This is a genomic window from Pseudomonas sp. TE21435, from assembly GCF_056279265.1.
The window spans coordinates 4,630,001-4,685,727 of sequence record NZ_JBWBQZ010000001.1 but is presented as its reverse complement, the minus strand read 5'-3'; the positions used below and the strand labels follow the sequence as shown (position 1 = coordinate 4,685,727).

At 58.4% G+C, this 55,727-nt stretch carries 61 protein-coding genes, 4 tRNA genes and 2 rRNA genes (2 of these 67 running past the window's edge); 2 read left to right on the top strand and 65 right to left on the bottom strand.

All coding sequences use genetic code 11. The features are described from left to right. The 11 genes from fdxH to ACZ9C1_RS21160 all read right to left on the bottom strand — a co-directional run. A protein-coding gene (gene fdxH / locus ACZ9C1_RS21210; protein WP_038707246.1) for a formate dehydrogenase subunit beta crosses the window boundary here: on the bottom strand, positions 1 to 626 show its 5' portion. It extends 325 nt beyond the left edge of the window; only the first 626 of its 951 coding nucleotides appear in the window; it begins with the start codon at positions 624 to 626; its stop codon lies beyond the left edge, outside the window. Beyond that, entirely contained in the window at positions 626 to 3,694 is a 3,069-nt protein-coding gene (gene fdnG, locus ACZ9C1_RS21205; RefSeq protein ID WP_476254341.1) for a formate dehydrogenase-N subunit alpha, read from the bottom strand. The genes fdxH and fdnG overlap by 1 nt, the downstream gene beginning before the upstream one ends. A 129-nt stretch (positions 3,695 to 3,823) precedes the next feature. Continuing rightward, a complete protein-coding gene (locus tag ACZ9C1_RS21200; protein ID WP_139668134.1) occupies positions 3,824 to 4,012 on the bottom strand; it encodes a rubredoxin in 189 nt (62 codons plus the stop codon). Positions 4,013 to 4,063: 51 nt separating this feature from the next. Continuing rightward, entirely contained in the window at positions 4,064 to 4,951 is an 888-nt protein-coding gene (locus ACZ9C1_RS21195; protein WP_177485978.1) for a LysR family transcriptional regulator, read from the bottom strand. A gap of 169 nt (positions 4,952 to 5,120) precedes the next feature. Beyond that, positions 5,121 to 5,990, bottom strand: a complete 870-nt coding sequence (locus ACZ9C1_RS21190; RefSeq protein WP_277502579.1) for a DMT family transporter — start codon at positions 5,988 to 5,990, stop codon at positions 5,121 to 5,123. Between the two features lie 66 nt (positions 5,991 to 6,056). Beyond that, positions 6,057 to 7,304, bottom strand: coding sequence for a cation:proton antiporter (locus ACZ9C1_RS21185; RefSeq protein WP_277502578.1), 1,248 nt, complete (start codon positions 7,302 to 7,304; stop codon positions 6,057 to 6,059). Between the two features lie 57 nt (positions 7,305 to 7,361). Then, positions 7,362 to 8,597: an ATP-grasp domain-containing protein gene (locus ACZ9C1_RS21180; protein WP_476254340.1), complete on the bottom strand. Its 1,236-nt coding sequence runs from the start codon at positions 8,595 to 8,597 to the stop codon at positions 7,362 to 7,364. Positions 8,598 to 8,704: 107 nt separating this feature from the next. Next, a complete protein-coding gene (locus tag ACZ9C1_RS21175; RefSeq protein ID WP_476254339.1) occupies positions 8,705 to 9,466 on the bottom strand; it encodes an iron-containing redox enzyme family protein in 762 nt (253 codons plus the stop codon). A gap of 10 nt (positions 9,467 to 9,476) precedes the next feature. Beyond that, entirely contained in the window at positions 9,477 to 9,923 is a 447-nt protein-coding gene (locus ACZ9C1_RS21170; protein WP_139668125.1) for a DUF3291 domain-containing protein, read from the bottom strand. Further along, complete coding sequence (locus ACZ9C1_RS21165) at positions 9,920 to 10,378, bottom strand: VOC family protein (RefSeq protein ID WP_139668123.1); 459 nt, start codon at positions 10,376 to 10,378, stop codon at positions 9,920 to 9,922. Before ACZ9C1_RS21165 ends, ACZ9C1_RS21170 begins: the two co-directional genes overlap by 4 nt. A gap of 17 nt (positions 10,379 to 10,395) precedes the next feature. Continuing rightward, positions 10,396 to 11,145: a HalD/BesD family halogenase gene (locus tag ACZ9C1_RS21160; RefSeq protein ID WP_139668121.1), complete on the bottom strand. Its 750-nt coding sequence runs from the start codon at positions 11,143 to 11,145 to the stop codon at positions 10,396 to 10,398. A 420-nt stretch (positions 11,146 to 11,565) separates the two neighbouring features. On the opposite strand from ACZ9C1_RS21160, the gene ACZ9C1_RS21155 reads away from it, so the two are divergent. Continuing rightward, the gene (locus tag ACZ9C1_RS21155; RefSeq protein WP_256659220.1) at positions 11,566 to 12,060 is read left to right on the top strand and encodes a GlcG/HbpS family heme-binding protein; all 495 of its coding nucleotides are present in this window, start codon (positions 11,566 to 11,568) and stop codon (positions 12,058 to 12,060) included. Between the two features lie 88 nt (positions 12,061 to 12,148). Here ACZ9C1_RS21155 and ACZ9C1_RS21150 read toward each other — a convergent pair whose 3' ends face one another. Further along, positions 12,149 to 12,697, bottom strand: coding sequence for a single-stranded DNA-binding protein (locus ACZ9C1_RS21150; protein WP_023629920.1), 549 nt, complete (start codon positions 12,695 to 12,697; stop codon positions 12,149 to 12,151). A 9-nt stretch (positions 12,698 to 12,706) separates the two neighbouring features. Beyond that, entirely contained in the window at positions 12,707 to 14,101 is a 1,395-nt protein-coding gene (locus tag ACZ9C1_RS21145; RefSeq protein WP_139668119.1) for an MFS transporter, read from the bottom strand. A 129-nt stretch (positions 14,102 to 14,230) separates the two neighbouring features. Here ACZ9C1_RS21145 and uvrA point away from each other — a divergent pair, with 129 nt between their 5' ends. Next, positions 14,231 to 17,065 (top strand): excinuclease ABC subunit UvrA, encoded by a 2,835-nt coding sequence (uvrA, locus tag ACZ9C1_RS21140; protein WP_173862457.1) that lies wholly within the window; start codon positions 14,231 to 14,233, stop codon positions 17,063 to 17,065. A 72-nt stretch (positions 17,066 to 17,137) separates the two neighbouring features. On the opposite strand, the gene bfr is transcribed toward uvrA, so the two are convergent. From bfr to ACZ9C1_RS20880, 52 genes are all read right to left on the bottom strand, one after another. Continuing rightward, positions 17,138 to 17,602 (bottom strand): bacterioferritin, encoded by a 465-nt coding sequence (gene bfr / locus ACZ9C1_RS21135; RefSeq protein ID WP_028690240.1) that lies wholly within the window; start codon positions 17,600 to 17,602, stop codon positions 17,138 to 17,140. A gap of 162 nt (positions 17,603 to 17,764) precedes the next feature. Next, positions 17,765 to 19,204, bottom strand: a complete 1,440-nt coding sequence (locus ACZ9C1_RS21130; RefSeq protein ID WP_139668117.1) for a catalase — start codon at positions 19,202 to 19,204, stop codon at positions 17,765 to 17,767. A 170-nt stretch (positions 19,205 to 19,374) separates the two neighbouring features. Next, positions 19,375 to 19,761: a 50S ribosomal protein L17 gene (gene rplQ, locus ACZ9C1_RS21125; protein WP_003255451.1), complete on the bottom strand. Its 387-nt coding sequence runs from the start codon at positions 19,759 to 19,761 to the stop codon at positions 19,375 to 19,377. 42 nt (positions 19,762 to 19,803) lie between these two features. Then, entirely contained in the window at positions 19,804 to 20,805 is a 1,002-nt protein-coding gene (locus tag ACZ9C1_RS21120) for a DNA-directed RNA polymerase subunit alpha (RefSeq protein WP_003255452.1), read from the bottom strand. 22 nt (positions 20,806 to 20,827) lie between these two features. After that, positions 20,828 to 21,448, bottom strand: a complete 621-nt coding sequence (rpsD, locus tag ACZ9C1_RS21115; protein ID WP_023629185.1) for a 30S ribosomal protein S4 — start codon at positions 21,446 to 21,448, stop codon at positions 20,828 to 20,830. Positions 21,449 to 21,463: 15 nt separating this feature from the next. Beyond that, positions 21,464 to 21,853, bottom strand: a complete 390-nt coding sequence (gene rpsK / locus ACZ9C1_RS21110; protein ID WP_012270237.1) for a 30S ribosomal protein S11 — start codon at positions 21,851 to 21,853, stop codon at positions 21,464 to 21,466. An 18-nt stretch (positions 21,854 to 21,871) separates the two neighbouring features. Continuing rightward, complete coding sequence (gene rpsM / locus ACZ9C1_RS21105) at positions 21,872 to 22,228, bottom strand: 30S ribosomal protein S13 (protein WP_003255457.1); 357 nt, start codon at positions 22,226 to 22,228, stop codon at positions 21,872 to 21,874. Between the two features lie 131 nt (positions 22,229 to 22,359). Further along, a complete protein-coding gene (gene rpmJ / locus ACZ9C1_RS21100) occupies positions 22,360 to 22,476 on the bottom strand; it encodes a 50S ribosomal protein L36 (RefSeq protein ID WP_011531897.1) in 117 nt (38 codons plus the stop codon). Between the two features lie 30 nt (positions 22,477 to 22,506). After that, positions 22,507 to 23,838, bottom strand: coding sequence for a preprotein translocase subunit SecY (gene secY, locus ACZ9C1_RS21095; protein ID WP_003257108.1), 1,332 nt, complete (start codon positions 23,836 to 23,838; stop codon positions 22,507 to 22,509). Further along, a complete protein-coding gene (rplO, locus tag ACZ9C1_RS21090; protein ID WP_011531896.1) occupies positions 23,839 to 24,273 on the bottom strand; it encodes a 50S ribosomal protein L15 in 435 nt (144 codons plus the stop codon). It abuts the gene before it with no gap. A 3-nt stretch (positions 24,274 to 24,276) separates the two neighbouring features. Further along, positions 24,277 to 24,453 (bottom strand): 50S ribosomal protein L30, encoded by a 177-nt coding sequence (gene rpmD, locus ACZ9C1_RS21085; RefSeq protein WP_011531895.1) that lies wholly within the window; start codon positions 24,451 to 24,453, stop codon positions 24,277 to 24,279. Between the two features lie 2 nt (positions 24,454 to 24,455). Beyond that, positions 24,456 to 24,956, bottom strand: a complete 501-nt coding sequence (gene rpsE, locus ACZ9C1_RS21080) for a 30S ribosomal protein S5 (RefSeq protein WP_046857343.1) — start codon at positions 24,954 to 24,956, stop codon at positions 24,456 to 24,458. A 3-nt stretch (positions 24,957 to 24,959) separates the two neighbouring features. Then, a complete protein-coding gene (gene rplR / locus ACZ9C1_RS21075) occupies positions 24,960 to 25,310 on the bottom strand; it encodes a 50S ribosomal protein L18 (RefSeq protein ID WP_023629183.1) in 351 nt (116 codons plus the stop codon). Between the two features lie 10 nt (positions 25,311 to 25,320). Next, a complete protein-coding gene (rplF, locus tag ACZ9C1_RS21070) occupies positions 25,321 to 25,854 on the bottom strand; it encodes a 50S ribosomal protein L6 (RefSeq protein WP_046857344.1) in 534 nt (177 codons plus the stop codon). A gap of 12 nt (positions 25,855 to 25,866) precedes the next feature. Further along, positions 25,867 to 26,259 carry a 30S ribosomal protein S8 gene (rpsH, locus tag ACZ9C1_RS21065; protein ID WP_046857345.1) on the bottom strand — a complete coding sequence of 131 codons (393 nt, stop codon included), beginning with the start codon at positions 26,257 to 26,259 and terminating at the stop codon, positions 25,867 to 25,869. 210 nt (positions 26,260 to 26,469) lie between these two features. Beyond that, positions 26,470 to 26,775, bottom strand: a complete 306-nt coding sequence (gene rpsN, locus ACZ9C1_RS21060) for a 30S ribosomal protein S14 (RefSeq protein ID WP_023629181.1) — start codon at positions 26,773 to 26,775, stop codon at positions 26,470 to 26,472. A gap of 13 nt (positions 26,776 to 26,788) precedes the next feature. Continuing rightward, positions 26,789 to 27,328 (bottom strand): 50S ribosomal protein L5, encoded by a 540-nt coding sequence (gene rplE / locus ACZ9C1_RS21055; protein WP_003255474.1) that lies wholly within the window; start codon positions 27,326 to 27,328, stop codon positions 26,789 to 26,791. 20 nt (positions 27,329 to 27,348) lie between these two features. Then, positions 27,349 to 27,663 (bottom strand): 50S ribosomal protein L24, encoded by a 315-nt coding sequence (gene rplX, locus ACZ9C1_RS21050; protein WP_023629180.1) that lies wholly within the window; start codon positions 27,661 to 27,663, stop codon positions 27,349 to 27,351. An 11-nt stretch (positions 27,664 to 27,674) separates the two neighbouring features. Next, positions 27,675 to 28,043: a 50S ribosomal protein L14 gene (rplN, locus tag ACZ9C1_RS21045; protein WP_008089810.1), complete on the bottom strand. Its 369-nt coding sequence runs from the start codon at positions 28,041 to 28,043 to the stop codon at positions 27,675 to 27,677. A 23-nt stretch (positions 28,044 to 28,066) separates the two neighbouring features. Further along, positions 28,067 to 28,333, bottom strand: coding sequence for a 30S ribosomal protein S17 (rpsQ, locus tag ACZ9C1_RS21040; RefSeq protein ID WP_003255478.1), 267 nt, complete (start codon positions 28,331 to 28,333; stop codon positions 28,067 to 28,069). A 2-nt stretch (positions 28,334 to 28,335) separates the two neighbouring features. Continuing rightward, positions 28,336 to 28,527 carry a 50S ribosomal protein L29 gene (rpmC, locus tag ACZ9C1_RS21035; protein WP_002555481.1) on the bottom strand — a complete coding sequence of 64 codons (192 nt, stop codon included), beginning with the start codon at positions 28,525 to 28,527 and terminating at the stop codon, positions 28,336 to 28,338. Then, on the bottom strand, positions 28,527 to 28,940 hold the full coding sequence (rplP, locus tag ACZ9C1_RS21030; protein WP_009397508.1) for a 50S ribosomal protein L16: 414 nt from the start codon (positions 28,938 to 28,940) through the stop codon (positions 28,527 to 28,529). The genes rpmC and rplP overlap by 1 nt, the downstream gene beginning before the upstream one ends. 12 nt (positions 28,941 to 28,952) lie before the next feature. After that, complete coding sequence (gene rpsC / locus ACZ9C1_RS21025; RefSeq protein WP_011531889.1) at positions 28,953 to 29,639, bottom strand: 30S ribosomal protein S3; 687 nt, start codon at positions 29,637 to 29,639, stop codon at positions 28,953 to 28,955. Positions 29,640 to 29,652: 13 nt separating this feature from the next. Beyond that, on the bottom strand, positions 29,653 to 29,985 hold the full coding sequence (gene rplV / locus ACZ9C1_RS21020) for a 50S ribosomal protein L22 (protein WP_003103908.1): 333 nt from the start codon (positions 29,983 to 29,985) through the stop codon (positions 29,653 to 29,655). An 11-nt stretch (positions 29,986 to 29,996) separates the two neighbouring features. Continuing rightward, positions 29,997 to 30,272, bottom strand: a complete 276-nt coding sequence (gene rpsS / locus ACZ9C1_RS21015; protein ID WP_003255482.1) for a 30S ribosomal protein S19 — start codon at positions 30,270 to 30,272, stop codon at positions 29,997 to 29,999. Between the two features lie 16 nt (positions 30,273 to 30,288). Next, complete coding sequence (rplB, locus tag ACZ9C1_RS21010) at positions 30,289 to 31,113, bottom strand: 50S ribosomal protein L2 (protein WP_003255483.1); 825 nt, start codon at positions 31,111 to 31,113, stop codon at positions 30,289 to 30,291. A gap of 14 nt (positions 31,114 to 31,127) precedes the next feature. After that, positions 31,128 to 31,427, bottom strand: coding sequence for a 50S ribosomal protein L23 (rplW, locus tag ACZ9C1_RS21005; RefSeq protein WP_003255484.1), 300 nt, complete (start codon positions 31,425 to 31,427; stop codon positions 31,128 to 31,130). Beyond that, the gene (gene rplD / locus ACZ9C1_RS21000; RefSeq protein ID WP_003255485.1) at positions 31,424 to 32,026 is read right to left on the bottom strand and encodes a 50S ribosomal protein L4; all 603 of its coding nucleotides are present in this window, start codon (positions 32,024 to 32,026) and stop codon (positions 31,424 to 31,426) included. Before rplD ends, rplW begins: the two co-directional genes overlap by 4 nt. 12 nt (positions 32,027 to 32,038) lie before the next feature. Beyond that, positions 32,039 to 32,674: a 50S ribosomal protein L3 gene (gene rplC, locus ACZ9C1_RS20995; protein ID WP_011531887.1), complete on the bottom strand. Its 636-nt coding sequence runs from the start codon at positions 32,672 to 32,674 to the stop codon at positions 32,039 to 32,041. Between the two features lie 80 nt (positions 32,675 to 32,754). Then, a complete protein-coding gene (gene rpsJ / locus ACZ9C1_RS20990) occupies positions 32,755 to 33,066 on the bottom strand; it encodes a 30S ribosomal protein S10 (protein WP_003186070.1) in 312 nt (103 codons plus the stop codon). 141 nt (positions 33,067 to 33,207) lie between these two features. Continuing rightward, the gene (gene tuf, locus ACZ9C1_RS20985) at positions 33,208 to 34,401 is read right to left on the bottom strand and encodes an elongation factor Tu (protein WP_038707241.1); all 1,194 of its coding nucleotides are present in this window, start codon (positions 34,399 to 34,401) and stop codon (positions 33,208 to 33,210) included. A 31-nt stretch (positions 34,402 to 34,432) separates the two neighbouring features. After that, entirely contained in the window at positions 34,433 to 36,577 is a 2,145-nt protein-coding gene (gene fusA, locus ACZ9C1_RS20980) for an elongation factor G (protein ID WP_102684364.1), read from the bottom strand. Positions 36,578 to 36,607: 30 nt separating this feature from the next. Next, entirely contained in the window at positions 36,608 to 37,078 is a 471-nt protein-coding gene (gene rpsG / locus ACZ9C1_RS20975; protein ID WP_023628750.1) for a 30S ribosomal protein S7, read from the bottom strand. 106 nt (positions 37,079 to 37,184) lie between these two features. Further along, on the bottom strand, positions 37,185 to 37,556 hold the full coding sequence (gene rpsL / locus ACZ9C1_RS20970) for a 30S ribosomal protein S12 (RefSeq protein ID WP_003255492.1): 372 nt from the start codon (positions 37,554 to 37,556) through the stop codon (positions 37,185 to 37,187). Between the two features lie 211 nt (positions 37,557 to 37,767). Next, positions 37,768 to 41,967 carry a DNA-directed RNA polymerase subunit beta' gene (gene rpoC / locus ACZ9C1_RS20965; protein WP_046857349.1) on the bottom strand — a complete coding sequence of 1,400 codons (4,200 nt, stop codon included), beginning with the start codon at positions 41,965 to 41,967 and terminating at the stop codon, positions 37,768 to 37,770. A 62-nt stretch (positions 41,968 to 42,029) separates the two neighbouring features. Next, positions 42,030 to 46,103, bottom strand: coding sequence for a DNA-directed RNA polymerase subunit beta (gene rpoB, locus ACZ9C1_RS20960; RefSeq protein ID WP_031314438.1), 4,074 nt, complete (start codon positions 46,101 to 46,103; stop codon positions 42,030 to 42,032). A 220-nt stretch (positions 46,104 to 46,323) separates the two neighbouring features. Then, entirely contained in the window at positions 46,324 to 46,689 is a 366-nt protein-coding gene (gene rplL / locus ACZ9C1_RS20955) for a 50S ribosomal protein L7/L12 (RefSeq protein WP_003255496.1), read from the bottom strand. A gap of 77 nt (positions 46,690 to 46,766) precedes the next feature. Further along, complete coding sequence (gene rplJ, locus ACZ9C1_RS20950; protein ID WP_023628748.1) at positions 46,767 to 47,267, bottom strand: 50S ribosomal protein L10; 501 nt, start codon at positions 47,265 to 47,267, stop codon at positions 46,767 to 46,769. A 198-nt stretch (positions 47,268 to 47,465) separates the two neighbouring features. Beyond that, entirely contained in the window at positions 47,466 to 48,161 is a 696-nt protein-coding gene (rplA, locus tag ACZ9C1_RS20945; protein WP_023628747.1) for a 50S ribosomal protein L1, read from the bottom strand. Then, positions 48,161 to 48,592: a 50S ribosomal protein L11 gene (rplK, locus tag ACZ9C1_RS20940; protein WP_011531881.1), complete on the bottom strand. Its 432-nt coding sequence runs from the start codon at positions 48,590 to 48,592 to the stop codon at positions 48,161 to 48,163. The genes rplA and rplK overlap by 1 nt, the downstream gene beginning before the upstream one ends. Before the next feature lie 119 nt (positions 48,593 to 48,711). After that, complete coding sequence (nusG, locus tag ACZ9C1_RS20935; RefSeq protein ID WP_023628746.1) at positions 48,712 to 49,245, bottom strand: transcription termination/antitermination protein NusG; 534 nt, start codon at positions 49,243 to 49,245, stop codon at positions 48,712 to 48,714. A gap of 9 nt (positions 49,246 to 49,254) precedes the next feature. Next, positions 49,255 to 49,623: a preprotein translocase subunit SecE gene (gene secE, locus ACZ9C1_RS20930; RefSeq protein ID WP_476254338.1), complete on the bottom strand. Its 369-nt coding sequence runs from the start codon at positions 49,621 to 49,623 to the stop codon at positions 49,255 to 49,257. Positions 49,624 to 49,667: 44 nt separating this feature from the next. Then, positions 49,668 to 49,743 (bottom strand) — tRNA-Trp (locus tag ACZ9C1_RS20925). A gap of 54 nt (positions 49,744 to 49,797) precedes the next feature. After that, positions 49,798 to 50,991, bottom strand: a complete 1,194-nt coding sequence (gene tuf / locus ACZ9C1_RS20920) for an elongation factor Tu (RefSeq protein ID WP_038707241.1) — start codon at positions 50,989 to 50,991, stop codon at positions 49,798 to 49,800. 79 nt (positions 50,992 to 51,070) lie between these two features. Further along, a tRNA-Thr gene (locus ACZ9C1_RS20915) sits at positions 51,071 to 51,146 on the bottom strand. 28 nt (positions 51,147 to 51,174) lie between these two features. Continuing rightward, positions 51,175 to 51,248: transfer RNA gene (locus tag ACZ9C1_RS20910), tRNA-Gly, on the bottom strand. 24 nt (positions 51,249 to 51,272) lie between these two features. Beyond that, positions 51,273 to 51,356, bottom strand: a tRNA-Tyr gene (locus tag ACZ9C1_RS20905). A 152-nt stretch (positions 51,357 to 51,508) separates the two neighbouring features. After that, complete coding sequence (locus ACZ9C1_RS20900) at positions 51,509 to 51,934, bottom strand: hypothetical protein (protein WP_110703880.1); 426 nt, start codon at positions 51,932 to 51,934, stop codon at positions 51,509 to 51,511. Positions 51,935 to 51,945: 11 nt separating this feature from the next. Then, entirely contained in the window at positions 51,946 to 52,695 is a 750-nt protein-coding gene (locus tag ACZ9C1_RS20895) for a pantothenate kinase (protein WP_139668113.1), read from the bottom strand. Further along, entirely contained in the window at positions 52,685 to 53,644 is a 960-nt protein-coding gene (gene birA, locus ACZ9C1_RS20890; protein ID WP_102684361.1) for a bifunctional biotin--[acetyl-CoA-carboxylase] ligase/biotin operon repressor BirA, read from the bottom strand. The genes ACZ9C1_RS20895 and birA overlap by 11 nt, the downstream gene beginning before the upstream one ends. A 179-nt stretch (positions 53,645 to 53,823) precedes the next feature. After that, a 5S ribosomal RNA gene (gene rrf, locus ACZ9C1_RS20885) occupies positions 53,824 to 53,939 on the bottom strand. 137 nt (positions 53,940 to 54,076) lie between these two features. Beyond that, a 23S ribosomal RNA gene (locus tag ACZ9C1_RS20880) occupies positions 54,077 to 55,727 on the bottom strand; it runs 1,243 nt beyond the window's last position.

The following is a 55,727-nucleotide window of genomic DNA, read 5'->3' as shown; positions in this document are numbered from 1 at the left end:
AACCCGGCGTTGTCGTAGCCCCGCGACTTCAGGTCGACGATGCGCTCATCGGCATGCACCTTCATCTCCTCCTTGCTGCCGAAGACGATCGCCCCGGTCGGGCAGGTCTTCACGCAGGCCGGCTCCAGGCCCACGCTCACGCGGTCGGAACATAGGGTGCACTTGTACGCCTTGTGATCCTTCTGCGAAATGCGCGGGATGTTGAACGGGCAGCCGGTGATGCAGTAGCCGCAACCGATGCAGTGGTCCTGGTTGAAGTCGACGATACCGTTGGCATGCTTGATGATCGCGCCCGGGCTCGGGCACGCTTTCAGACAACCCGGATCGGCGCAGTGCATGCAGCCATCCTTGCGGATCAGCCACTCCAGGTTGCCGTCGTCGCGCTCGTGCTCGGTGAAGCGCATCAGGGTCCAGGTTTCGGCACTGAGGTCCTGGGGGTTGTCGTAGGTGCCATGGTTGTGGCCAACCTCGTCACGCAGTTCGTTCCACTCCGAACACGCCACCTGGCAGGCCTTGCAGCCGATGCACTTGGTGGTGTCGATCAGCTTGGCGACTTCCTGCTGCTGGCGTACCGAGGGCGGCACGGTGGTGGTGGCCGAGCGGGCAATGATGTCTTGGCTGGCCATCAGAGTTTCTCCACTTTGACGAGGAACGACTTGGACTCCGGCGTCTGCGTGTTGCCATCCCCGAGGAACGGCACCAGGGTGTTGGTCAGGTAACCGTGCCGCGTGGCGCCGGTGAAGCCCCAGTGCAGCGGGATGCCGATCTGGTGCACGGTCTGGTTGTTGACCTGCAGCGGACGGATCCGCTTGGTCACCACCGCCACCGCATCAATGTGCCCGCGCTTGCTCGATACCCTTACCCGGTCACCGGCCTTGATGCCCTTCTCGTTCGCCAGCACCTCGCCGATCTCGACGAACTGCTCGGGCTGGGCGATGGCGTTGAGCCGGCAATGCTTGCTCCAGAAGTGGAAGTGCTCGGTCAGCCGGTAGGTGGTCGCGGCGTGCGGGAACTCGTCGTGGGTACCCAAGGTGTCCCACACCGAATCGAAGATCCGCCCGGCCGGGTTGCTGGTGGCCTTCTTGTTCTGCGGGTGCAGCGGGTTGATGCCGATCGGTGTCTCGAAAGGTTCGTAATGCTCGGGGAACGGGCCCTCGGCCATCTTGTCGATGGCGAAGAAGCGCGCCACACCCTCGGGGTTCATGATGAACGGATTCATCCCCGCTTCCGGCGGCGAGTCGACCTTGAAGTCGGGCACGTCGGTGCCGGTCCAGGCCTTGCCGTTCCACCACACCAGGCGCTTCTTCTCCGGGTCCCATGGCTTGCCTTGCGGGTCGCTGGAGGCGCGGTTGTAGAGGATGCGGCGGTTGGCCGGCCAGGCCCAGGCCCAGTTCTGCACCTGGTGCATGCCATAGGGATCGCTGTTGTCACGACGGGCCATCTGGTTGCCCTGCTCGGTCCAGCTGCCGGCGAAGATCCAGCAGCCCGACGCGGTGCTGCCGTCATCCTTCAACTGCGCGAAGCCGGCGAGCTGTTGCCCAGCCTTGAGCATCGCGCCGCTGGCATCGGTGAGATCACTGACCGCCCAGCCGTTCATCTCCTTGGCCAGCTCTTCGGGGGATGGCTCCTCAGGGACCTTGTACGGCCAGCTGATGTTGAGCAGTGGGTCCGGATAGGCGCCGCCCTCGGCCTGATAGCGCTGGCGCAGGCGCAGGAACAGCTCGCTCATGATGTGCACGTCGGTACGGGTCTGGCCCGGGCCATCGGCGCCCTTCCAGTGCCACTGCAGCCAGCGGCTGCTGTTGACCAGCGAACCGTCCTCTTCGGCGAAGCAGGTGGTGGGCAGGCGGATCACCTCGGTCTGGATGTTGGCCGTGTCGACGTCGTTGAACGGGCCGGCGTTGCGCCAGAACTCGGACGTTTCGGTAGCCAGCGGGTCCATGATCACCAACCACTTGAGCTTGGCCAGCGCGGCGGTGACGCGGTTCTTGTCCGGCAACGCGGCGATCGGGTTGAAGCCCTGGCACATGTAGCCGTTGACCTTGCCCTGGCCCATCATCTCGAACATGCGCAGCACGTCGTAGGCCGGCACGTCGAGCTTGGGCAGCCAGTCATAGCCCCAGTTGTTCTCCGCCGTGGCATTGGCGCCGTACCAGGCCTTCATCAGGCTGACGTGGAACTTGCCGTAGTTCTGCCAATACGACAGCTGCCCGGGGCGCAGCGGTTTGGAGGCACGCTTGTCGATGTAGCTGGCGTAGTCCTGCTCGGCGTCGCCGGCCAGCGTGAGGTAGCCCGGCAGCGAGTTCGACAGCAGGCCCAGGTCGGTCAGGCCCTGGATGTTGGAGTGCCCGCGCAGGGCGTTGACCCCGCCGCCGGGCATGCCGACGTTGCCCAGCAGCAACTGCACCATCGCCGCGCTGCGGATGATCTGCGCGCCGATCGAGTGCTGGGTCCAGCCCAGGGCATAGAGGATCGTCATGGTCTTGCCCGGCACCGAACAGGTGGCGATCTCTTCCCAGACTTTCATCATCTGGTCCTGGGGCATGCCACAGGTCATGCTCGCCAGTTCCGGCGTGTAGCGGCTGTAGTGCTGCTTCATCAGCTGATAGACGCAACGCGGGTGCTGCAGGGTCGGATCGACCTTGGCGAAGCCGTCCTCGCCCAGCTCATAGCCCCAGCCGGACTTGTCGGCATACACGCGCTTGGCCGCGTCGTAGCCGCTGAACAGCCCGTCCTCGAAGCCATAGCTCTCTTTGACGATGAACGACACATCGGTGTAATTGCGCACGTACTCGTGCTGGATCTTGTCGTTGCTCAGCAGGTAGTTGATCAGCCCGCCCATGAAGGCGATGTCGCTGCCGGTACGGATCGGCGCGTAGTAATCGGCCACCGAGGCGGTACGGGTGAACCGCGGGTCGACCACGATCAGCCGCGCCTTGTTGTGCGCCTTGGCTTCGGTCACCCACTTGAAGCCGCACGGGTGCGCTTCAGCGGCGTTGCCGCCCATCACCAGGACCAGGTTTGCGTTGGCGATATCGGACCAGTGATTGGTCATCGCGCCACGGCCATACGTCGGGGCAAGACTTGCCACCGTCGGGCCGTGTCAGACACGCGCCTGGTTATCGAACCCCAGCATGCCGGTCGCACGGATCACCTTGTGCGTCAGGTAGCCCGCTTCGCTGGAAGCGGCGGACGCGGCGAGAAATCCGGTGGTGAGCCAGCGGTTGACCGTCTGGCCCTGGGCATTCTTCTCGATGAAGTTGGCGTCGCGGTCCTGTTTCATCAGGTCGGCGATGCGGTCGAGGGCTTCGTCCCACTCGATGCGGGTCCACTCGTTGCTGCCCGGCTTGCGCACCTCGGGGTACTGCAGGCGGCTCGGGCTGTGGATAAAGTCCAGCAGGCCCGCGCCTTTCGGGCATAGGGTGCCGCGGTTGACCGGATGGTCCGCGTCGCCCTCGATATGGATGATGTTCTGTTTGACGTTCTTGCCCGCGTCACCCTGGCTGTACATGATCAGGCCGCAGCCGACCGAGCAGTAGGGGCAGGTGTTACGGGTTTCCTTGGTATGCGCCAGCTTGAAGTGGCGTATCTGCTCGGCGAATGCCGGTGTCGGGGCCATGCCCAACGCCGCGAGGCTCGAGCCTCCAAGGCCGACGGCGGCGACCTTGAAGAATTGCCGACGGTTGAGGTCCATCGTGCACTCCTGATCAGGTTCTCGGGCGCACGGGACTTGGCCGGCGCCTCAGGGACTTCACGGTGGCGGTGGGTAGAGACCGCCAACTGTTAAGCCTAGTCAAGAATCTGGGAAGTGCGATGACCCAGATCATGCATCGAGCGATTCGACACGAGGTACAAACGCTTCCTTGCCCAGCCCGCAGTCAGGGCAAAGCCAGTCATGTGGAATATCTTCAAATGCAGTCCCCGGCGCGATGCCATGCTCCGGATCACCTACCGTCGGGTCATAGGTGTACCAACAGGTCTCGCAATAGTAATCGGCAACCTGCGTAGCCATCGTATGTTCCTTTTTCCCATGGTCCGGTGCCGCACGAAGCCAGCCATTGCATCAGGTCATCTGCCCTGACCGGCGCAATGCACTCACCAGGTAGTCGACCATCACCTTGACCTTCTGCGACACATGCCGGCCGGGCTGATAGAGCACCCAGGCCATCCCTTGCATCGCCCCCGCGTATCTCCACCCGGGCAACAACTCCACCAGGGTATTGGCGGAAATTGCTTCAGCCGCCAGCCCGGCCGGCAGGCAGGAAATCCCCAGGCCCGAGATCGTGGCATTGAGGACCGCCTCCGGACTGTCCGCGAAGTAGCGCCCCGAAACACTGACCTCGCACATTCCATGCGTTGAAATGAACTTCCAGTTCTGGATTTCGGTGGCCGCGGAAAAAGGGATGCAACTGTGTTCCGCCAACACCGAGGGATGCTCAGGTCGCCCGAACTTTTCCAGGTAACTCTCGGCGGCACAGACAATGAAATCGACGGGGAACAACTTGCGCGCTACCAAACCCAGGGGAGGACTGTCCGTTATCTGAATCCCAATATCGATACTCTCGGCAATAAAGTCCAGTGCTCCCTCATTGGAAATGAGCTGTACATTGACGCCGGGGTAGCGGTACAAAAACTCCGGAACCAACTGGTTACACGCCGCGTACAGCGAACGTGGCACCGCAATGCGAATAAGCCCTTGCGGTGCTTCGAGAAAGCGGTCCTTGAGGCGAAACACATTGGCCGAAGACTCCAGCAACTCTTTGCAGTGTGAGTAGATCTGGGCGCCTTCGGCATTCACTCTCAATTGCCGGGTGCTGCGCTCAAGCAAACGCAATGACAAGGCATTTTCAAGCTTTGACACTTGTTTGCTGACCGCTGAGGCAGTTAACCCCAGCCTGACCGATGCATCTACAAAACTTCCGGTCTCGACGACCACTGCAAAAGCCGCCATGCAAGGCAACATATCAACATGACTTTTTGGAAGGCAGCCTCGATATTCCATTATTATGACCACTCATATCTACAGGCCAATAAACGAAAGCCTCCGCCCATGACCCAAGGACCAAAGAACCAAAGGACCCAAAAAATTCACCGCAAACGTTTGCAACTTTTCGACAACATCATCCATAAAGATGCAAAAGCACAGCCCCCAACAACACCAGACACACACCGCCTACTTGAATGACCGATAACCGCTCGCGATAAAAGAAGTATCCGAGGATGGCCGCGATACCACCCGACAATGTACTGATGACAGTAACGACTGAAACCGAACCGTTGAGTGCCCCCCAGGAAAAAGCCGAGAACCCTCCCAGGTTGAACAGGCTTGCGCCACACAGTGAACCCAATGTCTTCAAACGGATCGTGGCATGATCGCGCAGCAACCTGAAGGCTTCCGGAATCAAGAAGGCCACCCCGACGGCATAACCTAGCGCCAGCATGTTCACCGGTCCCAGCGCCGGCAAGGCGAACTTGCCTTGAATCCAGAAGCTGACGCCGTAAAGCATGGCCGCCAGCAACGCATATCCTATCGATACAGTGCCCTTTGCCTTGCGCTCGAAATCGCCGCCATGGTCACTGCGACTGGCCAGAAGTACACCGAAGAAGCAGACGAAGATACCACTCACCTGCCAGACTGACAGTGTGTCCCCGCCGAGCCAGGCCAGCAGCGTTGTAAAAACGCCATAGGAGGTGACCAATGGCGCCACGACAGCGGTCTTGCCAACCGCAAACGCTTTTGAAAGCGCCAATGCCCCGATCACGGTACATAGTGAAGCCACAATACCCAGTACCACCGCGCGTCCGGGAGCCGACAGGAACTTCTCCCACTGACCGGCCGAAATGACAATAATAATTATCATTAACAAAAGCCCCAGCAGTTGCCCGAAAAAGACCGCCCGCTTGACCCCTACCGCTCGTGCGTTCACACCGACCAGAAAATCCGTAGCCCCCCAGAACGCAGCGGCCAGCAACCCCATGAACACGTCCACAACATTGTTCCTTATTCTTGACTGATCTATTTAATCTCCAGACGGTAATCGGGATTAACACAAAAATCAAACACCCGTATGAGGCGACGTACTGTAGCCAGTATCACTCTTACGGACCCGGCGATTTAATAATGAAATCAACGGATTAGTTAAAGCCATTGAAACAAGCGCAAGCATCAGGAGAACACCATAGGAACTTTCGGACAACACTCCAGCCTGCAGCCCTACACCAAGTACTACTAATTCCACAAGCCCCTTGGTATTCATCAACACACCGAGTTCCAATGAAACATTTGGTGTCAGCCCCGACATCCTCGCCCCGACATAAGAACCCAGAACTTTGCCGACAGTCCCCCCCACGAGGAACAGCAGCAACCACAACCATAGAGTGGGGTCACTGAAGGCCCCGAGCGAAACCTGGATACCGGAACTGGCAAAGAAGATTGGCGTGAGAAACAGATGGCCAAATCTGCCGACCCACCGGCGCCAGGCCTGCTCCATCGAGAGCAGGTCGTGAAAGACATAGGCCGCCATTACCGCACCGACTGCCTCATGGAACCCAAGTATTGCGGTAACTTGCGCTGAAAACAGGCAATAGAGCAAGGCAAGCGCCACCTTGGACCGCTCACCCAGGACGGCGTAACTGGCCCACTTTCTCAGCCAGGGTCGGAGCAGCAGGAACGTCAGCGCGGCATAAACCGACAATCCGGCGACCCTGAGCAGGCTATCGACCACGCCGGTGGTGCCGCTCAACTGTAGCGTCAGCACCAACGCAAGTGCTAACCATGCAAACACATCGGTGTAGACCGCCGCCGACAGGGCCAGTTGCCCGGCTCGCCCATCGATACCCGCATGCTCCTGGATAATCCGCACCAACACCGGCAGGGCTGTCACGGACAAGGCAACCCCACAGAAGATCACGTAAGGCCAATAGGGTTGCATTGGTGCAAGCGATGCCTTGGACCAGGCTCCGACGATGCAACCCAGGGAAAACGACAGCACGATCCCCAGGGTAGCGATCAAAGCGGGCACTCGCTGCCCTCCCCCCTTGGACCCGATGCCAGCGGCGTGCCATGGCACCTCGACCATCAGGATAATCAGCCCCAGTTCGCTCAACGACCTGACGACATGCATCGACTCAGGCGCGAACAACTGAGTCGAGGCCTGCGGAAACCAGGCACCAAGCACTGTGGGCCCCAGCAGGATACCTGCGGTGATCTCCCCGATCACCCGGCTCTGGCCAATCACTGTCGCAAGCTGTCCACAGATCGTACATGCGAGCAATATCAAACACACCAGCATTATCCAGTTCATGGGCTCTCCCTTACCCGAATTCCTGCCGACGGGTGCCCATGAGCGGGCACCCACCACTTACGCGAGCACCAGCCTCAGGCGCTCATGGACGATCTCGGCATGCCTGCGCAGAACTGCGGGATCCTGGTGGATGAGGTAGACGAACCCCCAGGTCGACAGGAAATCCCGTGTCCCCTCGATCACCTCGCCCTCGCTGACAAGAAAACCAAGCTCATGGAACGACTCGAGCCCCTCGACTTGCTCCACACCTTCGATCCCCGTGACCGTGCCGCCCGCTTCGCAGATCAGGCAGCAAATACAGAAGTGTTTGTCGTAGTGCGGAACAGGTAACGCCTGCGGCGCATTACCAAGGTAGATATCGATGTTCAGGTCATAGCAATTGAGCCCCGTGCACAGCTCTATCAGGGTGGGTACATTCGCCCCCGGCAACCGGCCATTCTGCTCGATGATGAAATGTCCATCGGCATTGATCTTGAACTCGATGTCGTTGATGCCGATATCGGCCTCGATGGCCGAGTTGACCCGAGAGATATAGGCAAACGCCTGACGAGCCTTGTCACCTACGGGCGAAATGGATCGAATGTTGCGATAGACGCTAGGGTGGTCGCCGACGCGGATTTTTTCGTACTCGGCGAAACAGAGAATCTGCCGGCCTCGCGCCGCCCCGAGGTTCGCCGTGACAATAAAGAACTCAGGACCTTCCACATAAGCTTCCACCAGCGCATGCTTTTCCTCCTGGGCACAGGGCTCTTCATTGCTCTCGATGGCGGCCAGCGCCTTATACATATCGCTTCTGGACTGGCAGATCTTCACATGCCTCGCCCCCGTGCCTTGGCTGGGCTTGACCACGACGGGGAAAGCAATGCCAGGGTCGTGTCCCTGGGCGAGCTCGTCCATGGACAATCGAAAGGCCGGCATGGAAGGAACGCCCTCATCCTTCAGCCGATTCTTCATTTCCAACTTGTTCATCCGGGCCAGGTGCGTTGCCACCGGATTTCCCGCCACGCCAAGATGGGCCGCCAACCGATCGGCGATGCGCAATGCCGAGTCAGAACCGGGAATGACCGCCAGCACCGTCCTTCCTGCCAGTTTCACCTTGGCTTGCTCCAGCCCCTCGGCGTGCAACACCTCATCGAAGCCATCCACCCCATGCAGCTTCTGCAACCGCCCGGGGAAGCGCTCCCGGGTTACCAGCGCCAGCGCGTGATAGCCCTTGCGACGAATGTCCTCACCGTATCGCCGCCCGGAACTGATCGGATCGATGACCACTACCGTTTGCGCTCGTGTGTTCATTGCAGACTCCGCATGGCCTGATACATGTAGTGGTAATAGCGCAGCGCGACGTTGTAGCGGATCATCACGCCCAACGAGAGCTCTCGCACCACATCCTCACCACCAGCCTAATGCTGCAGGACCGTTTCGTACCAAGCGGCGCTATGCCGTGTATCGATGCTGATGTGGGCCTTGTGGTAGGCAATCACGTCCCTGGGCAGGCCCAGACGCTCCATTGCCGCCGTTGTCGCGCCGAAGCGTACCGGCGCCGAACCCTCCACCAGCCCCATGGCGCCGATCAGGCGCATGTTGTACTCGCGTCGCACTGCCCACATCAGCAGGATGTTGCCATTCATCAGGCACTCGAGCGGGGGAACCTCCACACTGATGCCGGCCTCGCCCAGCAGATCGCGCATGTAGCTGGAGGACGTGCGGAACATCGTGGTATGCACGCCAGCGAAATCACCATTGCCCATTTCATCCCAGTAGTTCTCGCCTGCGACCATCTTGCAGTGGATCGGCATGCCCAATTGCGCAACCGCCATCAGGTCATCGAACGAGCCATCGACCATTTCCTCCATGCAGATGTAGTAGGCCACCTGCTCGACACTGGCATGGTGCCGCATGAAGTCCACGAAGAAGCGGATATCTTCGTTTATCTTCTTCTCGCACATCAGGTACCAGGGCAGGAAGGCCTCCCGGGTGCTCGGTAACTCGCGCAAGTCAACCAGGCGCTCCTCGGCCGTATTCCATTGATCCTCCAGACACTCCACCAGGTTGCGGGACAGCCTGACCGACTTCTGCGCATTGACGAGCTGTGCCGGATCACCCAGAAAACAACGGTAATAGTCGGCCAGTTGCTGTTGCGTATCACGTGCCAATTGAGTCATCTGTCCCTCCTCAATACAGGACGGTTGGGAGTTCACTGGAGCGCAGGTCGAACGCGTCATGTGACGGTCCGACGTCATAGAGCCGTGTGAGCCGGGTGTGCGCCTCGTGCAAATCCGGGATATGGCCTTCAGGTACCCACCACAGCACCACTCGAGGCCGCGAGATGGGTTCGAACCATTCCGATCCGCGTTTCATGAATGTTTTGTGCGGGGTGTTGTAGAGAAAGTCCTTGAGTGATCGGACGTCTCGCCAGAGCGAAAGCGTATAGAGGTAGCCTTCGCCCCATAGCCGGTCGAGCAACGGTTGGTTCTCCTGGGTTTCACGCCAGATAAAACCCGGATGCTGCTCTGCCAGCCAATTGACGTAGCCGGTCGATGCATAGAACCCTTCCATCCGGGTGTCACCCTTGGGAAATCTGGGCTTCACCAGGTCGAACTGAGCAAGTCTGCGCTTCATGCGGCCTCCCATCCTTGGACCTCGATAATGTTCCGGTCAGGGTCTCGTACATACACAAACGTACAGACACCTACCCCCTCGACAGGCTGGCGCGTCAACTTTCCGAGCAGCCAGCCACCGGAACGAATGACCTTGTCGCAAACTTCGTCCAGGTCAGATACTTCGAATGCGATATGCGTGAACCCACGCGAATTGGCAAACTTCTCCGGCGCTTCACGAACACGACTATATTGAAAAACCTCCAGCGTCGGACCGCCCTCTGGATGACCGGGCAACTGAAGATGAACACCTTCTATTTCCGGATCGAGCAGGCCGGTTCCGTCTGCTACTGGTTGACCTGAAAGCCGGCGGACAGGGCCGACTGGAACACAGCCAAATACATCTATGTAGAACTTGGCAATTTTCTTCCAGTCGGTGGCGATCAGGTTAGTATGTGAATACTTGACCTTGGCCATGCGTAATTCCTCGGGGATCAATCACGGAAAACGAACGTTTCATGTTCGACTTGTCGATCCTTGTCCCTTGCCCGCTCCCAGGTCGTATTCAGAATAATCCGGGTGACATCCTGCGTCAGGGGTTTAACCCGATGCAGTGTGGTATCCGCCTTGAGCAGATAGACATCGCCGGTCATGTGGAAGTAGGAGTCGACCTTGTTCTCGACCAACAGGTTTTCGACGCGCGGGTTCTGCTTGTCCCAGTGGGTATGCGGTACGCATTCCAGCAGCCCACCGGCCTCAAGCGCAGGCGCCTCGACGATCCAGATGATCGTGTAGGGGTAGTCGCCCCAGTGCCAGCCATGGGTGTCACCGGACTTATGCTGGCTATTGATGATAAAGTTGTCCCACTTCCACGGTGTGGGAATGATTTCTTCCTTAACGATGTGAGAAATAAGACTCATGAGGTAGCGTGACTTATACGCCAGCGGAATATAACGCCCGTTAACCTCGATGCTCTCCTGAGGTACATTGCTCAAGTAGCGCGGAGTATTACCCGTTGACTCGATGAGAAAATCACGACGCTTTGAAAAATTAGCAAGCAGATACCTTACATCCTCCGAAATACGATCACGCACACCGGGGTCGATCAAGTGATTTATCTTAAGGTAACCATCCCTGGCAAACCGGTGTTGCTCCCAGAAAAAGTCCTGCCCTGCAAAAGGATCTGAATCCAGAATATCCTGACTTTGTTCCACACGTACTTGAACGGCAGCACCATCCGTCATGTGAATGCTCCTTGTGAGTTAGCGTGATGAGTTACTTACTGACACATTCAAATCCTACCCACTCCAGCAGCTTGGATAAACCCTACGCACAGACTTTCATTCATTCCACAAACACAGGAATTCGAAAATCATTAGCCGAGTGACTTTATTAGTATAAGTAATAAGACTAAATAGCCTTACTCATGAGACTTATTCGTTTGGATAGTCTAACAGCGAAGAACAAGCCGTGGATGCTTGGGAAACCTTGAGACGAAAAGCTCCGCCACACCTGGACGCTGAAGCCAACGAAGGCATTTGAGAGCGACCATGCATCATTAAATCGCCAGGCCCACATCACAAACGGAAATGGACTACATCCCGACATATCCAGTGCCTGTTAAGTTGACGCGCCACACATGGATGAGGCTCACAGGAATGGACATGAAATATCTCTTGGGCAATCTCCTGATCGGCATCTCGGTGCTTGTTCAACCGATGGTAGTGGCAACCGCCAATAGTGATCACAACCCACCCGCCGCTCACCTGCAGATCACCGCCGAGCGGGCACGGGCGATGGCCGATGCCGCCGAGCAGGCCGCCCGTGCCCAAGGCTTCGCCATCGTCATCAGCATCGTCGACAACCACGGCAACCTGAAGCATTTCCACCGCATGGACGGCACCAGCAGCGGTAGTGTCCAGGTAGCGCAGCTCAAAGCCGCTACATCTGCGCGCTTTCCACTTTCATCCCGTTCACTGGGTGAACGCAGCGCTGGGTTGCCAGCCAATCCCTACGCTTCGCTGCCCGGTTTCACTTTGCTGGAAGGCGGGTTGCCAATTATGGATGTGAACGGCAGGCATATCGGCGGTATAGGCGTCAGCGGAGCAACACCAGAGCTTGATGCACAATTTGCCCAGGCGGCGCTCGAAGAAAACTGACTGGCAAAAAGAAACCCGCTTCATGCCTGAAGCGGGTTTCTTGTCACAGCTCCGTTCACCTGTGGTACCTAGTGCCCACAGGAAAGGATCAGAACGGAATATCGTCGTCGAAGCTGTCGAAGTCAGCGGCAGGCTGCGGAGCCGGCTGTTGCGGCGCTGGGCGCTGCGGCGCTTGTTGCGGGCGCTGGGCCTGCTGGCGTGGGGCCTGGTTGTACTGTTGCTGCTGACCGCCCTGGTTGTAGTTGTTGCCACCACCCTGGTTGTACTGGTCGCCACCGCCCTGCTGGCCCTGCGGACGACCGCCGAGCAGCTGCATGGTGCCGTTGATGTCGACGATGATCTCGGTGGTGTAGCGCTTGATGCCGTCCTTTTCCCACTCGCGGGTCTGCAGCTTGCCCTCGATGTAGCACTGCGAACCCTTGCGCAGGTATTCGCCGGCGATTTCGGCGACCTTGCCGAACAGCGAGACACGGTGCCACTCGGTGCGCTCGACCTTCTGGCCCGACTGCTTGTCGGTCCACTGCTCGCTGGTGGCCAGGCTCAGGTTGGTCACGGCGTTACCGTTGGGCAGGTAGCGGACTTCGGGATCCTGACCGCAAGTACCGACCAGAATGACTTTGTTAACCCCACGGGCCATAACGTTCTCCTAGGCTTCGCACGCCGAAGAGGCTGGGTTCACCAGACGCTCGAGGGTCGCACGGTCCAAAATTTTCGTATCCAGTTTGATATAGATGGCGGCTTCTTCTGCCACCACCACAGCGTCGGTCACACCCGGCACGGCCATCAGGCGCTCGATCAGCCCGGCTTCCCGGACCGCTTCCGGCGTCAGCGGCATGCGCAGGCTGGTCACGTACGGCGGCTCGTTCATGCGCAACGCCGTCAGCAGCCAGAAGGCGCACAAGCCAGCGCAGCCGAGGAACACCATGCTCAAGCCACCGTGCTGGAACAACCAGCCACCGAGGATGCCACCCAGTGCCGCGCCAAGGAACTGGCTGGTGGAGTAGACCCCCATCGCCGTGCCCTTGCCGCCGGCAGGCGACACCTTGCTGACCAGCGAAGGCAAGGATGCCTCCAGCAGGTTGAATGCAGTAAAGAATACCACGGTGCCGATCACCAGTCCGCGCAAGTTGTCAGCCCACTGCCAGAAGAACACCTCCACCAGCAGCAGGACACTGACCGCGCCGAGCAACACGCGTTTCATCTTGCGCTTCTTTTCCCCGTAGATGATGAAGGGGATCATTGCAAAAAATGAAACCAGCAGCGCGGTCAGGTACACCCACCAGTGCTGCTCCTTGGGCAGCCCGCCGCGCTCGACGAAGGCCAGCGGCAGCGCCACGAAGCTGGCCATCAGGATCGCGTGCAGCACGAAAATACTGATGTCCAGGCGTAGAAGGTCCGGATTGCGCAGGGTCGGGCCGAGGGCCTGACGGGCGACACCGGACTCGCGATGACTCAGCACACTGTGCGAGCTGGGCACGACGAAAGCGATCAGCGCGATGCCGACGAGGGCAAGTCCTGCAGTGGCCAGGAACAATCCTGACAAACCAAAGGCGCGGGTCAACAGCGGGCCGACCACCATCGCCACGGCGAACGACAAGCCGATGCTCATGCCGATCATGGCCATGGCCTTGGTCCGGTGCTGTTCGCGGGTCAGGTCGGACAACAGCGCCATGACCGCCGCAGAAATCGCCCCCGCGCCCTGCAGGATGCGCCCGGCGATAACCCCCCAGATCGAGTCGGCCTGGGCCGCCAGCACACTGCCCAGGGCGAAGATCACCAGCCCCACATAGATCACTGGCCGGCGACCGATGCGGTCGGAAATCACCCCGAACGGAATCTGCAGCACCGCTTGCGTCAGACCATAGGCGCCGATGGCCAGGCCGATCAGTGCAGGCGTGGCGCCGGCCAGGTCCATGCCGTAGGTGGCGAGCACCGGCAGCACCATGAACATGCCCAGCATACGAAAGGCAAAGACCAGGGCCAGGCCGCTCGCGGCGCGGGTTTCGCTGCCACTCATGCGCTCGTTGTGGGTGTCGTGCATGGATTAACCTCGTGTGAACCGGCGGCGATTCTATCAGTCCGACGCCTTGACGGCATATACGCGACGCTTTGCCGCGTACTGGCAGCGCGCCGTATACTGCTTTGTTTATGCCCGCCGAGCGAGGCCGTAGTGGACAAGATCCTGATCCGTGGGGCGCGTACCCACAACCTGAAGAACATCGACCTGACCCTGCCCCGGGACAAACTGATCGTGATCACCGGCCTGTCCGGGTCCGGCAAGTCCTCGCTGGCGTTCGACACGCTGTACGCCGAAGGCCAGCGCCGCTATGTCGAGTCGCTGTCGGCCTATGCCCGGCAGTTCCTGTCGATGATGGAAAAACCCGACGTCGACACCATCGAAGGATTGTCGCCGGCCATCTCCATCGAGCAGAAGTCGACCTCGCACAACCCGCGCTCGACCGTCGGCACCATCACCGAGATCTACGACTACCTGCGCCTGCTCTATGCCCGCGTCGGCACCCCACGCTGCCCGGACCATGACATCCCGCTTGAGGCGCAAACGATCAGCCAGATGGTCGACCTGGTGCTGGAAAAGCCCGAAGGCAGCAAGCTGATGCTGTTGGCGCCGGTTATCCGCGAGCGCAAGGGTGAGCACCTGGCGGTGTTCGACGAGCTGCGCGCCCAGGGTTTCGTACGCGCCCGGGTCAACGGCAAGCTGTACGAGCTCGACGAGTTGCCCAAGCTCGACAAACAGAAGAAACACAGCATTGATGTGGTGGTAGACCGCTTCAAGGTCCGCGCCGACCTGCAGCAGCGCCTGGCCGAGTCCTTCGAGACCGCGCTCAAGCTGGCCGACGGCATCGCCCTGGTAGCGCCGATGGACGACGAGGAAGGCGAAGAAGTGATCTTCTCGGCGCGCTTCGCCTGCCCGGTGTGCGGCCACGCGATCAGCGAGCTGGAGCCGAAGCTGTTCTCCTTCAACAACCCGGCTGGCGCCTGCCCGACCTGCGATGGCCTGGGGGTCAAGCAGTTTTTCGACACCAAGCGCCTGGTCAACGCTGAGCTGACCTTGGCCGAAGGCGCGATTCGCGGCTGGGACCGGCGCAACGTCTATTACTTCCAGATGCTCGGCTCGCTGGCCGCGCATTACGGCTTCAGCCTGGAGGAACCGTTCGGCGAGCTGTCCGCCGAGCACCAGAAGGTGATTCTGAACGGCAGCGGCAAACAGAGTGTCGACTTCAAGTACCTCAACGACCGAGGCGACATCGTCAAGCGCTCGCACCCGTTCGAAGGCATCGTGCCAAACCTTGAGCGTCGCTATCGCGAGACCGAGTCGGCCACCGTGCGTGAAGAGCTGGCCAAGTTCCTCGGCACCCAGCCCTGCCCTGATTGCCGCGGCACCCGCCTGCGCCGCGAAGCACGCCATGTCTGGGTGGGTGAGAAGACCCTGCCGGCAGTGACCAACCTGCCGATCGGCGAAGCCAGCAATTACTTCGGCGCGCTGAGCCTCACCGGTAGACGTGGCGAGATCGCGGCGAAGATTCTCAAGGAGATCTGCGAGCGTCTGCAGTTCCTGGTCAACGTCGGCCTCGACTATCTGACCCTGGACCGCAGCGCCGATACCCTGTCTGGCGGCGAGGCCCAGCGTATCCGCCTGGCCAGCCAGATCGGCGCAGGCCTGGTGGGCGTGATGTACATCCTCGACGAGCCCTCGATCGGCCTGCACCAGCGCGATAACGACCGCTTGCTGGCAACGCTCAACCACCTGCGCGACCTGGGTAACACGGTGATCGTGGTCGAGCACGACGAGGACGCCATCCGCCTGGCCGACTACGTGGTGGACATCGGCCCGGGCGCTGGCGTGCATGGCGGGCAGATCGTCGCCGAGGGCTCACCCGAGGAGGTGATGGCGCATCCCGACTCGCTGACTGGCAAATACCTGTCCGGACGCAAGAAGATCGTCGTGCCGGCCAAGCGCACCCCGCGCAACAAGAAGCTGTCGCTCAAACTCAAGGGCGCGCGCGGCAACAACCTGCAGAACGTCGACCTGGAAGTGCCGATCGGCCTGCTGACCTGCGTGACCGGTGTGTCCGGCTCGGGCAAATCGACGCTGATCAACAACACCCTGTTCCCCCTGGCCGCTACTGCGCTAAACGGGGCAAGCAGCCTGGAAGCGGCGCCGCACGCCAGCGTCGATGGCCTGCAGCACCTGGACAAGGTGGTCGATATCGACCAGAGCCCGATCGGCCGTACGCCACGGTCGAACCCGGCTACCTACACCGGCATCTTCACGCCGATCCGCGAGCTGTTCGCTGGCGTGCCGGAATCGCGTTCGCGCGGATACGGCCCAGGGCGCTTCTCGTTCAACGTCAAGGGTGGGCGCTGCGAGGCCTGCCAGGGCGACGGCCTGATCAAGGTGGAGATGCACTTCCTGCCGGACATCTACGTGCCGTGCGACGTGTGCAAGAGCAAGCGCTACAACCGCGAAACCCTGGAGATCAAGTACAAGGGCAAGAACATCCACGAGGTGCTGGAAATGACCATCGAGGATGCCCGCGAGTTCTTCGACGCGGTGCCGGCCCTGGCGCGCAAGCTGCAGACCCTGATGGATGTGGGCCTGTCGTACATCAAGCTGGGGCAATCGGCGACCACGCTGTCGGGCGGCGAAGCGCAGCGGGTCAAGCTGTCCCGCGAGCTGTCCAAGCGCGACACAGGCAAGACCCTGTACATCCTCGACGAGCCGACCACCGGCCTGCACTTCGCCGATATCCAGCAACTGCTGGACGTGCTGCACCGCCTGCGTGACCACGGCAACACCGTGGTGGTCATCGAGCACAACCTGGATGTGATCAAGACCGCCGACTGGCTGGTGGATTTGGGGCCGGAAGGTGGGTCCAAAGGCGGCCAGATCATTGCCTGTGGCACGCCAGAAGAGCTGAGCAAGATGAAGCAGTCGTACACCGGCCACTACCTCAAGCCACTGCTGGAGCGTGACCGGGCCTGAGTGGAGTCGCTGACATGAAAAAGCCCCTGGTACCGTCGGTGCCAGGGGCTTTTTCGTAGGGCTGTGGATAACTTACATCTGCGACTGCAGGTAGTTCTCCAGGCCGATCGCCTTGATCAGACCCTGCTGCTTCTCCAGCCAGTAGGTATGATCTTCTTCGGTGTCGGCCAGCTGCGCGCGCAGGATGTCGCGGCTGATGTAGTCCTTGTGCAGTTCGCACAGCTCGATGCCCTTGCACAGCGCGGCACGTACCTTGTACTCGAGCTTGAGGTCGGCCTCGATCATCTCCGGCACGGTGCTGCCCACTTCCAGGTCGTCGGCGCGCATGTCCGGAGTACCTTCGAGCATGAGGATACGGCGCATCAGGGCATCGGCGTGCTGCGTCTCTTCTTCCATCTCGTGGTTGATACGTTCATAGAGCTTGGTCAGGCCCCAGTCTTCGTACATGCGCGAGTGAATGAAGTACTGATCGCGTGCTGCCAGTTCGCCCTTCAGCAACGTGACGAGATAGTTGATTACGTCCGGGTGACCTTGCATCGCCCTGCTTCTCCGTGTGAATACGTCAATAGGGCTAGTGTGAACCAGGTTTTGCTCGCGGTCACTGAAAAACGCGCAATTAGAAGCAAAAAATCGGCTAAACAGTAGTGATATTCATTGAAAAACCGCCCAAATGAGGGCGGTTCTTCTTATCACTTCGACTTAGCCGAGATTCACGCCCAATGCCTTGGCAATCCCTTCGCCGTAGGCCGGATCAGCCTTGTAGAAGTACTGCAGCTGACGCTGGATGACATCGTCGCTGACACCGGCCATGGTCCCGGCGATGTTGTTGATCAACAGCGCCTTCTGCTCATCGCTCATCAGACGGAACAGTGCCCCGGCGTGGCTGTAGTAATCGTTGTCCTCACGGTGATCGTAACGATCCGCCGAGCCGTTTAGGGCCAGTGCGGGCTCGGCATGCCGCGGCGATTGCTTCGGCGCGCTTGCATGGCTGTTGGGCTCGTAGTTAGGAGCGCCGCCGTATGCGCCGATGGCCATGGAGCCGTCGCGTTGGTAGCTGTTCACCGGGCTGCGCGGCGCATTGACCGGCAGTTGCTGGTGGTTGGTGCCTACGCGGTAGCGATGCGCATCGGCATAGGCGAACACACGCCCCTGCAGCATGCGGTCTGGCGACAGGCCAACCCCGGGGACCATGTTGCTGGGCCCGAACGCCGCCTGCTCAACCTCGGCGAAGTAGTTGAGCGGGTTGCGGTTGAGCTCCAGCACACCGACTTCGATCAACGGGTAGTCCTTCTGCGACCAGGTCTTGGTCACATCGAACGGGTTTTCGTCACGGCTGGCCGCCTCGGCCTCGCTCATCACCTGGATGCACACGGTCCAACGCGGGAAATCGCCGCGCTCGATGGCCTCGAACAGGTCACGCTGGGCGTAGTCCGGGTCGCTCCCGGCCAGACGGGCGGCATCAGCCGGCGCCAGGTTCTTGATGCCTTGCTGGGTCTTGAAGTGCCATTTGACCCAGCTCCGCTCGCCCTGGGCGTTGATCAGGCTGTAGGTGTGGCTGCCGAAGCCGTGCATGTGGCGGTAGCCATCGGGAATGCCGCGATCGGAGAACAGGATGGTGACCTGGTGCAGTGCCTCGGGCGAATGCGACCAGAAGTCCCACATCATTTGCGCGTTCTTCAGGTTGGTCTGCGGGTGGCGCTTCTGGGTGTGGATGAAGTCAGGGAACTTCAGCGGGTCGCGAATGAAGAACACGGGAGTGTTGTTGCCAACAATGTCCCAGTTGCCTTCCTCGGTGTAGAACTTAACCGCAAAACCACGCGGGTCGCGTTCGGTATCCGCAGAGCCGCGTTCGCCGCCCACGGTGGAGAACCGCAGGAACGTTTCGGTCTGCTTGCCGATGCTGTCGAACAGCTTGGCACTGGTGAGCTCGGTGATATCGCGGGTGACGGTGAAGGTACCGTAGGCGCCGGAGCCCTTGGCGTGCACGCGACGCTCCGGGATGTTCTCGCGGTTGAAGTGGGCAAGCTTCTCGAGCAGGTGGAAGTCGTCGAGCAGCAGCGGGCCACGAGGGCCTGCGGAACGGGAGTTCTGGTTGTCGGCTACGGGTGCACCGCTGGCGGTAGTGAGAATCTTGCTCATGGGCTCTCCTGATCGGTCTTGAATTGCCGGCTAATCGGCTTGAGGAGAGTATTGTCGAGCGAGGTCACAAGGACAAATTCATTAAGTGACTTATATCAATAGAAAATAACAATTCACCAGACAACAAAAAACCGGGCCTAGGCCCGGTTTCTTGTAGCAGACAGAACGTCTTACTCGGCAGCTTCTACAGCACCACCGACCGGACGATCAACCAGCTCGACGTACGCCATAGGCGCGTTGTCGCCAGCGCGGAAACCGCACTTCAGGATGCGCAGGTAGCCGCCCTGACGGGTGGCGTAACGCTTGCCCAGGTCGTTGAACAGTTTGCCAACGGCGGACTTCGAACGGGTACGGTCGAAGGCCAGACGACGGTTGGCAACGCTGTCTTCCTTGGCCAGGGTGATCAGCGGCTCGGCAACGCGGCGCAGTTCCTTGGCTTTCGGCAGGGTGGTTTTGATCAGCTCGTGCTCGATCAGCGACACAGCCATGTTCTGGAACATAGCTTTGCGGTGAGAGCTAGTACGGCTCAGGTGACGTCCACTTTTACGATGACGCATGATTCATTCCTTACCAAACACAACGTTCGGTGATTACGACGATCAGGCAGTCGCCTTGTCGTCTTTCTTAAGGCTTGCAGGCGGCCAGTTGTCGAGGCGCATGCCGAGAGACAGACCACGGGAGGCCAGGACGTCCTTGATTTCAGTCAGGGACTTCTTGCCCAGGTTAGGAGTCTTCAACAGCTCTACTTCGGTACGCTGAATCAGGTCGCCGATGTAGTAGATGTTCTCCGCCTTGAGGCAGTTGGCCGAACGTACAGTCAGTTCCAGGTCGTCAACCGGGCGCAGCAGGATCGGATCGATCTCGTCTTCCTGCTCGACCACAACCGGCTCGCTGTCACCTTTGAGGTCGACGAACGCGGCCAGCTGCTGTTGCAGGATGGTCGCGGCACGACGGATAGCCTCTTCAGGATCCAGGGTACCGTTGGTTTCCAGATCGATGACCAGCTTGTCCAGGTTGGTACGCTGCTCAACACGGGCGTTCTCGACCACGTAGGCGATACGACGCACCGGGCTGAACGAGGCGTCCAGCTGGAGACGGCCAATGCTGCGGCTTTCGTCTTCGTCAGTCTGACGGGAGTCGGCCGGCTCGTAACCGCGACCACGAGCTACAGTGAGCTTCATGTTCAGGGCGCCGTTGGACGCCAGGTTCGCGATTACGTGATCGGGGTTGACGATCTCGACATCGTGATCCAGCTGAATATCGGCAGCGGTAACCACCCCCGAACCCTTTTTCGACAAGGTCAGCGTAACTTCGTCACGACCGTGCAGTTTGATAGCCAGGCCTTTCAGGTTCAACAGGATTTCAATGACGTCTTCCTGTACACCTTCGATCGCGGAGTACTCGTGGAGTACGCCATCGATCTCGGCCTCGACTACTGCACAGCCAGGCATGGAGGACAACAGGATGCGGCGCAGCGCGTTGCCCAGGGTATGGCCGAAGCCACGCTCGAGAGGCTCGAGCGTGATCTTGGCGCGGGTTGGACTGACAACCTGCACGTCGATGTGACGGGGTGTCAGAAACTCATTTACCGAAATCTGCATGGATGCACCTATTTTCTAGCCCTTACTTGGAGTAGAGCTCGACAATCAGGTTTTCGTTGATGTCGGCGGACAGGTCGCTGCGAGCAGGAACGTTCTTGAAAACGCCCGACTTTTTAGCAGCATCCACATCAACCCACTCAACGCGGCCACGCTGGGCGCACAGTTCAAGGGCTTGAACAATGCGCAGCTGGTTCAGCGACTTCTCGCGAACCGAGACCACGTCACCCGGACGAACTTGGTAGGATGGAATGTTTACAGTCTTACCGTTGACGCTGATCGCTTTGTGCGAAACCAGCTGACGGGACTCGGAACGAGTCGAGCCGAAGCCCATACGGTAAACGACGTTATCCAGACGGCACTCGAGCAGTTGCAGCAGGTTCTCACCGGTTGCGCCTTTTTTCGAGGCAGCAGCTTGGTAGTAACCGCGGAACTGACGCTCCAGAACACCGTAGATACGACGGACTTTTTGTTTCTCGCGCAGCTGGGTACCGTAGTCGGACTGACGGCCACGGCGCTGGCCGTGGATACCTGGGGCTGCTTCGATGTTGCACTTCGATTCCAGAGCGCGAACGCCGCTCTTCAGGAACAGGTCAGTGCCTTCACGGCGAGACAGTTTGCATTTTGGACCAATGTAACGTGCCATTTATCTGTCTCCTGATTACACGCGACGCTTCTTCGGCGGACGGCACCCGTTATGCGGGATTGGCGTCACGTCGGTGATGCTGGCGATCTTGTAGCCGCAGCTGTTCAGTGCACGAACGGCGGACTCACGACCTGGACCTGGACCCTTGACGTTCACGTCGAGGTTCTTCAGACCGTATTCCAGCGCAGCTTGACCAGCACGCTCAGCAGCGATCTGTGCTGCGAACGGAGTGGATTTGCGCGAACCACGGAAACCCGAACCACCGGAAGTAGCCCAGGACAGTGCGTTGCCCTGACGGTCGGTGATGGTCACGATGGTGTTGTTGAAAGACGCATGGATGTGGGCGATGCCATCAACCACTGTCTTTTTGATTTTTTTACGAGGACGAGCAGCAGGTTTTGCCATGTCTATATTCCTGGGCGATTACTTGCGGATCGGCTTACGCGGGCCCTTACGGGTGCGTGCGTTGGTCTTGGTGCGCTGACCGCGAACCGGCAGACCTTTACGATGACGCAGGCCGCGGTAGCAACCCAGGTCCATCAAGCGCTTGATCTTCATGTTGATGTCACGGCGCAGGTCACCTTCGGTGGTGAACTTCGCGACTTCGCCACGCAGGGTTTCGATTTGCTCGTCGCTCAGATCCTTGATCTTAGCGGCTGGGTTTACACCAGCATCCGCACAGATCTTCTGTGCAGTTGTGCGACCGACACCATAGATGTAGGTCAGCGAGATAACAGTATGCTTGTTATCTGGAATGTTGACGCCTGCAATACGGGCCATTCAGTGGGACTCCAATTGACAGCTACCTACGCCCCGGAAGCCAAGAAATAGGGCGCGAGATAATATCGCTGTAGAAACGAATAATCAACCCAGCAGCACACTAGCTGCTGGGTTTGAAGCGCGGATCACACTCAGCCTTGGCGCTGCTTGTGACGCGGTTCCGCGCTGCAGATCACGCGCACGATACCTTCGCGACGAATGATCTTGCAGTTGCGGCACAGCTTTTTCACCGATGCACGAACTTTCATTACCGACTCCTCGAACCTTAAGGGGCTAAATCAGCGCAGCAGACCGCTGCCGCCGTAGCCTTTCAGGTTGGCTTTCTTCATCAGGGATTCGTACTGGTGCGAAACGAGGTGCGATTGTACTTGGGACATGAAGTCCATCACAACCACTACCACAATCAGCAACGAGGTCCCGCCAAGGTAGAACGGCACGTTTGCTGCTACCACCAGGAACTGGGGCAGAAGGCACACGGCCATCATGTAAAGAGCACCGAACATGGTCAAACGGGTCAGAACGCCATCAATGTAGCGCGCCGACTGCTCACCAGGACGGATACCCGGAATAAAGGCACCGGACTTCTTCAGGTTTTCCGCTACGTCTTTCGGGTTGAACATCAACGCTGTGTAGAAGAAGCAGAAGAAAATAATCCCTGCACTAAACAGCAGAATGTTCAACGGCTGACCAGGAGCGATCGACTGCGAGATGTCCTGCAGCCAGCCCATACCTTCAGACTGACCGAACCAGGCACCCAGCGAAGCCGGGAACAGCAAGATGCTGCTCGCGAAAATGGCCGGAATTACGCCCGCCATGTTCACTTTCAGCGGCAGGTGGCTGGTCTGCGCAGCGAAGACCTTGCGGCCCTGCTGACGCTTGGCGTAGTGAACGGCGATACGACGCTGACCACGCTCGATGAACACCACGAAGCCGATAATCGCTACTGCCAGCAAACCGATTGCGACCAGGGCGAAGATGTTGATATCGCCTGTGCGTGCAGACTCGAAAGACTGCCCGATTGCTCTCGGAAGACCGGCAACGATACCTGCGAAGATCAACATCGAGATACCGTTGCCCACACCGCGCTCGGTGATCTGCTCACCCAGCCACATCATGAACATCGCGCCCGCCACGAAGGTGGAGACGGCGACGACATGGAAGCCGAGGCCAACAGAAAACGCCACGCCCTGGTTGGCCAGGCCAATGGACATGCCAATGGCTTGAACCAGCGCCAGGATAACGGTGCCGTAGCGGGTGTACTGGCTGATCTTGCGACGGCCAGCTTCACCTTCCTTCTTCAACTGCTCCAGCTGCGGGCTGACAGCGGTCATGAGCTGCATGATGATCGATGCCGAGATGTACGGCATGATCCCCAGTGCAAAGATGCTCATGCGCTCCAGCGCGCCGCCGGAAAACATGTTGAACAAGCTAAGAATGGTCCCCTCATTCTGCCGGAACAGATCCGCGAGACGGTCCGGGTTAATGCCTGGTACCGGGATGTGCGCGCCAATCCGATAGACGATGATCGCCATGAACAGAAAACGCAGACGAGCCCAGAGTTCCGACATCCCGCCCTTACCGAGCGAAGAGAGAGCACCTTGCTTAGCCATTTATTCCTCGAACTTGCCGCCAGCTGCTTCGATAGCCGCACGTGCACCTTTGGTGACGGCGATACCCTTGAGGGTGACTGCGCGAGTGACTTCGCCCGACAGCATGATTTTCACACGCTGTACGTGCTGGCCGATCACGTTGGCGTCCTTCAGGGACTGAACGGTGATCAGATCGCCTTCCACCTTGGCCAGCTCGGACAGACGCACTTCGGCGCGGTCCATGGCTTTCAGGGAAACGAAGCCGAACTTCGGCAGGCGACGGTGCAGCGGCTGTTGACCGCCTTCGAAGCCTGGAGCGATGGAGCCACCGGAACGGGAAGTCTGACCTTTGTGACCACGGCCACCAGTCTTGCCCAGACCGCTACCGATACCACGGCCCGGACGGTGCTTCTCGCGACGGGAACCCGGCGCTGGACTCAGATCATTGAGTTTCATTGATTAACCCTCGACCTTCAGCATGTAGTAAGCCTTGTTGATCATCCCGCGATTCTCGGGAGTATCCTGGACTTCTACAGTGTGACCGATACGACGCAGACCCAGACCCTTCACGCACAGCTTGTGGTTAGGGATACGGCCCGAGACGCTCTTGATCAGCGTAACTTTGACGGTTGCCATGATCAGCGGATCTCCTCAACAGTCTTGCCGCGCTTGGCAGCAATGGACTCAGGGGATTGCATGGCTTTCAGACCCTTGAAGGTGGCGTGAACCACGTTCACCGGGTTGGTCGAACCGTAGCACTTGGCCAGGACGTTCTGAACACCAGCAACTTCCAGGACGGCACGCATTGCGCCGCCGGCGATGATACCGGTACCTTCCGAGGCAGGCTGCATGTAGACCTTCGAGGCGCCGTGGGCGGCCTTGGTGGCGTACTGCAGGGTGGTGCCCTTCAGGTCAACCTGAATCATGTTGCGACGAGCAGCTTCCATGGCTTTCTGGATCGCGGCAGGTACTTCGCGCGATTTGCCACGGCCAAAGCCAACACGACCCTTGCCATCACCTACCACGGTCAGCGCGGTGAAGGTGAAGATACGGCCGCCTTTAACGGTTTTGGCTACGCGGTTAACTTGAACCAGCTTCTCGATGTAGCCTTCGTCGCGCTTTTGATCGTTATTTGCCATAACTTAGAACTCCAGCCCGCCTTCACGAGCAGCATCAGCCAGCGCTTTGACGCGGCCATGGTACTTGAAGCCGGAACGGTCAAAGGCAACTTGAGATACACCGGCGGCTTTCGCGCGCTCAGCTACCAGCTTGCCAACCTTAGTGGCCGCGTCGATGTTGCCAGTGGCGCCATCACGCAGTTCTTTGTCCAAGGTAGAGGCGCTTGCCAGAACCTTGCTGCCGTCGGCCGAAATGACCTGGGCATAGATGTGCTGCGAGGAGCGGAACACGCACAGACGCACGGCTTCGAGCTCGTGCATTTTCAGGCGTGCTTTGCGAGCGCGACGCAGTCGAATAACTTTTTTGTCGGTCATTTGCTAGGCCCTACTTCTTCTTGGCTTCTTTACGACGGACTACTTCGTCCGCGTAACGCACACCCTTGCCCTTGTAAGGCTCTGGCGGACGGAAACCGCGGACTTCAGCGGCCACCTGACCCACCAGCTGCTTGTCGATACCCTTGATCAGGATGTCGGTCTGGCTTGGGGTTTCAGCGGTGATACCGGCTGGCAGTTCGTAATCCACTGGGTGCGAGAAGCCCAGAGCCAGGTTCAGGACGGTGCCTTTGGCCTGAGCTTTGTAACCAACACCGACCAGCTGGAGCTTGCGCTCGAAGCCTTGGCTTACGCCTTGGACCATGTTGTTCACCAGGGCGCGGGTGGTACCGGCCATGGCGCGAGCTTGCTGGTCACCGTTGCGAGCGACGAAACGCAGCTCACCAGACTCTTCGGTAACTTCAACAGACGAGTGAACGTTCAGTTCGAGAGTGCCCTTGGCACCCTTCACCGAAAGCTGCTGACCGGCGAATTTGACTTCGACGCCTGCTGGCAGCTTAACGGGGTTCTTAGCGACGCGAGACATGCCTATCTCCCCTTAGAACACTGTGCACAGAACTTCGCCGCCGACACCGGCAGCGCGCGCAGCGCGGTCAGTCATCACACCTTTGTTGGTGGAGACGATAGACACGCCCAGGCCGCCACGTACTTTCGGCAGCTCAGTGACGGCCTTGTACTGGCGCAGGCCAGGACGGCTGGTACGCTTCAGTTCCTCGATGACCGGACGGCCTTCGAAGTACTTCAGTTCGATCGACAGCGAAGGCTTGGCTTCGCCGTTGACTTCGTAGCCAGCGATGTAGCCTTCGTCTTTCAGTACTTTGGCAACCGCGACCTTCAGGGTAGAAGAAGGCATGCTTACGACAGACTTTTCAGCCATCTGGGCATTACGGATGCGAGTTAGCATGTCCGCTAACGGGTCCTGCATACTCATGGGCTAGATGCTCCTGATACAAGAATTATTAGCCTTGCGGCTATCACAACCACCCGAACAGGCAGGGCAAAAAACCCGGGCTCAGGTGAGCCGGTCATTCTAGACACAAGGCAGAAACGAAACAAGCCCCATATAGGGGCTTGTTTCAATGCGAGGTCACCGGCGGTCGGAAGATCGCTCCCCTTCCACCGGCGGTCACGCCAACCGGGATTACCAGCTGGCCTTGACCAGACCCGGCACGTCACCACGCATGGCGGCTTCGCGCAGCTTGTTACGGCCGAGGCCGAACTTGCGGTACACGCCGTGCGGACGACCGGTGATGCGGCAACGGTTACGCATGCGCGAAGCGCTGGCGTCACGTGGTTGCTTCTGCAGGGCGACAACGGCAGCGAAACGCTCTTCTGGAGAGGCGTTCAGGTTGACGATGGTCGCTTTCAGCTCGGCACGCTTTTTGGCGTACTTGGCTACCGTGAGCTGACGCTTCAGCTCGCGGTTCTTCATGCTCTTCTTGGCCATTTTCCTACTCCAATCAGTTGCGGAACGGGAACTTGAAAGCACGCAGCAGAGCGCGGCCTTCGTCGTCCGAACGAGCAGTGGTGGTCAGGGTGATGTCCAAACCGCGCAGAGCATCGATCTTGTCGTAGTCGATTTCCGGGAAGATGATCTGCTCTTTCACGCCCATGCTGTAGTTGCCACGACCATCGAAGGACTTGGCATTCAGGCCGCGGAAGTCGCGAACCCGAGGCAGGGAGATCGCCAGCAGGCGGTCCAGGAATTCGTACATCTTGTCGCTACGCAGGGTCACCTTGACGCCGATCGGCCAGCCTTCACGGACTTTGAAGCCCGCGATGGATTTACGAGCGAAAGTCACGACCGGCTTTTGACCGGTGATCTTTTCCAGGTCGGCAACAGCGTGCTCGATGACTTTCTTGTCGCCGATCGCTTCGCCCAGACCCATGTTCAGGGTGATTTTGGTAACGCGCGGAACTTCCATCACGTTCGACAGCTTAAGTTCTTCCTTAAGCTTGGGAGCGATTTCGTTCCGGTAAATCTCTTTCAGTCGTGCCATGGTCTTCTACCTAGCAGTGTTCAAGCATCAACCGCTTTTTGGGTCGACTTGAAGACACGAATTTTCTTGCCTTCTTCTACTTTGAAGCCAACGCGGTCAGCCTTGTTGGTTTCGCTGTTGAAGATGGCAACGTTGGAAGCGTGCAGTGGCGCTTCTTTTTCGACGATACCGCCCTGAACGCCCGCCATCGGGTTAGGCTTGGTATGACGCTTGACCAGGTTCACGCCACCGATGACCAGACGGTCATCAGCCAGAACCTTCAGCACCTTACCGCGCTTACCCTTGTCTTTGCCGGCGATCACGATGATCTCGTCGTCACGACGAATCTTTTGCATGTCGGATCTCCTTAGAGCACTTCAGGGGCGAGCGAAACGATCTTCATGAACTTCTCGGTACGAAGTTCACGGGTCACTGGCCCGAAGATGCGAGTACCGATCGGCTCTTGCTTGGTGTTCAGCAGAACAGCAGCGTTGCCGTCGAAACGAATGATGGAACCGTCAGCGCGACGTACACCGTGACGGGTACGGACGACAACAGCGGTCATCACCTGGCCTTTTTTGACCTTACCGCGAGGAATTGCTTCCTTGACGGTAACTTTGATGATGTCACCGATACCGGCGTAACGACGGTGGGAACCGCCGAGCACCTTGATGCACATGACGCGACGAGCGCCGCTGTTATCGGCCACATCGAGCATGGATTGAGTCTGAATCATAAAATTTCTCCGACCCCTAGCCCTTAGACTTCAACAGCGCGTTCGAGGACTTCAACCAGTGCCCAGGACTTGGTCTTGGCCAGCGGACGGGTTTCACGGATGGAAACCTTGTCGCCGATCTTGCACTGGTTGGCTTCGTCGTGCGCGTGCAGCTTAGTCGAACGCTTAACGTATTTACCGTAGATCGGGTGCTTTACGCGACGCTCGATCAGAACGGTGATGGTCTTGTCCATTTTGTCGCTGACGACACGGCCAGTCAGCGTACGGACGGTTTTTTCAGCTTCAGCCATGATCACTTACCTGCCTGCTGGTTGAGCACAGTTTTCACGCGAGCGATGTCACGCTTAACTTGCGAGAGCAGGTGCGACTGCCCCAACTGGCCAGTTGCTTTCTGCATGCGCAGATTGAACTGGTCGCGCAGCAAGCCGAGCAGTTGCTCATTCAGTTGCTGTGCGGATTTTTCACGAAGTTCATTCGCTTTCATCACATCACCGTCCGCTTAACAAAGGAGGTGGCGAGTGGCAGCTTTGCAGCAGCCAGGGCGAAAGCTTCGCGCGCCAGCTCTTCAGAAACACCCTCGATCTCGTACAGGACTTTGCCTGGCTGAATCTGGGCAACCCAGTATTCCACGGAACCCTTACCTTTACCCATCCGCACTTCGAGAGGCTTCTTGGTAACCGGCTTGTCCGGGAACACACGGATCCAGATCTTGCCGCCACGCTTAACGTGACGGGTCAGGGCACGACGTGCCGACTCGATCTGGCGAGCGGTGAGACGACCGCGGGCGACAGCTTTCAGAGCGAACTCGCCGAAGCTGACCTTGCTACCGCGCAGTGCCAGACCACGGTTGTGGCCGGTCATCTGCTTGCGGAATTTTGTACGCTTTGGTTGCAACATTTGGCGTACCCCTTACTTAGCAGCTTTTTTACGAGGCGCTGGTGCTTGCGGCTTCAGCTCTTCCTGGCGACCACCAATAACTTCGCCTTTGAAGATCCAAACCTTCACACCGATCACACCGTAGGTGGTGTGAGCTTCGTAGGTGTTGTAGTCGATATCGGCACGCAGGGTGTGCAGGGGCACACGACCTTCGCGATACCACTCGGTACGTGCGATCTCGGCGCCGCCGAGACGACCGCTCACCTGGATCTTGATGCCCTTGGCACCAATACGCATGGCGTTCTGCACGGCGCGCTTCATGGCGCGACGGAACATTACGCGGCGTTCCAGCTGCTGGGCTACGCTCTGAGCAACCAGCATGGCGTCGAGTTCCGGCTTGCGGATCTCTTCGATGTTGATGTGCACAGGCACACCCATCTGCTTGGTCAGGTCCTGACGCAGCTTCTCAACATCTTCACCTTTCTTGCCGATAACGATACCGGGACGAGCGGTGTGGATGGTGATGCGTGCAGTTTGAGCCGGGCGATGAATATCGATACGGCTAACGGACGCGCTTTTTAGTTTGTCTTGGAGGTACTCGCGAGTTTGCAGATCCTTCAGCAGGTAATCTGCGTAAGTCGCGCCGTCTGCGTACCAGACGGAGGTGTGCTCCTTGACGATTCCCAGGCGAATGCCAGTGGGATGTACTTTCTGACCCATCTGATCGACTCCGTTACTTGTCCGCAACCTTGACAGTGATATGGCAAGACCGCTTGACGATGCGATCAGCACGGCCTTTGGCACGTGGCATGATGCGCTTCAGCGAACGCCCTTCGTTGACGAAGACGGTAGAGACCTTCAGGTCATCAACGTCTGCGCCTTCGTTGTGTTCGGCGTTGGCAACGGCCGACTCGAGGACTTTCTTCATGATTTCAGCGGCTTTTTTGCTGCTGAAGGCCAACAGGTTGAGCGCTTCGCCCACCTTCTTCCCGCGGATCTGGTCGGCGACCAAGCGGGCTTTCTGGGCGGAGATGCGAGCGCCCGACAACTTAGCGGCTACTTCCATTTCCTTACCCCTTAACGCTTGGCTTTCTTGTCAGCCACGTGCCCGCGGTAGGTGCGGGTACCGGCGAACTCGCCCAGTTTGTGGCCGACCATGTCTTCGTTCACGAGAACTGGGACGTGTTGGCGACCGTTGTGTACCGCGATGGTCAGACCGACCATTTGTGGCAGGATCATCGAACGGCGCGACCAGGTTTTAACTGGCTTGCGATCGTTCTTCTCCACCGCCACTTCGACCTTCTTCAACAGGTGAAGATCGATAAAAGGACCTTTTTTCAGAGAACGTGGCACTGTCGTATCCCTCTAGTTACTTGCGACGACGGACGATCATGTTGTCGGTACGCTTATTACCACGGGTTTTAGCACCCTTGGTTGGGAAGCCCCATGGCGATACCGGATGACGACCACCGGAGGTACGACCTTCACCACCACCATGCGGGTGGTCAACCGGGTTCATGGCAACACCACGAACGGTTGGGCGAACGCCGCGCCAGCGTTTGGCACCAGCTTTACCCAGCGAACGCAGGCTGTGCTCGGAGTTCGAGACTTCGCCCAGGGTCGCACGGCACTCAGCCAGGACTTTACGCATTTCACCAGAGCGCAGACGCAGGGTCACGTAGACACCTTCGCGAGCGATCAGCTGAGCCGAAGCACCAGCGGAACGAGCGATCTGAGCACCTTTACCCGGCTTCAGTTCGATGCCGTGAATGGTGCTACCTACTGGAATGTTGCGCAGTTGCAGGGAGTTACCGGCCTTGATTGGGGCCAGGGCACCTGCGATCAGCTGGTCGCCAGCACTCACGCCTTTAGGGGCGATGATGTAGCGACGCTCACCGTCTGCGTAGCACAGCAGGGCGATGTGAGCAGTACGGTTTGGATCGTATTCGATACGCTCGACAGTGGCTGGGATGCCATCTTTGTCGTTGCGACGGAAGTCGACCAGACGGTAGTGCTGCTTATGACCACCACCCACGTGACGCGTGGTGATGCGGCCATTGTTGTTACGACCACCAGACTTCGATTTTTTCTCGATCAGCGGTGCGTGAGGAGCGCCTTTGTGCAGCTCCTTGTTGACCACCTTGACCACGAAACGGCGGCCAGGGGAAGTCGGTTTGCATTTAACGATTGCCATGATGCACCCCTTCCTTACTCAGCACTGCTGCTGAAATCGAGATCTTGGCCTGGCTGAAGGGAGACGATCGCCTTCTTCCAGTCATTACGCTTGCCCAGACCACGTGCGGTACGCTTGGTTTTACCCAGAACGTTAACGGTCGACACGTTTTCAACTTTTACGTTGAACAGGCCTTCGACAGCTTTCTTGATTTCCAGCTTGGTTGCATCGGTAGCAACCTTGAATACGAACTGGCCTTTTTTCTCAGCCAGAACGGTAGCCTTCTCGGAAACGTGCGGGCCAAGGAGGACTTTGAATACGCGTTCCTGGTTCATCCCAGCAGCTCCTCGAATTTCTTCACGGCCGAGACAGTGATCAACACTTTCTCGTATGCGATCAGACTGACCGGGTCGGAACCTTGAACGTCACGTACGTCGACGTGCGGCAGGTTACGAGCAGCCAGGTACAGGTTCTGATCAACAGCGTCCGAAACGATCAGTACGTCGCTCAGACCCATGCCGTTCAGCTTGTTCAGCAGATCTTTGGTTTTCGGTGCTTCAACAGCGAAGTCCTGAACCACGACCAGACGGTCGCTACGCACCAGCTCGGCGAGGATGGAGCGCAGGGCTGCGCGGTACATCTTCTTGTTGAGCTTCTGCGAGTGATCTTGAGGACGAGCTGCGAAGGTTACACCACCGCCACGCCAGATCGGACCACGGGTAGTACCGGCACGAGCACGGCCAGTACCTTTCTGACGCCATGGGCGCTTACCGCCACCGGCCACGTCAGAACGGGTCTTCTGCTGCTTGGTGCCCTGACGGCCGCCGGCCATGTAGGCCACGACTGCTTGGTGTACCAGCGTCTCGTTGAATTCGCCACCGAAAGTCAGTTCGGAAACTTCGATCGCCTGAGCGTCATTTACATTAAGTTGCATGTCAGTTTCCCCTTACCCGCGAGCCTTGACAGCTGGACGCACAACCACGTCGCCGCCAGTAGCGCCTGGAACGGCACCCTTGATCAGCAGCAGGTTGCGTTCAGCGTCTACGCGTACTACTTCCAGGGACTGCACAGTCACGCGCTCAGCGCCCATGTGACCGGACATTTTCTTGCCCTTGAATACACGACCAGGAGTCTGGCACTGGCCGATGGAGCCAGGGACACGGTGCGATACGGAGTTACCGTGGGTGTTATCTTGACCACGGAAGTTCCAACGCTTGATGGTACCGGCGAAGCCTTTACCTTTGGACTGACCGGTTACGTCTACCAGCTGGCCTGCAGTGAAGAGTTCAGCTTTGATCAGATCGCCAGCCTGGAAATCGCCTTCTTCAAGACGGAACTCCCAGACACCGCGACCAGCGGCAACGTTGGCCTTGGCAAAGTGGCCTGCCTGAGCGGCGGTCACACGCGAAGCACGACGCTCGCCGACAGTGACTTGCACTGCACGGTAGCCATCAGTTTCTTCGGTTTTGAACTGGGTGACGCGATTCGGCTCGATCTCAATGACCGTGACCGGAATGGAGACACCTTCTTCGGTGAAAATACGGGTCATGCCCGCTTTCCGACCGACTACACCAATAGTCATGTTGTAAACCTCATGAGTGTACGGGGCTTTCACCCGCTATGGCCGCCCATTTCAGAGCGTTACACGACCAGACCGAAGTCTTAGCCGAGGCTGATCTGTACTTCCACGCCGGCCGCCAGATCGAGCTTCATCAGCGCGTCAACGGTTTTATCCGTTGGCTGGACGATGTCCAGAACACGCTTATGAGTGCGAATCTCGTACTGGTCACGCGCGTCTTTGTTGACGTGCGGGGAGACCAGAACGGTGAAACGCTCTTTGCGGGTAGGCAGTGGAATTGGACCACGCACTTGTGCACCAGTACGTTTCGCGGTTTCCACGATTTCCTGGGTGGATTGGTCGATCAGGCGATGGTCGAAAGCCTTCAACCTGATACGGATTTGCTGATTTTGCATTGGATTTCAGACTCCAGGCTGTTCCCAACGGACGCACTACGCCCGCTAAAAGGAGGCGTGATTCTATAGACGCCCCAATTTAGTGTCAACCCAATAAAAAAAGCCCCCGCTGAGCGGGGGCTTTTTCAATCGGTCGAGTGATTACTCGATGATTTTGGCTACGACGCCGGCGCCGACGGTACGACCGCCTTCACGGATGGCGAAACGCAGACCGTCTTCCATTGCGATGGTCTTGATCAGGGTGACAGTCATCTGGATGTTGTCACCTGGCATTACCATTTCAACGCCTTCCGGCAGTTCGCAGTTACCGGTCACGTCAGTGGTACGGAAGTAGAACTGAGGACGGTAGCCTTTGAAGAACGGAGTGTGACGACCGCCTTCTTCCTTCGACAGGACGTAGACTTCTGCGGTGAACTTGGTGTGCGGCTTGACCGAACCTGGCTTGACCAGAACCTGGCCACGCTCAACGTCGTCACGCTTGGTACCACGCAGCAGAACGCCGCAGTTCTCGCCAGCACGACCTTCGTCCAGCAGCTTGCGGAACATCTCAACACCGGTGCAGGTGGTGGTGGTGGTGTCACGCAGACCAACGATTTCCAGGGCGTCCTGAACGCGGACGATACCACGCTCGATACGACCGGTAACAACGGTACCACGACCCGAGATCGAGAATACGTCTTCGATTGGCATCAGGAACGGCTGGTCGATGGCACGAACTGGCTCAGGGATGTAGGCATCCAGAGTTTCTACCAGCTTCTTGACAGCGGTAGTGCCCATTTCGTTGTCGTCTTTGCCTTCCAGCGCCATACGAGCCGAACCGATGATGATCGGGGTGTCGTCGCCTGGGAAGTCGTAGGTGGACAGCAGGTCGCGAACTTCCATCTCGACCAGTTCCAGCAGCTCAGCGTCGTCTACCAGGTCAGCCTTGTTCAGGAAGACCACGATGTACGGAACGCCAACCTGACGGGACAGCAGGATGTGCTCACGGGTTTGTGGCATCGGACCATCGGCGGCCGAGCAAACCAGGATCGCGCCGTCCATCTGGGCGGCACCGGTGATCATGTTCTTCACGTAGTCAGCGTGACCTGGGCAGTCAACGTGAGCGTAGTGACGAATGTTCGAGTTGTACTCGACGTGCGCGGTGTTGATGGTGATACCGCGAGCTTTTTCTTCCGGAGCCGAGTCGATCTTGTCGAACTCAACGACGGCCGAACCGAAAACTTCGGAGCAGACGCGGGTCAGAGCTGCGGTCAGGGTGGTTTTACCGTGGTCAACGTGACCAATGGTGCCAACGTTGACGTGCGGAAGGGAACGATCAAATTTTTCTTTAGCCACGACAGTGAACTCCTAGCCTAAAGGGGCTGAATCAGCCTTGTTTTTTAATGAGAGCTTCGACGATGTTCGACGGAGCTTCAGCGTACTTCGAGAATTCCATGGAGTAGCTTGCGCGACCCTGAGACATGGAACGAACGTCGGTTGCGTAACCGAACATCTCTCCCAGCGGAACCTCAGCGCGGACGACGCGGCCAGAGACCGACTCATCCATACCCTGGACCAGACCACGACGACGGTTCAGGTCACCCATCACGTCACCCAGGTAGTCTTCCGGGGTTACAACTTCGACCTTCATGATCGGCTCGAGAACCACGCCACCGCCCTTCTGGGCCAGTTGCTTGGTTGCCATCGAAGCAGCGATTTTGAACGCCATTTCGTTGGAGTCGACGTCGTGGTACGAACCGTCGAATACCGTGGCCTTCAGGCCGATCAGAGGATAACCGGCAACAACGCCGTTTTTCATCTGCTCTTCGATACCCTTCTGGATCGGAGCGATGAATTCCTTAGGAATCACACCGCCAACGACTTCGTTGGAGAACACCAGACCTTCGGTGATGTTGCCCTTGTCGTCCTGATCTGGCTCCGAGAAACGGATCCAGCAGTGACCGAACTGACCACGACCACCCGACTGACGAACGAATTTACCTTCGATCTCAACGCCGGATTTGGTGATCTTCTCACGGTACGAAACCTGAGGCTTACCGATGTTGGCTTCGACGTTGAATTCGCGCTTCATGCGGTCAACGAGGATGTCCAGGTGCAGCTCACCCATACCGGAGATGATGGTCTGGCCGGTTTCTTCGTCGGTCTTGACGCGGAACGACGGGTCTTCCTGGGCCAGCTTGCCCAGAGCGATACCCATCTTCTCCTGGTCAGCCTTGGTTTTCGGCTCGACGGAGAGCGAAATCACCGGCTCAGGGAAGTCCATACGCTCAAGGATGATTGGCTTCTCGATGTTGCACAGGGTTTCGCCGGTGGTCACATCTTTCATGCCGATCAGGGCCGCGATGTCGCCAGCGCGTACTTCCTTGATCTCTTCACGCTGGTTCGCGTGCATCTGCACCATACGACCAACGCGCTCTTTCTTGCCCTTGACCGAGTTGATGACCGAGTCACCGGAGGCCAGAACGCCCGAGTAGACGCGAACGAAGGTCAGAGTACCCACGAACGGGTCAGTCGCGATCTTGAACGCCAGAGCCGAGAACGGCTCGTCGTCGTCTGCGTGACGCTCGTCCTTACGAACAGCCGGATCTTCTTTGTCCAGCTCTTTGTCGTCCGGGTTGATGCCCTGGATTGCAGGGATCTCGGTCGGAGCAGGCAGGTAGTCGATGACAGCGTCGAGAACCAGGGGAACGCCCTTGTTCTTGAACGACGAACCGCAGACAGCCGGAACGATCTCGCTGGCCAGGGTGCGCGCACGCAGGCCTGCCTTGATCTCTTCGACGGTCAGCTCACCTTCTTCAAGGTACTTGTTCATCAGCTCTTCGTTGGCTTCGGCAGCAGCTTCCACCATGTTCGCGCGCCACTCTTCGGCCAGCTCGAGCATGTCCGCAGGAATTTCTTCCTCGCGGTAGGTGGTGCCTTTGTCGTCGTCGTTCCAGTAGATAGCCTTCATCTTGATCAGGTCGACCTGACCCTGGAAGTTATCTTCCGAACCGATGGCCAGCTGAACCGGAACCGGGGTGTGACCCAGACGATTCTTGATCTGACCCACGACGCGCAGGAAGTTGGCACCGGCACGGTCCATCTTGTTCACGTAGACAACACGTGGAACGCCGTACTTGTTGGCTTGACGCCATACGGTTTCGGACTGTGGCTCAACGCCGGAGGTACCGCAGAACACAACGACCGCGCCGTCGAGTACGCGCAGCGAACGCTCAACTTCAATGGTGAAGTCAACGTGGCCGGGGGTATCGATGACGTTTACGCGGTAGTTGTCGTACTGACCGACAGAACCTTTCCAGAAGGTGGTAACGGCAGCGGAGGTAATGGTGATACCGCGCTCCTGCTCCTGCACCATCCAGTCGGTGGTCGCGGCGCCGTCATGCACCTCGCCCATCTTGTGGCTCAGACCTGTGTAGAACAGGATCCGCTCGGTAGTGGTGGTCTTGCCCGCGTCAACGTGGGCACAGATACCAATGTTACGGTAGCGGTTAATTGCTGTAGTACGAGCCATAAAGCCCTCGCAAAATGATTGATGCTTGAATTAGAAGCGGTAGTGCGAGAACGCTTTGTTGGCTTCAGCCATACGGTGAACGTCTTCACGCTTCTTGACTGCAGCACCTTTGCCTTCGGCAGCATCCAGCAGTTCACCGGCCAGGCGCAGAGCCATCGACTTCTCGCCGCGCTTGCGGGCGTAGTCTACGAGCCAGCGCATTGCCAGAGCGTTACGACGGGACGGACGAACTTCAACCGGGACCTGGTAAGTGGCACCGCCGACACGGCGGGACTTTACTTCGACCAGCGGAGCGATGGCGTCGAGAGCTTTCTCGAAGATTTCCAGGGGGTCGCTGTTCTTGCGCGCTTTGACTGCGTCCAGGGCACCGTAAACGATGCGCTCGGCCACGGCCTTCTTGCCGCTTTCCATCACGTGGTTCATGAACTTGGCGAGGATCTGGGATCCGTACTTCGGATCGTCCAGGATCTCACGTTTTGCTGCTACACGACGTCTTGGCATGATAAGCCCTCAAACGGTCTTCAGGTTAGCCCGGGACGTGGGTCTTCGACCCCTGCCCGACCTTACTCTTATCGACTCAAAAAAATGGATATGTGCAAACGGCCGATTACTTCGGACGCTTGGTACCGTACTTCGAACGACCCTGGTTACGGCCTTTGACGCCCGAAGTATCCAGAGAACCGCGAACGGTGTGGTAACGAACACCTGGCAAGTCTTTTACACGGCCGCCACGGATCAGGACGACGCTGTGCTCTTGCAGGTTGTGGCCTTCACCACCGATGTACGAGGAAACCTCGAAACCGTTGGTCAGACGCACACGGCATACTTTACGCAGTGCCGAGTTAGGTTTTTTCGGCGTGGTGGTGTACACGCGGGTGCACACGCCACGACGTTGCGGGCAGTTCTGCAGCGCAGGAACGTCGGACTTCTCGACCGAACGCTTACGCGGCTGACGTACCAGCTGGTTGATAGTTGCCATCTACTAGCTCCACTGATTGTCTTGCGACTCTATTGTCTTGCAAGAAAGCCAAAAATTGGCGAGACGGAGCCTCACCAAATTTAAGGGTACAAAAGTCTAAAGAGGATCTTGCACCCAGTCAAGACGAGGCCCCGGCCCTCCTCGCCCGGTCATCGGCAACAAATCATGTCACCGATGCCCGCCCGAGGCTTGCCGGGGCCCTGCCCTGTACTTAGTTACCGCTGGAATTCAGCGCTTCGGTCAGTGCGGCTTCCACCTCACTGGCGCTCACACGCAGCGGTTTGTCGGCATCACGGCGACGCTTACGCTCGCTGTGATAGGCCAGACCAGTACCGGCCGGGATCAGACGACCCACGACCACGTTCTCTTTCAGGCCGCGCAGGTAGTCACGCTTGCCGGTTACCGCCGCCTCGGTCAGTACACGGGTGGTTTCCTGGAAGGAAGCCGCCGAGATGAACGATTCGGTGGACAGCGAGGCCTTGGTGATACCCAGCAACACACGGGTGAACTTGGAGATGAACTTGTCTTCGCCGGCGAGACGCTCGTTCTCTACCAGGACCTGAGTCAGTTCCATCTGGTCGCCCTTGATGAAGCTGGAATCGCCCGACTCGGAGATCTCGACCTTGCGCAGCATCTGACGCAGGATGGTCTCGATGTGCTTGTCGTTGATCTTCACGCCTTGCAGACGGTAAACGTCCTGGATCTCGTTGACGATGTACTTCGCCAGCGCGCTCACACCCAGCAGACGCAGGATGTCGTGCGGATCGCTCGGGCCGTCGGAGATAACTTCGCCGCGGTTGACCTGTTCGCCTTCGAAGACGTTCAGGTGGCGCCACTTCGGAATCAGCTCTTCATACGGATCGCTACCGTCGGTCGGAGTGATGACCAGGCGACGCTTGCCCTTGGTCTCTTTACCGAACGCGATGGTGCCGCTGACTTCAGCCAGGATCGAGGCTTCTTTCGGACGGCGCGCTTCGAACAAGTCGGCAACGCGTGGCAGACCACCGGTGATGTCACGGGTCTTCGACGTTTCTTGCGGGATACGCGCGATAACGTCACCGACGCCGATCTGGGCACCGTCAGCCACGCCGACGAGGGCGTTGGCCGGCAGGAAGTACTGGGCAGGTACGTCGGTACCTGGCAGGTACAGGTCCTTGCCGTTGGCGTCGACCATCTTGATCGCCGGACGGATTTCCTTGCCTGCGGCAGGGCGATCCTTGACGTCCAGGACTTCAATGTTGGTCAAGCCGGTCAGTTCATCGGTCTGACGCTTGATGGTGATGTTTTCTTCCATGCCCACGAAGGTCACGGTACCTTTCAGCTCGGTAACGATCGGGTGGGTGTGCGGGTCCCACTTGGCGACGATGGCGCCAGCTTCGACCTTGTCACCTTCCTTGACCGAAATCACGGCACCGTAAGGCAGCTTGTAACGCTCACGCTCACGACCGAACTCGTCGGCAATCGCCAGCTCGCCGGAACGCGATACGGCAACCAGGTTACCGTCGGCACGCTCAACCTGTTTCAGGTTGTGCAGGCGCACCATACCGCCGTTCTTCACCTGGACGCTGTCGGCAGCCGAAGTACGGCTTGCAGCACCACCGATGTGGAACGTACGCATGGTCAGCTGGGTACCCGGCTCACCGATCGACTGCGCAGCGATAACGCCGACAGCTTCACCGATGTTCACCTGGTGGCCGCGCGCCAGGTCACGACCGTAGCACTTGGCGCAGATGCCGTAGCGGGTTTCGCAGTTGATCGGCGAACGCACGACGACTTCGTCGATGCTGTTCAGCTCGATGAACTCGACCCACTGCTCGTCTACCAGGGTACCGGCCGGAACGATGACGTCCTCGGTGCCTGGCTTGAATACGTCACGGGCGATGACACGACCCAGTACGCGCTCACCCAGCGGCTCGACAACGTCGCCGCCTTCGATGTGCGGGGTCATCAGCAGACCCTGGTCGGTGCCGCAGTCGATCTCGGTCACGACCAGATCCTGGGCAACGTCCACCAGACGACGAGTCAGGTAACCGGAGTTCGCGGTCTTCAACGCGGTATCCGCCAGACCTTTACGAGCACCGTGAGTCGAGATGAAGTACTGCAGTACGCTCAGACCTTCACGGAAGTTCGCGGTGATCGGCGTCTCGATGATCGAGCCGTCCGGCTTGGCCATCAGGCCACGCATACCGGCCAGCTGACGGATCTGAGCGGCGGAACCACGCGCACCGGAGTCGGCCATCATGTACATCGAGTTGAAGGACTCTTGCTCGACTTCCTTGCCCTCGCGATCGACTACCTTCTCTTTCGAGAGGTTGGCCATCATCGCCTTGGACACTTCGTCGTTCGCCTTGGACCACAAGTCGATGACCTTGTTGTACTTCTCGCCCTGGGTGACCAGGCCGGAGGCGTACTGGCTCTCGATTTCCTTCACTTCGTCGGTAGCGGTACCGATGATGCGGGCTTTCTCGTCCGGGATAACGAAGTCGTTAACGCCGATCGAAACGCCGGAAATGGTCGAGTAGGCAAAACCGGTGTACATCAGCTGGTCAGCGAAGATCACGGTCTCTTTCAGACCCACCACGCGGTAGCACTGGTTGATCAGCTTGGAGATCGCCTTCTTCTTCATCGACTGGTTGACGACGTCGAACGGCAGGCCGGCCGGTACTACCTGGAACAGCAGCGCACGGCCGACGGTGGTGTCGACGATACGGGTGTTCTTGGTGATGCTGCCATCACGGTCTTTCACGGTTTCGTTGATACGAACCTTGATTTTCGCGTGCAGGGCGGCTTCGCCGGCGCGGAATACGCGGTCGACTTCCTGCAGGTCGGCGAATACGCGACCTTCGCCCTTGGCGTTGATGGCTTCACGGGTCATGTAGTACAGACCCAGTACCACGTCCTGCGACGGAACGATGATTGGCTCACCGTTGGCTGGCGACAGGATGTTGTTGGTCGACATCATCAGCGCACGCGCTTCGAGCTGGGCTTCCAGGGTCAGCGGCACGTGAACGGCCATCTGGTCACCGTCGAAGTCGGCGTTGTACGCGGCGCAGACCAGCGGGTGGAGCTGGATAGCCTTACCTTCGATCAGCACGGGCTCGAAAGCCTGGATACCCAGACGGTGCAGGGTAGGCGCACGGTTGAGCAGTACGGGGTGTTCGCGGATCACCTCGGCGAGCACGTCCCACACCTCCGGCAGCTCGCGCTCGACCATCTTCTTGGCAGCCTTGATGGTGGTCGCCAGACCACGCATTTCCAGCTTGCCGAAAATGAACGGCTTGAACAGCTCGAGGGCCATCTTCTTCGGCAGACCGCACTGGTGCAGACGCAGGGTCGGGCCTACGGTAATTACCGAACGACCGGAGTAGTCCACGCGCTTACCGAGCAAGTTCTGACGGAAGCGACCCTGCTTACCTTTGATCATGTCGGCCAGGGACTTCAGCGGACGCTTGTTCGAGCCAGTGATGGCGCGACCGCGACGGCCGTTGTCGAGCAGGGCGTCGACCGCCTCCTGCAGCATGCGCTTTTCGTTGCGCACGATGATGTCCGGCGCCGACAGATCGAGCAGGCGCTTCAGACGGTTGTTACGGTTGATCACCCGACGATACAGGTCGTTCAGGTCGGAGGTCGCGAAGCGGCCGCCATCCAGCGGTACCAGCGGACGCAGGTCCGGCGGCAGTACTGGCAGGACGGTCAGGACCATCCACTCAGGCAGGTTGCCCGAGCCCTGGAAAGCTTCCATCAGCTTCAGGCGCTTGGACAGCTTCTTGATCTTGGTTTCCGAGTTGGTCTGCGGAATTTCTTCGCGCAGGCGGCCGATCTCGTGCTCCAGGTCGATAGCGTGCAGCAGCTCGCGGACAGCCTCGGCACCCATGCGGGCGTCGAAGTCGTCACCGAACTCTTCCAGCGCTTCGAAGTACTGCTCGTCGTTCAGCAGCTGGCCCTTCTCGAGGGTGGTCATGCCCGGATCGATCACCACGTAGCTCTCGAAGTAGAGCACGCGCTCGATGTCACGCAGGGTCATGTCCATCAGCAGGCCGATGCGGGACGGCAGCGACTTCAGGAACCAGATGTGGGCAACCGGCGAGGCCAGTTCGATGTGCGCCATGCGCTCACGACGAACCTTGGCCAGGGCAACTTCAACGCCGCACTTCTCGCAGATCACGCCGCGGTGCTTGAGGCGCTTGTACTTGCCGCACAGGCACTCGTAGTCCTTGACTGGGCCAAAGATCTTGGCGCAGAACAGGCCGTCACGCTCAGGCTTGAACGTACGGTAGTTGATGGTTTCCGGCTTCTTGACTTCACCGAACGACCACGAACGGATCATTTCAGGCGACGCCAGACCGATGCGGATGGCGTCGAACTCTTCGACTTGACCCTGGTTTTTCAGCAAATTCAGTAGGTCTTTCAAGGCCTTTCCTCCTGGCGGAGCAGGGAGTGGGCATTACCTGCCCACTCCCCTCGCGTCACGTGTTATTCGGTTTCCAGATCGATATCGATACCGAGGGAACGGATCTCTTTGATCAACACGTTGAAGGACTCGGGCATGCCCGGCTCCATACGGTGATCGCCATCCACGATGTTCTTGTACATCTTGGTACGGCCGTTCACGTCGTCCGACTTCACTGTGAGCATTTCTTGCAGGGTGTATGCCGCGCCGTATGCTTCCAGCGCCCACACTTCCATCTCCCCGAAACGCTGACCACCGAACTGCGCCTTACCACCCAGCGGCTGCTGGGTAACCAGGCTGTAGGAACCAGTGGAACGCGCGTGCATCTTGTCGTCCACCAAGTGGTTCAGCTTGAGCATGTACATGTAACCAACGGTCACCGGACGCTCGAACTTGTTGCCGGTACGGCCATCGAACAGCACCATCTGGCCGCTCTCTGGCAGATCTGCCAGTTTCAGCATGGCCTTGATCTCACGCTCCTTGGCACCGTCGAAGACTGGAGTGGCCATCGGCACGCCCTTCTTCAGGTTGTTCGCCAGGGCGATGATCTCTTCGTCGGTGAACTCTTCCAGGTTCTCCTGACGACCACCGATCTCGTTGTAGATCTCGGTGAGGAAGGTGCGCAGTTCAGCGGCTTTGCGCTGCTCTTCGATCATGCGGTCGATCTTCTCGCCCAGGCCCTTGGCCGCGAGGCCCAGGTGGGTTTCAAGGATCTGACCGACGTTCATACGCGAAGGTACGCCCAGCGGGTTCAGTACGACGTCGACCGGAGTACCGTTGGCGTCGTGCGGCATGTCTTCGACCGGCATGATTACCGAGACGACACCCTTGTTACCGTGACGACCGGCCATCTTGTCACCCGGCTGGATGCGACGGCGGATTGCCAGGTAGACCTTGACGATCTTCAGTACGCCCGGAGCCAGGTCATCGCCCTGCTGCAGCTTGCGCTTCTTGTCTTCGAACTTGTCATCCAGCAGGCGACGGCGATCGACGATGTACTGCTGAGCCTTTTCCAGCTGCTCGTTCAGTGCATCTTCGGCCATGCGCAGTTTGAACCACTGGCCGTGCTCCAGACCGTTCAGCACGTCGTCGCTGATCACGGTGCCTTTCTTCAGGCCCGCGCCACCGTCAACCACCTGGCCGTTCAGAGCCGAACGCAGACGCTCGAAGGTCGCGCCTTCGACGATGCGGAACTCTTCGTTGAGGTCCTTGCGGATCTCGTCCAGCTGCATCTTCTCGATGGCCAGGGCGCGGCTGTCGCGCTCGACGCCATCACGGGTGAAGACCTGTACGTCGATGACGGTACCCTTGGTGCCGGTCGGCACACGCAGGGAGGTGTCTTTGACGTCGCTGGCCTTCTCACCGAAGATCGCACGCAGCAGTTTTTCTTCCGGAGTCAGCTGGGTCTCGCCTTTCGGAGTGACCTTGCCGACCAGAATGTCGCCAGCGCCGACTTCGGCACCCACGTAGACGATACCGGCTTCGTCCAGCTTGTTCAGCGCAGCTTCACCGACGTTCGGGATGTCCGCGGTGATTTCCTCTGGGCCAAGCTTGGTGTCACGGGCCACACAGGTCAGTTCCTGGATGTGGATCGTGGTGAAGCGGTCTTCCTGAACCACACGCTCGGACAGGCAGATGGAGTCTTCGAAGTTGAAGCCGTTCCACGCCATGAACGCGATGCGCATGTTCTGACCCAGTGCCAGTTCACCCATGTCGGTGGACGGGCCGTCGGCCATGATGTCGCCACGCGCAACCTTGTCACCCTTGCTGACCAGCGGACGCTGGTTGATGCAGGTGTTCTGGTTGGAGCGGGTGTATTTGGTCAGGTTGTAGATATCCACACCTGCTTCACCAGTCTCGACTTCGTCGTCGGCAACGCGCACGACGATACGGCTGGCGTCGACCGAGTCGATCACACCACCGCGGCGAGCAACCACGCAGACACCGGAGTCACGGGCAACGTTGCGCTCCATGCCGGTACCTACCAGCGGCTTGTCGGCGCGCAGGGTCGGTACAGCCTGACGCTGCATGTTGGAACCCATCAACGCACGGTTGGCGTCGTCGTGCTCGAGGAACGGAATCAGCGACGCGGCAACCGAAACTACCTGCTTCGGCGAAACGTCCATCAGGGTGACGTCTTCCGGCGCCTTGACGGTGAATTCGTTCAGGTGACGAACAGCTACCAGCTCATCGATCAGCTGCTTCTTGTCGTTCATCGCGGCCGAAGCCTGGGCGATCACGTGATCGGCCTCTTCGATGGCGGACAGGAACACGATGTCGTCGCTGACCACGCCTTCCTTCACCACACGGTACGGGCTTTCCAGGAAGCCGTACTGGTTGGTGCGGGCATAGGCCGCCAGGGAGTTGATCAGACCGATGTTCGGACCTTCAGGAGTCTCGATCGGGCACACGCGGCCGTAGTGGGTCGGGTGTACGTCACGGACTTCGAAGCCAGCACGCTCACGGGTCAGACCGCCCGGGCCGAGTGCGGAGACGCGGCGCTTGTGGGTGATCTCGGAAAGCGGGTTGTTCTGGTCCATGAACTGCGAAAGCTGGCTGGAGCCGAAGAACTCTTTCACCGCCGCCGCAACCGGCTTGGCGTTGATCAGGTCCTGCGGCATCAGGCCTTCGCTTTCAGCCATGGACAGACGCTCTTTGACCGCGCGTTCAACACGCACCAGGCCAACGCGGAACTGGTTCTCGGCCATCTCGCCGACGCAACGGACGCGACGGTTACCCAGGTGGTCGATGTCGTCGACGATGCCTTTGCCGTTACGGATATCGACCAGGGTCTTGAGGACCTCGACGATGTCTTCCTTGCTCAGCACGCCCGAACCTTCGATCTCGGTGCGACCGATACGACGGTTGAACTTCATGCGGCCAACAGCGGACAGATCGTAACGCTCGGCGCTGAAGAACAGGTTGTTGAACAGGGTCTCGGCGGCGTCCTTGGTTGGCGGCTCGCCTGGACGCATCATGCGGTAGATCTCGACCAGCGCTTCCAGTTGGTTGCTGGTGGTGTCGATCTTCAGCGTATCGGAAATGAACGGACCGCAGTCGATGTCGTTGGTGTACAGCGTCTCGACGCGAACGACCTGGGCCTTGGCGATCTTCACCAGCAGGTCGGTGGTCAGCTCGGTGTTGCACTCGGCAATGATCTCGCCGGTAGCCGGATGCACGATCGCCTTGGCGGTGGTGCGACCCAGTACGTACTCCAGCGGAACGTCGAGCTCTTTCACGCCAGCCTTTTCCAGCTGGTTGATGTGGCGCGCGGTAATACGGCGGCCTTGCTCGACGATGACCTTGCCGCTGTCGTCATGGATATCCATGACCGCAACTTCACCACGCAGACGCTGAGGCACCAGTTCCAGGCTGAGCTTCTCGCCGGAAAGGTGGAACACGTTGGTGGTGTAGAAGGTGTTCAGAACCTCTTCGGTGCTGTAACCCAGGGCACGCAGCAGTACCGAGGCCGGCAGTTTGCGGCGACGGTCGATACGTACGAACACGCAGTCTTTCGGGTCGAACTCGAAGTCCAGCCACGAACCGCGGTAAGGGATGATGCGCGCGGAGTACAGCAGCTTACCGGAGCTGTGCGTCTTGCCACGGTCGTGGTCGAAGAACACACCAGGCGAACGGTGCAGCTGGGAGACGATCACACGCTCGGTACCGTTGATAACGAAGGTACCGTTTTCAGTCATCAGGGGAATTTCACCCATGTAGACTTCTTGCTCTTTGATGTCCTTGATCGCTTTATTCGACGATTCCTTGTCGAAGATGATCAGGCGCACCTTCACCCGCAGCGGGACCGCGAAGGTCACACCGCGCAGGACACATTCCTTCACATCGAAAGCCGGCTCGCCCAGGCGATAGCCGACGTACTCCAGGGCAGCATTGCCGGAGTAGCTGATGATCGGGAATACCGATTTGAAGGCCGCATGCAGACCGACGTCGCGGAACTGATCCTTGGATGCTCCCGCCTGCAGGAATTCGCGATACGAATCCAGCTGGATGGCCAGGAGGTACGGCACATCCATGACGTCCGGCAACTTGCTAAAGTCCTTGCGGATACGTTTTTTCTCAGTGTATGAGTAAGCCATCAGCATTCCCCAGCTTGGTCACCTGCTTGTTTGGCATCTCCCGGCGGGAGCAGCCAGAAAATCGTGCAAACCCTTTGGTTTGCGCCACCCTCTTGGGTGTCTTGCAGCTCGTTATCGGGGCCGACCTGATCGGCCACCAATAACGGAAAAAGGCCGGTGGCATAAGCCACCAGCCATCAGCCCTTCGCTTGACGCTCGGGCTGGCATCGCAAAGTCGAAATTACTTCAGCTCGACTTTAGCGCCTGCTTCTTCCAGCTTCTTCTTAGCGTCTTCAGCGGCTTCTTTCGAAACGCCTTCAGCTACAACCTGAGGAGCGCCATCGACTTTCTCTTTGGCTTCTTTCAGGCCCAGACCAGTCAGCTCGCGAACGGCCTTGATCACGTTTACTTTCTTGTCGCCGGCTTCAACCAGAACAACGTTGAACTCGGTTTGCTCTTCAACAACGGCAGCGGCAGCAGCTGGGCCGGCAGCGGCAACAGCAGCGGTAACGCCGAAGGTTTCTTCCATTGCTTTGATCAGCTCAACAACTTCCAGAACGGTTTTCTGGCCGATTGCTTCGATGATTTGCTCGTTAGTCAGAGACATGACTTAAATCCTGTATTGGGGTGACAGCCTACGCAGCTATCAAATTAAACGTATGATTTGAAAGAGTTTCCGGTGCCTTAGGCAGCGGTGGCTTCTTTCTGGTCGCGAATGGCTGCCAGGGTACGGGCCAGCTTGCTGGTAGCGCCTTGAATCACGCTCATCAGCTTCGCGATGGCTTCGTCGCGGGTCGGCAGGGTAGCCAACACGTCGATCTGGTTCGCTGCAATGAACTTGCCGTCAAACGCAGCTGCCTTGATCTCGAACTTGTCCTGACCCTTGGCGAACTCTTTGAACAGACGAGCAGCGGCGCCCGGGTGTTCGTTGGAGAAAGCGATCAGGGTCGGGCCAGTGAAGGCGTCGTTGAGGACACTGAATTCAGTGTCGGCAACAGCGCGCTTGAGCAGGGTGTTACGTACGACACGTACGTATACGCCAGCTTCACGAGCCTCTTTACGGAGTCCGGTCATTGCGCCTACAGTCACACCACGGGCATCAGCCACGACAGCGGACAGAGCGACTTTGGCAGCCTCGTTGACTTCAGCGACGATGGCCTTCTTGTCTTCGAGTTTAATTGCCACGGGTAAAACTCCTGCTTGTTACCGTTTCATCTGGCCGAAGCCGGATGTCGTTTTGGTGTCTGATTCGGTAAGGAACCGGGAGCACCATCTGCGTAGGCTGGTTGTTTAAGGCTTGCGCCGCCTACGGTCTTGGATAGCCCCCGCCAGGCAGGGACCCCAATTTTTGCTGCCGGCGAGCTTACACCCGCCGGCATGGTCTTACACGTCCAGCGAGCTCTGATCGATGATCAGACCTGGGCCCATGGTGGTGCTCAGGGTAACGCGCTTGACGTAGATACCTTTCGAGGAAGCCGGCTTGATACGCTTCAGATCAGCGATCAGGGCTTCAACGTTTTCCTTCAGCTTGCCAGCTTCAAAGCCGATCTTGCCAACGGAGGTGTGGATGATACCGTTCTTGTCGGTACGGTAGCGAACCTGACCAGCCTTGGCGTTTTTCACGGCAGTGGCTACGTCTGGGGTAACGGTACCGACTTTCGGGTTAGGCATCAGGCCGCGAGGACCCAGAACCTGACCCAGCTGACCTACAACACGCATGGCATCAGGCGATGCGATGACGACGTCATAGTTCAGGTCGCCGCCTTTCATTTCGGCAGCCAGATCGTCCATACCTACGCGGTCAGCGCCGGCAGCCAGAGCGGCTTCAGCAGCCGGGCCCTGGGTGAAGACGGCAACACGTACGGTCTTGCCAGTGCCGTGCGGCAGCACGGTAGCGCTACGTACGACCTGGTCGGATTTACGCGGGTCAACACCGAGGTTGACGGCGATGTCGTAGGACTCGACGAACTTGGCAGCAGGCAGCGAGGCCAGCAGAGTTGCCGCTTCTTCGAAGTTGTAGGCCTTGCCTGCTTCGATTTTTTCGGCGATTGCCTTTTGGCGCTTGGTCAGCTTAGCCATTACACACCCTCCACGTTCAGGCCCATGCTGCGGGCAGAGCCAGCGATGGTGCGTACAGCAGCGTCCAGGTCAGCGGCAGTCAGGTCAGCCTGTTTGGCTTTCGCGATGTCTTCCAGCTGAGCGCGGGTAACGGTACCGACTTTAACGGTGTTCGGGCGAGCCGAACCACTGGTCAGGCCAGCAGCTTTCTTCAGCAGAACCGAGGCAGGGGTGCTCTTGGTTTCGAAGGTGAAGCTACGGTCACTGTAGACAGTGATGATCACTGGAGTCGGCAGACCTGGCTCTTGACCCTGAGTACGGGCGTTGAAGGCCTTGCAGAATTCCATGATGTTAACACCGTGTTGACCCAGTGCTGGACCAACGGGTGGGCTTGGGTTGGCCTGGCCGGCCTTTACTTGCAGCTTGATGTAAGCCTGAATCTTCTTAGCCATGAGCTACTCCAAAATCGGGTACAAACGCCAGATGGCTCCCCGGATGACTTGCGTTTTATCCCAGTGACGACAAAACCCCGCAGCACATAGGGCTGCGGGGTATGGGATGCTTCGTCCTGCTAGACCTTCTCGACCTGGCCGAACTCGAGCTCCACCGGAGTAGAGCGACCGAAAATGAGCACTGCAACCTGCAGGCGGCTCTTTTCGTAGTTAACCTCTTCGACGGTGCCATTGAAGTCAGCAAACGGACCATCAACGACTCGAACCACTTCACCCGGCTCGAACAACGTCTTCGGCTTCGGCTTGTCACTACCATCGGCAACGCGACGGAGGATTGCCTCGGCCTCTTTATCAGTGATCGGCGCAGGCTTGTCTGCGGTACCACCAATGAAACCCATGACCCGAGGGGTGTCCTTGACAAGGTGCCAAGTCCCTTCGTTCATTTCCATCTGGACCAATACATAGCCAGGGAAGAATTTGCGCTCGCTCTTGCGCTTCTGGCCGTTGCGCATTTCAACGACTTCTTCGGTCGGGACCAGGATCTCGCCGAATTCGTCTTCCATGCCAGCCAGCTTGACGCGCTCGATCAGGGAGCGCATCACATGCTTCTCGTAACCCGAGTAAGCATGCACTACGTACCAACGCTTAGCCACGGGACACCCTTAGCCAACAATCAAGGAGACCGCCCAGCCGAGCAGGGAGTCGAGCCCCCACAGCAGCAGTGCCATAACCAGAACAACAGCCACGACAATCAGCGTGGTCTGAGTGGTTTCTTGGCGGGTCGGCCACACGACTTTACGGATCTCGGTCCGCGCTTCCTTCGCCAGCGTGAAGAACGACTTACCCTTCACAGTCTGCAAGGCAACGAAGCCTGCAACCGCAGCCAGGGCGAGAAGTGCAAGAACGCGGTACAGGATCGGCGACGCGGAGTAATACTGATTACCCACAACGGCGACAACCACCAAAGCCACTACAGCCAGCCACTTGAACAAGTCGAAACGCGATTCTTGGGCTTCAGTTTTGGGAGTCATCGGGGAGGATCCTGTAAGAAGAAAGCCAATCACACCGAGGTGAATGGCAGGTCAGGAGGGAATCGAACCCCCAACCTACGGTTTTGGAGACCGTCGCTCTGCCAATTGAGCTACTGACCTGTAACGCTGTATCAGGCCGGCCATTATACCGGCCTGATCAAGTAAATCAACTACTTATTCGATAATTTTTGCTACGACACCGGCGCCGACGGTACGACCGCCTTCACGGATGGCGAAACGCAGACCGTCTTCCATTGCGATGGTCTTGATCAGGGTGACAGTCATCTGGATGTTGTCACCTGGCATTACCATTTCAACGCCTTCCGGCAGTTCGCAGTTACCGGTCACGTCAGTGGTACGGAAGTAGAACTGAGGACGGTAGCCTTTGAAGAACGGAGTGTGACGACCGCCTTCTTCCTTCGACAGGACGTAGACTTCTGCGGTGAACTTGGTGTGCGGCTTGACCGAACCTGGCTTGACCAGAACCTGGCCACGCTCAACGTCGTCACGCTTGGTACCACGCAGCAGAACGCCGCAGTTCTCGCCAGCACGACCTTCGTCCAGCAGCTTGCGGAACATCTCAACACCGGTGCAGGTGGTGGTGGTGGTGTCACGCAGACCAACGATTTCCAGGGCGTCCTGAACGCGGACGATACCACGCTCGATACGACCGGTAACAACGGTACCACGACCCGAGATCGAGAATACGTCTTCGATTGGCATCAGGAACGGCTGATCGATGGCACGAACTGGCTCAGGGATGTAGGCATCCAGAGTTTCTACCAGCTTCTTGACAGCGGTAGTGCCCATTTCGTTGTCGTCTTTGCCTTCCAGCGCCATACGAGCCGAACCGATGATGATCGGGGTGTCGTCGCCTGGGAAGTCGTAGGTGGACAGCAGGTCGCGAACTTCCATCTCGACCAGTTCCAGCAGCTCAGCGTCGTCTACCAGGTCAGCCTTGTTCAGGAAGACCACGATGTACGGAACGCCAACCTGACGGGACAGCAGGATGTGCTCACGGGTTTGTGGCATCGGACCATCGGCGGCCGAGCAAACCAGGATCGCGCCGTCCATCTGGGCAGCACCGGTGATCATGTTCTTCACGTAGTCAGCGTGACCTGGGCAGTCAACGTGAGCGTAGTGACGAATGTTCGAGTTGTACTCGACGTGCGCGGTGTTGATGGTGATACCGCGAGCTTTTTCTTCCGGAGCCGAGTCGATCTTGTCGAACTCAACGACGGCCGAACCGAAAACTTCGGAGCAGACGCGGGTCAGCGCTGCAGTCAGAGTGGTCTTACCGTGGTCAACGTGGCCGATAGTGCCGACGTTAACGTGAGGTAGCGAACGATCAAACTTTTCCTTAGCCATCGATACAGTCCTCCGCAGAAGAAATAGTCATACCGCTGATAAAACAAAGGCAGATATTTTCATATCTGCCTTGTTTATATGGAGCTCTTGAGCGGACTTGAACCGCTGACCTCACCCTTACCAAGGGTGTGCTCTACCAACTGAGCTACAAGAGCGAAACACTTTGTGCAACAACAGCAAACTTGGAGCGGGTAGCGGGAATCGAACCCGCATCATCAGCTTGGAAGGCTGAGGTTCTACCACTAAACTATACCCGCGGAGCTTGCAGCTCTCGCTAAAACTGGTGGAGGGAGAAGGATTCGAACCTTCGAAGCTCTCGCAACGGATTTACAGTCCGTCCCCTTTGGCCGCTCGGGAATCCCTCCAGATGTGGCCGGCATTCTATTTGTCTGCCGCCCCAGTGTCAAGCGTTTTTTCAAATTTTTTCAATCAAATCTGAAACTTAGCTGCTTTGACACTGCCTCCAGATCTACCACCTAAGTGATGTTCCCTGTGAAGCGGGCGCCATTCTATCAAGCTATTCAGCAGTTGCAATACCCTCGCACAAAATAATTTTGTGTTTTAAGTCTTTGAAATCCTTGGAAAGAGTCGAGAGCACAGCTGGGTCCAGCAAACGCTCGCTTTCCGGGGCAACCTTGAGCCATAGCCCCTCGGCACCCGGGAGCTGACCAACCACTGGCAGGGCAGCGATATCCAGACTGACCAGCCGCTGACGCAAGGCCTCGAGTTGCTCGGGCGCAGTCATCCCCCCAACAACCAGACATTCGTCACGGCGTCGGGCGGGCGCCGCAACTCCGGTTTCACGCAACAGGCGGATTTCCTGCTGGGAACCTTTGTACAAAGCCAACGGGGCGACTTCCTTGACCCTCAGGGGAGCTTCCTGCTGATGCCACACGTAATAAAAGACGTTGAGCACAACCAACAGCAGAAACAACCAGCGCATAGTCAGTCACCTCAGTTCAATGGACAGGCCATGGCCAAACCGACGAATACCAGGTCCGGCACGATCCGAGCCTTCGGCGCCGCCTCCTGCACCAAGGGCGCATCTCCACCAGTCAGAAAGACAGTGAAGTCCTCACCCCACATCGCCCTGGCCTGCTCGACCTGGGTACGGGCGAAGCCCTGGAGCATCAGCACACAACCACGCTCGACCGCCTCGACGGTCGAGCGCCCCGGCGCCAGGCTGTTCAGGGCGCGCTCGGCCGACGCATCGTCATAGCGAATACGCCGGGTATGGGTACGCAACTGGCTACGCATCAGCGGCATGCCCGGGCAGATGTAGCCACCAAGGTGCTCACCATTGGCCGCGACGAAATCGGCCTTGGCCGCAGTGCCGAAATCGATGACCAGGCAAGCACGCTTGGCCAGGTGATAGGCGCCCAGCGCCCCCAGCCAGCGGTCCATGCCCAGGCGCTGATAATCGTCATAGCCATTGCGCACGCCAGCCATTTCCCTCACAGGCTGGGCCACGTTTGCCTCGACACCGAACGAGGCCTGGATCAGCGCACACAGCGATGAAGTTTCCTCTTCACTGCGTACACTGACCATGCGGCAAGCAGTCAGACGCAGGCTCGAGAGCCCCGCGACAGCTGCGACCAATGCCTGGTCGGAGTCCACGATGCCACCACCGTTGATGGTGGCGTCGGCTGAATGGATGACGCGCCACTTGATAAAGCTGTTTCCACAATCGAGCTCAAGAATCATCACGCAACCTCAGGCTCAGCTCGCCGCCGCTGAAGCTCTTCTCCACACCATCGACCTCCAGACGCAAGCCGCCCTGGCCATCCACCCCCAGCGCGACGCCTTCGATACGCGAGGTGCCCGCGACAAGTGAAACTTTACGCCCCTGCCAAAGATGCGCCTGTTCCCATTCTTCCTGGAACGCAGCGAAACCATAGCGGCGATGGCGACCAAGCTCGTGTTGCAACTGCTGGCTGAGCACCGCCACCAGATGGTTGCGATCCACCAATTGCCCAGCTTCGCCGCGCATAGAGGCCCATTGCTGATCGATCTGTTCGTTGCCCTGCATGTTTACATTGATACCAATACCCAGCACTACATGGCAGACGTCCGCAGGATCCCCGACCAGCTCCAGGAGGATCCCGGTGATCTTGCGCCCGCCGGCAAGGACATCGTTGGGCCACTTGAGCCCCACATCCTTTAGCCCGAACGCCTGCAGTGTACGCATTACCGCCAGGCCGACCACCAGGCTCAAACCCTCGAGCTGACGCATGCCACCATCGATGCGCAAGACCAGGCTGTAATAGAGGTTTTCGGCAAAAGGACTGACCCACGGGCGCCCGCGCCGACCGCGACCTGCACTCTGGCGCTCGGCCAGCACCAGAAACGGCGCAGCCTGCCCTTGCGCGACCAGCCTTAGCCCTTCGGCATTGGTGGAGTCGATGGTTTCGTGAATGAACACCGGCCATGGCTCGCCCTGGGAGAACTTGGCGATCGCCTGCGCTTCGAGCAGGTTCAACGGCGCCGCCAGCTGATAGCCGCGGCCACGGACCTTGTGAATGGTCAGGTTCAGTTCGCTCTCCAGGTGCTGCAGCTGCTTCCAAACGGCGCTGCGACTCACCCCAAGGGCGGCCCCCAGGGCTTCTCCGGAATGGAACCGGCCATCCTTGAGGAGGTTCAACAACTTCAGCATGCCAATCTCGACTCGAAATAAGGCTGGCATGATAGCCACGCCCCGAGGGCTTGCATAGGAAAAGGGCTACCGTTGGCATTGCAGGCGACGCGCTCCTACAAGGGAGCGCATCGACTTGCCAAAAGCACAAAAGACAAAACCCCTACCTGCTCGCGCAGATAGGGGTTTTGCGAAATGAATCTTGACGATGACCTACTCTCACATGGGGAAACCCCACACTACCATCGGCGATGCATCGTTTCACTACTGAGTTCGGGATGGGATCAGGTGGTTCCAATGCTCTATGGTCGTCAAGAAATTCGGTTGCCAGTACGTCCTTGCAGACATGCCAGCCAATTCGGATATGCGATATTTGTGGTTCGTCGCGAACTTTCGGTTCGTTTCGTCTTCACCACCACAATTTGGCCTCAGCGCAAATTGCTTGGGTGTTATATGGTCAAGCCTCACGGGCAATTAGTATTGGTTAGCTCAACGCCTCACAGCGCTTACACACCCAACCTATCAACGTCGTAGTCTTCGACGGCCCTTCAGGGAGCTCAAGGCTCCAGTGAGATCTCATCTTGAGGCAAGTTTCCCGCTTAGATGCTTTCAGCGGTTATCTCTTCCGAACATAGCTACCCGGCAATGCCACTGGCGTGACAACCGGAACACCAGAGGTTCGTCCACTCCGGTCCTCTCGTACTAGGAGCAGCCCCTCTCAAATCTCAAACGTCCACGGCAGATAGGGACCGAACTGTCTCACGACGTTCTAAACCCAGCTCGCGTACCACTTTAAATGGCGAACAGCCATACCCTTGGGACCGGCTTCAGCCCCAGGATGTGATGAGCCGACATCGAGGTGCCAAACACCGCCGTCGATATGAACTCTTGGGCGGTATCAGCCTGTTATCCCCGGAGTACCTTTTATCCGTTGAGCGATGGCCCTTCCATACAGAACCACCGGATCACTAAGACCTACTTTCGTACCTGCTCGACGTGTGTGTCTCGCAGTCAAGCGCGCTTTTGCCTTTATACTCTACGACCGATTTCCGACCGGTCTGAGCGCACCTTCGTACTCCTCCGTTACTCTTTGGGAGGAGACCGCCCCAGTCAAACTACCCACCATACACTGTCCTCGATCCGGATAACGGACCTGAGTTAGAACCTCAAGGTTGCCAGGGTGGTATTTCAAGGATGGCTCCATGAGAACTGGCGTCCCCACTTCAAAGCCTCCCACCTATCCTACACAAGCAAGCTCAAAGTCCAGTGCAAAGCTATAGTAAAGGTTCACGGGGTCTTTCCGTCTAGCCGCGGATACACTGCATCTTCACAGCGATTTCAATTTCACTGAGTCTCGGGTGGAGACAGCGCCGCCATCGTTACGCCATTCGTGCAGGTCGGAACTTACCCGACAAGGAATTTCGCTACCTTAGGACCGTTATAGTTACGGCCGCCGTTTACCGGGGCTTCGATCAAGAGCTTCGCTTGCGCTAACCCCATCAATTAACCTTCCGGCACCGGGCAGGCGTCACACCCTATACGTCCACTTTCGTGTTTGCAGAGTGCTGTGTTTTTAATAAACAGTCGCAGCGGCCTGGTATCTTCGACCGGCGTGGGCTTACGCAGCAAGTGCTTCACCCTCACCGGCGCACCTTCTCCCGAAGTTACGGTGCCATTTTGCCTAGTTCCTTCACCCGAGTTCTCTCAAGCGCCTTGGTATTCTCTACCTAACCACCTGTGTCGGTTTGGGGTACGGTTCCCAGTTATCTGAAGCTTAGGAGCTTTTCTTGGAAGCATGGCATCAACCACTTCGCGCTCTAATGAGCACTCGTCATCAGCTCTCGGCCTTGAGATCCCGGATTTGCCTAAGATCTCAGCCTACCACCTTAAACTTGGACAACCAACGCCAAGCTGGCCTAGCCTTCTCCGTCCCTCCATCGCAATAACTGGAAGTACAGGAATATTAACCTGTTTTCCATCGACTACGCTTTTCAGCCTCGCCTTAGGGACCGACTAACCCTGCGTCGATTAACGTTGCGCAGGAAACCTTGGTCTTTCGGCGTGCGAGTTTTTCACTCGCATTGTCGTTACTCATGTCAGCATT

Bases quoted from the DNA above. Each gene is read 5' to 3' on its own strand.
- ACZ9C1_RS21200 (WP_139668134.1), bottom strand. From the start codon at position 4,012: ATGGCTACGCAGGTTGCCGATTACTATTGCGAGACCTGTTGGTACACC.
- ACZ9C1_RS21195 (WP_177485978.1), bottom strand. From the start codon at position 4,951: ATGGCGGCTTTTGCAGTGGTCGTCGAGACCGGAAGTTTTGTAGATGCA.
- ACZ9C1_RS21185 (WP_277502578.1), bottom strand. From the start codon at position 7,304: ATGAACTGGATAATGCTGGTGTGTTTGATATTGCTCGCATGTACGATC.
- ACZ9C1_RS21180 (WP_476254340.1), bottom strand. From the start codon at position 8,597: ATGAACACACGAGCGCAAACGGTAGTGGTCATCGATCCGATCAGTTCC.
- ACZ9C1_RS21175 (WP_476254339.1), bottom strand. From the start codon at position 9,466: ATGACTCAATTGGCACGTGATACGCAACAGCAACTGGCCGACTATTAC.
- ACZ9C1_RS21170 (WP_139668125.1), bottom strand. From the start codon at position 9,923: ATGAAGCGCAGACTTGCTCAGTTCGACCTGGTGAAGCCCAGATTTCCC.
- ACZ9C1_RS21165 (WP_139668123.1), bottom strand. From the start codon at position 10,378: ATGGCCAAGGTCAAGTATTCACATACTAACCTGATCGCCACCGACTGG.
- ACZ9C1_RS21160 (WP_139668121.1), bottom strand. From the start codon at position 11,145: ATGACGGATGGTGCTGCCGTTCAAGTACGTGTGGAACAAAGTCAGGAT.
- ACZ9C1_RS21155 (WP_256659220.1), top strand. From the start codon at position 11,566: ATGAAATATCTCTTGGGCAATCTCCTGATCGGCATCTCGGTGCTTGTT.
- ACZ9C1_RS21150 (WP_023629920.1), bottom strand. From the start codon at position 12,697: ATGGCCCGTGGGGTTAACAAAGTCATTCTGGTCGGTACTTGCGGTCAG.
- ACZ9C1_RS21145 (WP_139668119.1), bottom strand. From the start codon at position 14,101: ATGCACGACACCCACAACGAGCGCATGAGTGGCAGCGAAACCCGCGCC.
- bfr (WP_028690240.1), bottom strand. From the start codon at position 17,602: ATGCAAGGTCACCCGGACGTAATCAACTATCTCGTCACGTTGCTGAAG.
- ACZ9C1_RS21130 (WP_139668117.1), bottom strand. From the start codon at position 19,204: ATGAGCAAGATTCTCACTACCGCCAGCGGTGCACCCGTAGCCGACAAC.
- rplQ (WP_003255451.1), bottom strand. From the start codon at position 19,761: ATGCGTCATCGTAAAAGTGGACGTCACCTGAGCCGTACTAGCTCTCAC.
- ACZ9C1_RS21120 (WP_003255452.1), bottom strand. From the start codon at position 20,805: ATGCAGATTTCGGTAAATGAGTTTCTGACACCCCGTCACATCGACGTG.
- rpsD (WP_023629185.1), bottom strand. From the start codon at position 21,448: ATGGCACGTTACATTGGTCCAAAATGCAAACTGTCTCGCCGTGAAGGC.
- rpsK (WP_012270237.1), bottom strand. From the start codon at position 21,853: ATGGCAAAACCTGCTGCTCGTCCTCGTAAAAAAATCAAAAAGACAGTG.
- rpsM (WP_003255457.1), bottom strand. From the start codon at position 22,228: ATGGCCCGTATTGCAGGCGTCAACATTCCAGATAACAAGCATACTGTT.
- rpmJ (WP_011531897.1), bottom strand. From the start codon at position 22,476: ATGAAAGTTCGTGCATCGGTGAAAAAGCTGTGCCGCAACTGCAAGATC.
- secY (WP_003257108.1), bottom strand. From the start codon at position 23,838: ATGGCTAAGCAAGGTGCTCTCTCTTCGCTCGGTAAGGGCGGGATGTCG.
- rplO (WP_011531896.1), bottom strand. From the start codon at position 24,273: ATGAAACTCAATGATCTGAGTCCAGCGCCGGGTTCCCGTCGCGAGAAG.
- rpmD (WP_011531895.1), bottom strand. From the start codon at position 24,453: ATGGCAACCGTCAAAGTTACGCTGATCAAGAGCGTCTCGGGCCGTATC.
- rpsE (WP_046857343.1), bottom strand. From the start codon at position 24,956: ATGGCAAATAACGATCAAAAGCGCGACGAAGGCTACATCGAGAAGCTG.
- rplR (WP_023629183.1), bottom strand. From the start codon at position 25,310: ATGACCGACAAAAAAGTTATTCGACTGCGTCGCGCTCGCAAAGCACGC.
- rplF (WP_046857344.1), bottom strand. From the start codon at position 25,854: ATGTCTCGCGTCGCTAAGAACCCCGTTAAGCTGCCAGCAGGCGTCGAA.
- rpsH (WP_046857345.1), bottom strand. From the start codon at position 26,259: ATGAGTATGCAGGACCCGTTAGCGGACATGCTAACTCGCATCCGTAAT.
- rpsN (WP_023629181.1), bottom strand. From the start codon at position 26,775: ATGGCCAAGAAGAGCATGAAGAACCGCGAGCTGAAGCGTCAGCTCACG.
- rplE (WP_003255474.1), bottom strand. From the start codon at position 27,328: ATGGCACGACTGAAAGAGATTTACCGGAACGAAATCGCTCCCAAGCTT.
- rplX (WP_023629180.1), bottom strand. From the start codon at position 27,663: ATGCAAAAGATTCGTCGTGACGACGAGATCATCGTGATCGCCGGCAAA.
- rplN (WP_008089810.1), bottom strand. From the start codon at position 28,043: ATGATTCAGACTCAATCCATGCTCGATGTGGCCGATAACAGCGGCGCT.
- rpsQ (WP_003255478.1), bottom strand. From the start codon at position 28,333: ATGGCTGAAGCTGAAAAAACCGTCCGTACGCTGACTGGCCGTGTCGTC.
- rpmC (WP_002555481.1), bottom strand. From the start codon at position 28,527: ATGAAAGCGAATGAACTTCGTGAAAAATCCGCACAGCAACTGAATGAG.
- rplP (WP_009397508.1), bottom strand. From the start codon at position 28,940: ATGTTGCAACCAAAGCGTACAAAATTCCGCAAGCAGATGACCGGCCAC.
- rpsC (WP_011531889.1), bottom strand. From the start codon at position 29,639: ATGGGTCAGAAAGTACATCCCACTGGCATTCGCCTGGGAATCGTCAAG.
- rplV (WP_003103908.1), bottom strand. From the start codon at position 29,985: ATGGAAGTAGCCGCTAAGTTGTCGGGCGCTCGCATCTCCGCCCAGAAA.
- rplB (WP_003255483.1), bottom strand. From the start codon at position 31,113: ATGGCAATCGTTAAATGCAAACCGACTTCCCCTGGCCGCCGTTTCGTG.
- rplW (WP_003255484.1), bottom strand. From the start codon at position 31,427: ATGAACCAGGAACGCGTATTCAAAGTCCTCCTTGGCCCGCACGTTTCC.
- rplD (WP_003255485.1), bottom strand. From the start codon at position 32,026: ATGCAACTTAATGTAAATGACGCTCAGGCGATCGAAGTTTCCGAACTG.
- rplC (WP_011531887.1), bottom strand. From the start codon at position 32,674: ATGACTATTGGTGTAGTCGGTCGGAAAGCGGGCATGACCCGTATTTTC.
- rpsJ (WP_003186070.1), bottom strand. From the start codon at position 33,066: ATGCAAAATCAGCAAATCCGTATCAGGTTGAAGGCTTTCGACCATCGC.
- fusA (WP_102684364.1), bottom strand. From the start codon at position 36,577: ATGGCTCGTACTACAGCAATTAACCGCTACCGTAACATTGGTATCTGT.
- rpsG (WP_023628750.1), bottom strand. From the start codon at position 37,078: ATGCCAAGACGTCGTGTAGCAGCAAAACGTGAGATCCTGGACGATCCG.
- rpsL (WP_003255492.1), bottom strand. From the start codon at position 37,556: ATGGCAACTATCAACCAGCTGGTACGTCAGCCGCGTAAGCGTTCGGTC.
- rpoB (WP_031314438.1), bottom strand. From the start codon at position 46,103: ATGGCTTACTCATACACTGAGAAAAAACGTATCCGCAAGGACTTTAGC.
- rplL (WP_003255496.1), bottom strand. From the start codon at position 46,689: ATGTCTCTGACTAACGAGCAAATCATCGAAGCAATCGGCCAGAAAACC.
- rplA (WP_023628747.1), bottom strand. From the start codon at position 48,161: ATGGCTAAGCTGACCAAGCGCCAAAAGGCAATCGCCGAAAAAATCGAA.
- rplK (WP_011531881.1), bottom strand. From the start codon at position 48,592: ATGGCTAAGAAGATTCAGGCTTACATCAAGCTGCAAGTAAAGGCCGGC.
- secE (WP_476254338.1), bottom strand. From the start codon at position 49,623: ATGACTCCCAAAACTGAAGCCCAAGAATCGCGTTTCGACTTGTTCAAG.
- tuf (WP_038707241.1), bottom strand. From the start codon at position 50,991: ATGGCTAAGGAAAAGTTTGATCGTTCGCTACCTCACGTTAACGTCGGC.
- ACZ9C1_RS20900 (WP_110703880.1), bottom strand. From the start codon at position 51,934: ATGCGCTGGTTGTTTCTGCTGTTGGTTGTGCTCAACGTCTTTTATTAC.
- ACZ9C1_RS20895 (WP_139668113.1), bottom strand. From the start codon at position 52,695: ATGATTCTTGAGCTCGATTGTGGAAACAGCTTTATCAAGTGGCGCGTC.
- birA (WP_102684361.1), bottom strand. From the start codon at position 53,644: ATGCTGAAGTTGTTGAACCTCCTCAAGGATGGCCGGTTCCATTCCGGA.